48 protein-coding genes (1 of these 48 only partly in view) are annotated in these 57,040 nt (G+C 67.7%); 25 read left to right on the top strand and 23 right to left on the bottom strand.

What is annotated here, in order from left to right; genetic code table 11:
• The first annotated feature begins 255 nt into the window (after positions 1-255).
• From rpmH to ACZK4Z_RS22435, 6 genes are all read left to right on the top strand, one after another.
• Positions 256-396 (top strand): 50S ribosomal protein L34, encoded by a 141-nt coding sequence (gene rpmH / locus ACZK4Z_RS22460; protein ID WP_005411729.1) that lies wholly within the window; start codon positions 256-258, stop codon positions 394-396.
• A gap of 5 nt (positions 397-401) precedes the next feature.
• Complete coding sequence (gene rnpA / locus ACZK4Z_RS22455) at positions 402-896, top strand: ribonuclease P protein component (RefSeq protein ID WP_021203275.1); 495 nt, start codon at positions 402-404, stop codon at positions 894-896.
• Positions 896-2,611, top strand: a complete 1,716-nt coding sequence (gene yidC, locus ACZK4Z_RS22450; protein WP_032128506.1) for a membrane protein insertase YidC — start codon at positions 896-898, stop codon at positions 2,609-2,611. Before rnpA ends, yidC begins: the two co-directional genes overlap by 1 nt.
• A 152-nt stretch (positions 2,612-2,763) precedes the next feature.
• Positions 2,764-5,436 (top strand): polysaccharide deacetylase family protein, encoded by a 2,673-nt coding sequence (locus ACZK4Z_RS22445; RefSeq protein ID WP_125892591.1) that lies wholly within the window; start codon positions 2,764-2,766, stop codon positions 5,434-5,436.
• Between the two features lie 3 nt (positions 5,437-5,439).
• The gene (mnmE, locus tag ACZK4Z_RS22440) at positions 5,440-6,789 is read left to right on the top strand and encodes a tRNA uridine-5-carboxymethylaminomethyl(34) synthesis GTPase MnmE (RefSeq protein ID WP_125892589.1); all 1,350 of its coding nucleotides are present in this window, start codon (positions 5,440-5,442) and stop codon (positions 6,787-6,789) included.
• 270 nt (positions 6,790-7,059) lie between these two features.
• A complete protein-coding gene (locus ACZK4Z_RS22435; RefSeq protein WP_125892587.1) occupies positions 7,060-8,175 on the top strand; it encodes a glycerophosphodiester phosphodiesterase in 1,116 nt (371 codons plus the stop codon).
• A 146-nt stretch (positions 8,176-8,321) separates the two neighbouring features.
• Here ACZK4Z_RS22435 and ACZK4Z_RS22430 read toward each other — a convergent pair whose 3' ends face one another.
• Positions 8,322-9,092, bottom strand: a complete 771-nt coding sequence (locus tag ACZK4Z_RS22430; RefSeq protein WP_071228672.1) for a rhomboid family intramembrane serine protease — start codon at positions 9,090-9,092, stop codon at positions 8,322-8,324.
• Between the two features lie 93 nt (positions 9,093-9,185).
• Positions 9,186-10,148 carry a TerC family protein gene (locus tag ACZK4Z_RS22425; protein ID WP_005411722.1) on the bottom strand — a complete coding sequence of 321 codons (963 nt, stop codon included), beginning with the start codon at positions 10,146-10,148 and terminating at the stop codon, positions 9,186-9,188.
• A gap of 365 nt (positions 10,149-10,513) precedes the next feature.
• Here ACZK4Z_RS22425 and ACZK4Z_RS22420 point away from each other — a divergent pair, with 365 nt between their 5' ends.
• Positions 10,514-11,683, top strand: coding sequence for a class I SAM-dependent rRNA methyltransferase (locus ACZK4Z_RS22420; RefSeq protein WP_478451086.1), 1,170 nt, complete (start codon positions 10,514-10,516; stop codon positions 11,681-11,683).
• Between the two features lie 158 nt (positions 11,684-11,841).
• A complete protein-coding gene (locus tag ACZK4Z_RS22415) occupies positions 11,842-13,080 on the top strand; it encodes a dipeptidase (RefSeq protein WP_125892583.1) in 1,239 nt (412 codons plus the stop codon).
• 92 nt (positions 13,081-13,172) lie between these two features.
• Here the strand turns inward: ACZK4Z_RS22415 and ACZK4Z_RS22410 are convergent, their stop codons facing one another.
• The 5 genes from ACZK4Z_RS22410 to ACZK4Z_RS22390 all read right to left on the bottom strand — a co-directional run bounded on the left by ACZK4Z_RS22410 (position 13,173) and on the right by ACZK4Z_RS22390 (position 17,514).
• Positions 13,173-14,600 carry an amino acid permease gene (locus ACZK4Z_RS22410; protein WP_032128498.1) on the bottom strand — a complete coding sequence of 476 codons (1,428 nt, stop codon included), beginning with the start codon at positions 14,598-14,600 and terminating at the stop codon, positions 13,173-13,175.
• A 177-nt stretch (positions 14,601-14,777) separates the two neighbouring features.
• The gene (locus ACZK4Z_RS22405) at positions 14,778-15,467 is read right to left on the bottom strand and encodes a suppressor of fused domain protein (protein ID WP_219630944.1); all 690 of its coding nucleotides are present in this window, start codon (positions 15,465-15,467) and stop codon (positions 14,778-14,780) included.
• Positions 15,468-15,472: 5 nt separating this feature from the next.
• Positions 15,473-15,901 (bottom strand): hypothetical protein, encoded by a 429-nt coding sequence (locus tag ACZK4Z_RS22400; protein ID WP_125892579.1) that lies wholly within the window; start codon positions 15,899-15,901, stop codon positions 15,473-15,475.
• A complete protein-coding gene (gene leuE, locus ACZK4Z_RS22395) occupies positions 15,898-16,527 on the bottom strand; it encodes a leucine efflux protein LeuE (protein ID WP_005411716.1) in 630 nt (209 codons plus the stop codon). The genes ACZK4Z_RS22400 and leuE overlap by 4 nt, the downstream gene beginning before the upstream one ends.
• Before the next feature lie 15 nt (positions 16,528-16,542).
• The gene (locus tag ACZK4Z_RS22390) at positions 16,543-17,514 is read right to left on the bottom strand and encodes a LysR family transcriptional regulator (RefSeq protein WP_125892577.1); all 972 of its coding nucleotides are present in this window, start codon (positions 17,512-17,514) and stop codon (positions 16,543-16,545) included.
• Between the two features lie 91 nt (positions 17,515-17,605).
• Between ACZK4Z_RS22390 and ACZK4Z_RS22385 the strand changes: the two genes are divergently transcribed.
• On the top strand, positions 17,606-18,613 hold the full coding sequence (locus ACZK4Z_RS22385; RefSeq protein ID WP_125892575.1) for a zinc-binding alcohol dehydrogenase family protein: 1,008 nt from the start codon (positions 17,606-17,608) through the stop codon (positions 18,611-18,613).
• Positions 18,614-18,734: 121 nt separating this feature from the next.
• Here ACZK4Z_RS22385 and ACZK4Z_RS22380 read toward each other — a convergent pair whose 3' ends face one another.
• Positions 18,735-19,340 carry a glutathione S-transferase family protein gene (locus ACZK4Z_RS22380; protein ID WP_125892573.1) on the bottom strand — a complete coding sequence of 202 codons (606 nt, stop codon included), beginning with the start codon at positions 19,338-19,340 and terminating at the stop codon, positions 18,735-18,737.
• A gap of 45 nt (positions 19,341-19,385) precedes the next feature.
• Between ACZK4Z_RS22380 and ACZK4Z_RS22375 the strand changes: the two genes are divergently transcribed.
• The 3 genes from ACZK4Z_RS22375 (at position 19,386) to ACZK4Z_RS22365 (ending at position 22,074) form a co-directional block, all read left to right on the top strand.
• The gene (locus ACZK4Z_RS22375) at positions 19,386-20,921 is read left to right on the top strand and encodes a DNA recombination protein RmuC (RefSeq protein ID WP_049400349.1); all 1,536 of its coding nucleotides are present in this window, start codon (positions 19,386-19,388) and stop codon (positions 20,919-20,921) included.
• Between the two features lie 71 nt (positions 20,922-20,992).
• A complete protein-coding gene (locus ACZK4Z_RS22370; protein ID WP_125892571.1) occupies positions 20,993-21,391 on the top strand; it encodes a hypothetical protein in 399 nt (132 codons plus the stop codon).
• A gap of 137 nt (positions 21,392-21,528) precedes the next feature.
• Complete coding sequence (locus ACZK4Z_RS22365) at positions 21,529-22,074, top strand: glutathione peroxidase (protein WP_125892569.1); 546 nt, start codon at positions 21,529-21,531, stop codon at positions 22,072-22,074.
• An 84-nt stretch (positions 22,075-22,158) separates the two neighbouring features.
• On the opposite strand, the gene ACZK4Z_RS22360 is transcribed toward ACZK4Z_RS22365, so the two are convergent.
• Genes ACZK4Z_RS22360 through ACZK4Z_RS22335 form a run of 6 tightly spaced genes read right to left on the bottom strand, consistent with a single transcriptional unit; the run spans position 22,159 to position 26,255 of the window.
• On the bottom strand, positions 22,159-23,172 hold the full coding sequence (locus ACZK4Z_RS22360; protein ID WP_032128489.1) for an MlaA family lipoprotein: 1,014 nt from the start codon (positions 23,170-23,172) through the stop codon (positions 22,159-22,161).
• A 1-nt stretch (position 23,173) separates the two neighbouring features.
• The gene (locus ACZK4Z_RS22355; RefSeq protein WP_032128488.1) at positions 23,174-23,485 is read right to left on the bottom strand and encodes an STAS domain-containing protein; all 312 of its coding nucleotides are present in this window, start codon (positions 23,483-23,485) and stop codon (positions 23,174-23,176) included.
• A complete protein-coding gene (locus tag ACZK4Z_RS22350) occupies positions 23,475-24,137 on the bottom strand; it encodes an MlaC/ttg2D family ABC transporter substrate-binding protein (protein ID WP_010487479.1) in 663 nt (220 codons plus the stop codon). The genes ACZK4Z_RS22355 and ACZK4Z_RS22350 overlap by 11 nt, the downstream gene beginning before the upstream one ends.
• Positions 24,134-24,658: an outer membrane lipid asymmetry maintenance protein MlaD gene (gene mlaD / locus ACZK4Z_RS22345; RefSeq protein WP_010487482.1), complete on the bottom strand. Its 525-nt coding sequence runs from the start codon at positions 24,656-24,658 to the stop codon at positions 24,134-24,136. The genes ACZK4Z_RS22350 and mlaD overlap by 4 nt, the downstream gene beginning before the upstream one ends.
• A gap of 59 nt (positions 24,659-24,717) precedes the next feature.
• On the bottom strand, positions 24,718-25,467 hold the full coding sequence (locus ACZK4Z_RS22340; protein ID WP_005414955.1) for an MlaE family lipid ABC transporter permease subunit: 750 nt from the start codon (positions 25,465-25,467) through the stop codon (positions 24,718-24,720).
• Entirely contained in the window at positions 25,467-26,255 is a 789-nt protein-coding gene (locus ACZK4Z_RS22335; RefSeq protein WP_049462908.1) for an ABC transporter ATP-binding protein, read from the bottom strand. Before ACZK4Z_RS22335 ends, ACZK4Z_RS22340 begins: the two co-directional genes overlap by 1 nt.
• Positions 26,256-26,444: 189 nt before the next feature.
• Between ACZK4Z_RS22335 and recC the strand changes: the two genes are divergently transcribed.
• From recC to recD, 3 genes are read left to right on the top strand one after another with little or no spacing between them, the layout of a single operon-like run.
• Positions 26,445-29,792 carry an exodeoxyribonuclease V subunit gamma gene (recC, locus tag ACZK4Z_RS22330; protein WP_125892567.1) on the top strand — a complete coding sequence of 1,116 codons (3,348 nt, stop codon included), beginning with the start codon at positions 26,445-26,447 and terminating at the stop codon, positions 29,790-29,792.
• Entirely contained in the window at positions 29,789-33,469 is a 3,681-nt protein-coding gene (recB, locus tag ACZK4Z_RS22325; RefSeq protein WP_125892565.1) for an exodeoxyribonuclease V subunit beta, read from the top strand. Before recC ends, recB begins: the two co-directional genes overlap by 4 nt.
• On the top strand, positions 33,466-35,346 hold the full coding sequence (gene recD / locus ACZK4Z_RS22320; RefSeq protein WP_125892563.1) for an exodeoxyribonuclease V subunit alpha: 1,881 nt from the start codon (positions 33,466-33,468) through the stop codon (positions 35,344-35,346). The genes recB and recD overlap by 4 nt, the downstream gene beginning before the upstream one ends.
• A 46-nt stretch (positions 35,347-35,392) precedes the next feature.
• Here recD and ACZK4Z_RS22315 read toward each other — a convergent pair whose 3' ends face one another.
• The 7 genes from ACZK4Z_RS22315 to ACZK4Z_RS22285 form a co-directional block, all read right to left on the bottom strand.
• Entirely contained in the window at positions 35,393-36,355 is a 963-nt protein-coding gene (locus ACZK4Z_RS22315; RefSeq protein WP_132808894.1) for an IS110 family transposase, read from the bottom strand.
• Between the two features lie 357 nt (positions 36,356-36,712).
• Positions 36,713-37,108, bottom strand: coding sequence for a hypothetical protein (locus tag ACZK4Z_RS22310; RefSeq protein WP_125895899.1), 396 nt, complete (start codon positions 37,106-37,108; stop codon positions 36,713-36,715).
• Between the two features lie 61 nt (positions 37,109-37,169).
• Positions 37,170-39,209, bottom strand: coding sequence for an FUSC family protein (locus tag ACZK4Z_RS22305; protein WP_293799478.1), 2,040 nt, complete (start codon positions 39,207-39,209; stop codon positions 37,170-37,172).
• A gap of 3 nt (positions 39,210-39,212) precedes the next feature.
• Positions 39,213-40,673, bottom strand: a complete 1,461-nt coding sequence (locus ACZK4Z_RS22300) for an efflux transporter outer membrane subunit (protein ID WP_049400357.1) — start codon at positions 40,671-40,673, stop codon at positions 39,213-39,215.
• Entirely contained in the window at positions 40,670-41,587 is a 918-nt protein-coding gene (locus ACZK4Z_RS22295; protein WP_032973896.1) for an efflux RND transporter periplasmic adaptor subunit, read from the bottom strand. The genes ACZK4Z_RS22300 and ACZK4Z_RS22295 overlap by 4 nt, the downstream gene beginning before the upstream one ends.
• On the bottom strand, positions 41,584-41,793 hold the full coding sequence (locus ACZK4Z_RS22290; RefSeq protein WP_010487502.1) for a DUF1656 domain-containing protein: 210 nt from the start codon (positions 41,791-41,793) through the stop codon (positions 41,584-41,586). The genes ACZK4Z_RS22295 and ACZK4Z_RS22290 overlap by 4 nt, the downstream gene beginning before the upstream one ends.
• Positions 41,794-41,901: 108 nt before the next feature.
• Complete coding sequence (locus ACZK4Z_RS22285) at positions 41,902-42,357, bottom strand: MarR family winged helix-turn-helix transcriptional regulator (protein ID WP_012481667.1); 456 nt, start codon at positions 42,355-42,357, stop codon at positions 41,902-41,904.
• 545 nt (positions 42,358-42,902) lie between these two features.
• Between ACZK4Z_RS22285 and folE the strand changes: the two genes are divergently transcribed.
• From folE to ACZK4Z_RS22265, 4 genes are all read left to right on the top strand, one after another.
• Complete coding sequence (gene folE, locus ACZK4Z_RS22280) at positions 42,903-43,514, top strand: GTP cyclohydrolase I FolE (protein WP_004141296.1); 612 nt, start codon at positions 42,903-42,905, stop codon at positions 43,512-43,514.
• A gap of 112 nt (positions 43,515-43,626) precedes the next feature.
• Entirely contained in the window at positions 43,627-45,096 is a 1,470-nt protein-coding gene (locus ACZK4Z_RS22275) for a DUF3375 domain-containing protein (RefSeq protein ID WP_046985163.1), read from the top strand.
• Complete coding sequence (locus tag ACZK4Z_RS22270) at positions 45,083-45,784, top strand: DUF4194 domain-containing protein (RefSeq protein WP_005411692.1); 702 nt, start codon at positions 45,083-45,085, stop codon at positions 45,782-45,784. The genes ACZK4Z_RS22275 and ACZK4Z_RS22270 overlap by 14 nt, the downstream gene beginning before the upstream one ends.
• 16 nt (positions 45,785-45,800) lie before the next feature.
• Positions 45,801-49,181, top strand: coding sequence for an ATP-binding protein (locus ACZK4Z_RS22265; RefSeq protein WP_125895897.1), 3,381 nt, complete (start codon positions 45,801-45,803; stop codon positions 49,179-49,181).
• 96 nt (positions 49,182-49,277) lie between these two features.
• Here the strand turns inward: ACZK4Z_RS22265 and ACZK4Z_RS22260 are convergent, their stop codons facing one another.
• Positions 49,278-50,057, bottom strand: coding sequence for a sulfite exporter TauE/SafE family protein (locus ACZK4Z_RS22260; RefSeq protein ID WP_014039007.1), 780 nt, complete (start codon positions 50,055-50,057; stop codon positions 49,278-49,280).
• Between the two features lie 102 nt (positions 50,058-50,159).
• Here ACZK4Z_RS22260 and ACZK4Z_RS22255 point away from each other — a divergent pair, with 102 nt between their 5' ends.
• A complete protein-coding gene (locus tag ACZK4Z_RS22255) occupies positions 50,160-50,552 on the top strand; it encodes a YchJ family protein (protein WP_125895940.1) in 393 nt (130 codons plus the stop codon).
• Positions 50,553-50,555: 3 nt separating this feature from the next.
• Here ACZK4Z_RS22255 and ACZK4Z_RS22250 read toward each other — a convergent pair whose 3' ends face one another.
• On the bottom strand, positions 50,556-51,836 hold the full coding sequence (locus ACZK4Z_RS22250; protein WP_125895939.1) for a GGDEF domain-containing protein: 1,281 nt from the start codon (positions 51,834-51,836) through the stop codon (positions 50,556-50,558).
• A gap of 150 nt (positions 51,837-51,986) precedes the next feature.
• On the opposite strand from ACZK4Z_RS22250, the gene egtB reads away from it, so the two are divergent.
• The 5 genes from egtB to ACZK4Z_RS22225 all read left to right on the top strand — a co-directional run.
• Complete coding sequence (gene egtB / locus ACZK4Z_RS22245; RefSeq protein WP_125895938.1) at positions 51,987-53,258, top strand: ergothioneine biosynthesis protein EgtB; 1,272 nt, start codon at positions 51,987-51,989, stop codon at positions 53,256-53,258.
• The gene (gene egtD, locus ACZK4Z_RS22240; RefSeq protein ID WP_125895937.1) at positions 53,255-54,229 is read left to right on the top strand and encodes an L-histidine N(alpha)-methyltransferase; all 975 of its coding nucleotides are present in this window, start codon (positions 53,255-53,257) and stop codon (positions 54,227-54,229) included. Before egtB ends, egtD begins: the two co-directional genes overlap by 4 nt.
• Before the next feature lie 84 nt (positions 54,230-54,313).
• Positions 54,314-55,582, top strand: coding sequence for a lytic murein transglycosylase (locus ACZK4Z_RS22235; RefSeq protein ID WP_125895936.1), 1,269 nt, complete (start codon positions 54,314-54,316; stop codon positions 55,580-55,582).
• Between the two features lie 40 nt (positions 55,583-55,622).
• Positions 55,623-56,489, top strand: a complete 867-nt coding sequence (locus tag ACZK4Z_RS22230) for a D-hexose-6-phosphate mutarotase (RefSeq protein ID WP_071229489.1) — start codon at positions 55,623-55,625, stop codon at positions 56,487-56,489.
• Between the two features lie 49 nt (positions 56,490-56,538).
• On the top strand, positions 56,539-57,040 hold the 5' portion of the coding sequence (locus ACZK4Z_RS22225) for a DUF2628 domain-containing protein (RefSeq protein ID WP_125895935.1). 272 nt of this gene lie beyond the right edge of the window; the window shows 502 of its 774 coding nt (coding positions 1-502); the start codon lies at positions 56,539-56,541; the stop codon falls past the right edge of the window.

Raw genomic sequence — 57,040 nt, 5'->3', positions numbered from 1 at the left:
CAGCAATAATCGTCCGGTGGCCGGGGCATGGACGCGACAAGGCGCCCAAACACAGGCCGGAAAGGGGGGAAATGGATGGCTCAGACTACCACCGAGCGCCCGCCTTCGGAATGCTTGTCCCCTACTTATTCACAAAAACATCCACAGCTATTGCACAGCCCAGTGAATTCGCGTAGCTGCCAGGGGTTGACTTGGGGCGGGGTACCTCTCTAGAATTTCCGGTTCTTTCCGTCCCATTCATACGAGAGGCCCCCAATGGCCACGAAGCGCACCTACCAGCCCAGCAACCTCAAGCGTAAGCGCGACCACGGCTTCCGTGCCCGTATGAAGACCGCTGACGGCCGCAAGATCCTGTCGCGTCGCCGCGCCAAGGGCCGCAAAGTCCTGAGCGCCTGATTGCCATGCCGCACATCGCGGCAGACGCAATCCCTTCGACAGTGAATACTGCAGACCCGCGCAAGCGATTCCCTCGCTCTGCGCGGGTTCGCACGCGTGCCGAATACTCAACGGTCTTCAACGGCGCCCGCCGTGTGTCCGATCCGCTGATGACCCTGCACTGGCTGCCGGCTGACCGGCCGGCCAGGCTGGGTCTGGCGGTTTCCCGCAAGGTTGATCCGAACGCCGTCGGGCGTAACCGGATCAAGCGCGTCCTGCGCGACATCCTGCGTCAGACACGTACCGACATCCAGCCAGGCGACTTTGTCGTCGTGGCTCGAAGTGCTGCGCGTTCCGCCAGCAACGACGAGATCCGCCAGGCCTTCCTGCGCCTGCTGCGTCGCCTGCGTGCATTGCCCACGCCGGGCGTGGACGGCACAATGCCGCCGCCTGATGGCATCGCAACTCCTTCTTTGACCGAGCCGGCATCGCGTCCCGGCCCCGCCGAGCCTGTCCGCTGATGAACCAGACCCGCGTATTCCTCATTTTTGCCTGGCTGATGGTGGCCGTGCTGCTGTGGATGGAGTGGAGCCGTGAAAAGGCTGCTCCGACCCCGGCACCGACGACCACGTCGGCCCCGGCCGCCGCACAGAGCGTTCCGGGCGCAACCCCGGGCGCCATCCCCAGCGCCCAGGTGCCGGGTGCCCCCGGCCAGGCCGCCGTGCAGGCCCAGGCCAGCGCCACGCCGGCCAGCCAGCGCGTGACCGTCACCACCGACGTGCTGCGCCTGGTGCTCGACGGCGGCCGCGTGCTCGATGCCGAGCTGCTGCAGTTCCCGCAGACCAAGGACGAAGGCAGCCCGCCGGTCCGCCTGCTGACCGAAGACCCCGCGCACCCCTACAGCGCGATCAGTGGCTGGGCCAGCGAAGACAAGAACACCCCGGTCCCCGGCGCCGACGGCTTCAAGCTGGTCGGTGACATCAAGGACTTCGTGCTGGCCAAGGGCCAGAACGAGCTGCAGATCCCGTTCGTGTGGACCGCCGACAACGGCGTGACCATCAAGCGCACGCTGACCGTCTCGCGCAACGAGTATGCCGTGCGCTTCAAGGATGAAGTCAGCAACGCCGGCGCCGCGCCGTGGAACGGCTACGTCTACCGCACCCTGGACCGCACCCCGACCATCCTGTCGCGGAGCATGACCAACCCGGATTCCTTCAGCTTCAACGGTGCCACCTGGTACGACAACGACAAGAAGTACCAGCGTCGTGCGTTCAAGGACTACCTGGAAGACGGCACGCTGAACCAGAACATCACCGGCGGCTGGCTGGCGATGCTGCAGCACCACTTCTTCACCGCCTGGATCCCGCAGAAGGACCAGACCGCACACTACGTGCTGTCGCAGGTGGCCGGTCGTGACCTGATCGAAGCGCGTGGCCCGGCCTTCACCGTGGCCCCGGGCCAGTCCACCAGCACCGAAGCCCGCCTGTGGGTCGGCCCGAAGCTGGTCAACCTGATTGCCAAGGAAGACGTGCCGGGCCTGGACCGCGTGGTCGACTACAGCCGCTTCTCGATGATGGCGGTGATCGGCCAGGGCCTGTTCTGGGTGCTGAACCAGGTGCACAAGCTGGTCGGCAACTGGGGCTGGGCGATCGTCGGCCTGGTGGTGCTGCTGAAGCTGGTGCTGTACCCGCTGTCGGCGACCCAGTACAAGAGCGGCGCCAAGATGCGTCGTTTCCAGCCGCGCATCGCGCAGCTGAAGGAACGCTATGGCGATGACCGCCAGAAGTTCCAGACCGCGATGATGGAGCTGTACAAGAAGGAAAAGATCAATCCGATGGGCGGCTGCCTGCCGATCCTCATCCAGATGCCGATCTTCTTCGCCCTGTACTGGGTGCTGGTGGAATCGGTCGAACTGCGCCAGGCGCCTTGGTTCGGCTGGATCCAGGACCTGACCGCACGCGACCCGTACTTCATCCTGCCGGTGATCAACGTGGCGGTGATGTGGTTCACGCAGAAGCTGACCCCGGCACCGGGCATGGACCCGATGCAGCAGAAGATGATGCAGTTCATGCCGCTGGTGTTTGGCGTCATGATGGCCTTCATGCCGTCCGGCCTGGTTCTGTACTGGGTGGTCAACGGCGGCCTGGGCCTGCTGCAGCAGTGGTGGATGACCAAGCGCCATGGCGGCGAGCCGGTCCCGGCCACCACCGCCCCGGCCCCGGTCAAAAAGAAGTAATCCGACCGGCAGGTCGCCGGCTTTGTAGAGAGTCGACCTTGGTCGACTGCCATTGAGCCCCGACCGACCCGCAGAAGCCCGCCGCAAGGCGGGCTTTTCGCATGCGGCGTTAGAATCGCCGGCACACCGTTCCTCCATCCATCGAGTCCGCCATGCCGCGTGCGTCGTCGTTCCGCCTGTTCCTGCCCTCGCTGTTGTTGACCCTGGTCGTTGCCGGCTGTGGCGACAAGGACGCGAAGGCACCGGTAACCGGCGTGACCCAGCCCAGCGCGCAGGCCGCGGCCGCCGCCGACCCGGCCGCCGCGCCGTTGCTGGCTGCGCTGCAGAAGCAGCTCGACGGTTACCGTCGGATCATCGTGCTGCTGGCCGACGAAGAACAGCAGTCGGCCGCCGACCGCGGCACCTCCACGCGTGTGGGCCAGCAGCTGTTCCATGATGGCCTGGAGCAACGTACGGCCATCGCCGCGCAGTTCGACACCCTGCTGCGCGGTTCCAGTCCGCAGCGCTTCGCCACCCTGGGTACCGTGCTGGACTACATCGAGTCCGCGCCGGAACTGTTCGATGCCGACCGCCTGGCCTTCCGCGAAGTGCTGGGTGATCTGCATGAGCGGGTCGGTACCGATTCGTCGCTGCCGGCGGTGAAGCTGCACCAGCGCATCGGCGAGGACCTGGAAGCGCTCGACGAGATCGAACGCAACTACAACCAGGAACTGACCCGCATCTTCAGCCGCTTCGAGCGCACCCGCGCCATCGAGCTGAAGCGCGAGAAGTGGGACGATTACATCGCGCACCTGCACAAGGACTACAGCCGCGAAGCGATCCTGCGCGACTACGGGGTGATCGAGCCGTACCCGATGTCCATGAAGGACAGCGACCGCGAAATCTTCGGCCGCGACCTGCCGGCCAAGACCGTGGTGCTGACCTTCGACGATGGCCCGCACAAGGCCTACACCGATGAAGTGGTGGCCATCCTCAAGCGCTACGACGTGCCGGGCGTGTTCTTCGAAGTGGGCCGAAACCTGGGCAAGGTCGAGGCCGATGGCAAGGTCAGCCTGGGCCCGATGGCGAAGATCAGCCGCAATCTGATGGAAGAGGGCTATGCGGTCGGCAACCACAGCCTGACCCACGCCCAGCTGTCGCGCACCACCGGCGACGCGCTGCGCCAGCAGGTGCTGGACACCGACACGCTGCTGAAGGATGTCGACAGCAAGCGCGCACCGCTGTTCCGCTTCCCGTATGGCGCGCGCAATGCCGAAGGCCTGCAGCTGCTCAACGAGGCCGGGCTGAAGTCGATCATGTGGAACATCGACTCGATGGACTGGGCCGACCCGGTACCGGAGTCGATCGTGCAGCGCGTGCTCGACCAGGTGAACAAGGAACAGCGCGGCATCATCCTGTTCCACGACATCCACGATCGTGCGGTGAAGGCGCTGCCGCAGATCCTCGACCGGCTGATCGCCGATGGCTACCAGTTCGCCGGCTGGAATGGCCGCGACTTCACCGTCGCCCGAGCGCGCAAGGGTGATGCCGGTGCCGCCACGGTCACCACCGGCTACGAGAAGTCGTGGGCGATCGTGGTCGGCATCGACAACTACGCCAAGTGGCCGAAGCTGGAGTACGCCAGCCATGATGCACAGGCGGTGGCCGATACCCTGACCGGGCAGTTCGGCTTCCCGTCCTCGCAGGTGATCGTGCTGAAGAACGAGCAGGCCACCCGCAACAACATCTTGGCCGCCTTCCACGACCGCCTGGCCGACGACCGCACCGGAAAGAACGACCGCGTGTTCGTGTTCTTCGCCGGCCATGGCGCGACCCGCCAGCTCGCCTCGGGGCGCGACCTCGGCTACATCATTCCGGTCGATTCGGATCCGAAGGAATTCGCCACCGACGCGATTGCGATGACCGACATCCAGAACATCGCCGAAAGCATGCAGGCCAAGCATGTGATGTTCGTGATGGATGCCTGCTACAGCGGCCTGGGCCTGACCCGTGGCGGCCCCTCGTCGTCGTCGTTCCTGCGCGAGAACGCGCGACGCAGCGCGCGGCAGATGCTGACCGCCGGTGGTGCCGACCAGCAGGTGGCCGATGCCGGCCCCAACGGCCATTCGGTGTTCACCTGGGTGCTGCTGCAGGCGTTGGCCGGCAAGGGCGACCTCAACGGCGATGGCCTGATCACCGGTACCGAACTGGCCGCCTACGTGGCGCCGGCGGTCTCGGCGGTCTCGCACCAGACCCCGGCCTTCGGCAGCCTGCCCGGTTCGCAGGGCGGCGAGTTCGTGTTCCAGGTGCCGGACAGCCAGGAATTCCTCAACGCCGATACGCGCCAGCTGACCGCCGATGCGATCGCGCTGAACAACAAGGTTGATGCTGCCAGCGAAGCAAAGGGCAGCCAGGCGCCGGTGACCGTGGCCGACCTGCAGGGCGGCAAGGCCAAGCTGGTGGTGCCCACCGCCGGCCCGGCGTCCGACCGCCAGCGCGCGCAGCAGGCCAATGACCGTGGCCTGCAGCTGTACCGCGAGAAGCAGTACGACGAAGCGGTAGCCCAGTTCACCGAGGCGCTGAAGCTGCGCCCGGACTTCGCCCAGGCCGCCAACAACCTCGGCTTCGTCTACTACCGCCAGCAGCGCTATGCCGAAGCGGCGCGCTGGCTGGAGAACACACTGAAGATCGACCCCTCGCGCGCCGTGGCCTATCTCAACCTGGGCGACGCCTACTTCAACGCCGGCGACAAGGCCAAGGCCAAACAGGCCTACACCACCTACCTGGCGCTGCAGCCGCAGGGCAGCGGCGCGGCCCAGGCGCGTGCGCAGCTGGAGAAACTCTGAGCCATGAACGACGCGATCCGCACCGACACGATCGTGGCCATCGCCAGTGCGCCCGGCGCCGGCGGTGTCGGCCTGCTGCGCCTGTCCGGCCCGCGCGCTGCAGCGATTGCCAATGCGCTGGGTGCACCTGCACTGCGTCCGCGCCACGCGCACTACGCGCGCCTGCGTGATGCCGACGGCGAGGTCATCGACGATGGCATCGTGCTGTGGTTCCCGGCACCGAACAGCTTCACCGGCGAAGAGGTGGTGGAGCTGCAGGGCCATGGCAGCCCGGTGCTGCTGCAGCAACTGGTCGCGCGCTGCATCGCGCTCGGTGCGCGCCAGGCGCGCCCGGGTGAGTTCAGCGAACGGGCATTCCTCAACGGCAAAGTCGACCTGGCCCAGGCCGAGGCCATCGCCGACCTGATCGCCGCGGGCGACAACCGTGCCGCGCGCGCTGCGCGCCGTTCGCTGGATGGTGTGTTCTCGCGCCGCATCGACGCCGTGGTCGAACAGCTGGTGCTGCTGCGCATCCATGTGGAAGCGGCCATCGACTTCGCCGACGAACCGCTGGATACCCTCGGTGGAGCACAGGTGCGCCGTGGCCTGGAACAGGCGCGCAGCGACCTGGCCCTGCTGCGGCGGGATGCCGAGCGCGGCCGACGCCTGCGCGATGGCCTGCATGCAGTGCTGATCGGGCCGCCGAATGCCGGCAAGAGTTCACTCCTGAACGCACTGGCCGGCAGCGAGCGCGCCATCGTCACCGACATCGCCGGCACCACCCGCGACACCCTGCGCGAAACCATCCGCCTGGACGGCCTGGAGCTGACCCTGGTCGACACCGCCGGCCTGCGCGACGGCGGCGATGCCATCGAACGCGAAGGCATGCGCCGCGCGCACGTGGAAATCGAACGCACCGACCTGGCGCTGATCGTGCTGGATGCGCGCGATCCAGCGGCCGGCGAAGCGGCGCTGGGCGATGCCGTGGCGGCGGTGCCGCACAAGGTCTACATCCACAACAAGTCGGATCTGCTGACGGCGCTGCCGACGCTGGACGATCCGGATCGGGTGTTCGTTTCGGCGGCCACCGGCGCCGGACTCGAAGATCTGCATGCGCGCCTGCGTTCGATTGCCTCGGCCGGGGCAGGCGAGCAGGTGGACGGCGAGTTCTCCGCGCGCACGCGCCACGTCGATGCGATCGAGCGCGCGCAGGAACATGCGCAGCGCGCCGATGGTGAGCTGGCGCATGAGCACCTGGAACTGGCCGCCGAGGAACTGCGGCTGGCGCATGACGCGCTGGGTGAGATCACCGGGCAGATGAGTGCCGATGACCTGCTGGGAAGGATCTTCTCCAGCTTCTGCATCGGCAAGTAAGGTCGGGGCCAGATCCCCGAAGGGATCTCTGACCCCGTCATCGATCAATCGCGCGGCTCATGCTCTGGCAGGCGCCAACCTTCGCCCTGGGAGGTGCCAACCTTCGCTCTGGTAGGTGCCAACCTTGGTTGGCACAGGGCGTCCGGGGTCATGGACGCCGGCTGGCAGAGCGCCGACCAAGGTCGGCGACTACCGGATCCATGGGGTCCCCCGCCTGTCACATTGCCGCCGCATACTGACGCCCATCACATACCGCTTGGGGAAGTCGCAGTGAAGTCGTGGGGTTGTGCGTTGCTGTTGTCGCTGGCCGTGGCACCATCGGTGGCCATGAGTGCTGAATCCTCCACCCCGGCCGCACACAAGGTGTCGGTCTATGGCCACCGCGGGGCAAGCGCACTGCTGCCCGAGCACACCCTGGCGGCCTACGCGCAGGCCATCGCCGATGGCGCCGACTACATCGAACCGGACCTGGTCATGACCAAGGACGGGGTGATGGTGGCCCGCCACGAGAACGAGATCAGTGGCACCACCGATGTCGCCTCGCATCCCGAATTCGCCAGCCGCCGCACCAGCAAGGTCATCGACGGGCAGAAGGTCGATGGCTGGTTCACCGAAGACTTCACCCTGGCCGAGCTGAAGACGCTGTACGCGCGTGAGCGCCTGCCGGAACTGCGCAGCACCGCCTACGATGGCCAGTTCCGCATCGCCAGCCTCGACGAGATCCTTGCGTTCCTGGTGCAGCAGGCTGGCCGCGCCAACCGCGGCATCGGCGTGGTGCCGGAGATCAAGCATCCGACCTACTTCCAGTCGATCGGCCTGCCGATGGAAGACAAGCTCCTGATCGCGCTGCGCGGCAACGCCTATACCAACGTGGGCCCGGTCACCATCCAGTCGTTCGAGACCGCCAACCTGCGCTACCTGCGCGGCAAGATCGGGCGGGGCAGCAACATCCGCCTGCTGCAGCTGCTGTGGAAAGGCGATACCCAGCCGGCCGACATCGCCAAGGCCGGTGGCAAGCTGACCTACGCGCAGATGATGACGCCGGCCGGACTGAAGGACATTGCCAGCTACGCCGACAGCATCGGCCCGGAGCTGCGCTCGATCATTCCGCTGGACGCCAAGGGTGCACTGGGGACACCGACCACGCTGGTACAGGACGCACATGCAGTGGGCCTGATGGTGATTCCGTATACCTTCCGTCCGGAGAATCATTTCCAGGCCAGCAACCTGCGCAAGGGCGCCGACAACGCGCGCAATGCCGAGGGGTCAATTGCCGAGATGCGCGCCTATCTGGCCACCGGCATCGATGCGTTCTTCACCGATGACCCGGCGCTGGGCCGGCAGGCGGTGGATGGGATGGGCGCGGCGGGGAATACGGCGAACTGACCGGCCAATGCCGCCGGGCATGGCCCGGCGCTACCGGATGTGACGGAATGCTCTGGTAGTTGCCAACCTTGGTTGGCATGCAGCAGGAGCGCCGACCAAGGTCAGCCACTGCCGGGTCATGAAGATGCCGGACCCCCGTCACCCGCTCAGCCGCGCGGCTCGTCCGGCCGGCGGAACGGGATCACCACGTAGTCCTGGCCCTCGCGCGGCTGCCATAGCACCGGCACGCGCTGCGGTGACGGCGGCTCCAGCTCGTCGTCGGCCAGCGGTTCGACGTCTTCTTCTTCGTCTTCCCAGCTGTAGCGCGGGCGCGGCGGCAGCGGGTCGGCGTTGCGGAACAGCAGCGCAGCGATGATGCCGGCGAAGGCGCCGCCCATGTGCGACTGCCAGGACACACCATCGGCGTGCGGCAGGATGGTCATCAGCATGCCGCCGTAGAACAGCATGCCGATCAGGCCGGTGGCGATGGCCGCGCGATCGCGGCGCAGCAGGCCCAGGCTGGCCAGCAGGAACATCAGGCCGTGGGTCACGCCGCTGGCGCCCAGGTGCACGCTGCCCGGATTGCCCAGCATCCACGCACCGATGCCCGAGCCCAGCCACAGCAGCGGCAGGGCGCGCACGGTGGCTTTCGGGTAGACGCTGCCGGCCAGCGTGCCCAGGATCAGGATCGCGATGCTGTTGGCGGCGATGTGCTCGACCGAGGCATGCAGCATCGGGCCGCCGATCAGGCCAAGCAGGCCCTTGGCTTCCAGCGGCGCGACCGCCCAGGGCCGCCAGTCGAAGGTGCCCTGCAGGGCGAACACGGCCACCAGCACCAGCACGGCGGCCAGGCTGACATTGAACGCCCGCAGGATGCGCGAGCGGTCATTGCGGGGGGCCGGTACGTCGCCGGCGGGCAGGGGCGCGTTGTTGTCCATACCTCAGCAATGGCGGTGACTGGCGCGAAACCAAGGCCACCGCAACGGGAGAGTGGGTGCGGCCGGCGGGACAATCCCGCCGGCCGGCCATGATCAGGCGTGGCCGGAGCCTTCCTTCGGCGGGTACTTCAGGCTCAGTACCACGGTGGCGGCGATGATCACCGCGACCACGCCCAGCGACACCGGGGTCGGGATCTTGAACAGGTCGATGATCATCATCTTGATGCCGATGAAGCCCAGCACCAGCGCCAGGCCATACGGCAGCAGGTGGAAGCGGTCGGCCATGCCGGCCAGCAGGAAGAACATCGCGCGCAGGCCCAGCACCGCGAACACGTTGGAGGTGAGCACGATGAACGGGTCGGTGGTGATCGCGAAGATCGCCGGGATGCTGTCCACGGCGAAGATCACGTCGGTGACCGCGATCAGGATCAGCACCGCGAACAGCGGGGTGAACCAGCGCACGCCGTCGCGCTTCACGCTCAGTGCGTTGCCGGCATAGTCCGGCAGCAGGCGCAGGTGCTTGCGCATCCAGCGCAGGGCGGGATTGGTCTCCAGGTCCGGCTCCTGGCCGGCGGCGAACCACATCTTCCAGCCGGTGAACAGCAGGAAGGCACCGAACACGTAAAGCAGCCAATGGAACTGGCTGATCAGCACGCTGCCGGCGAAGATCATGATCGTACGCAGCACGATCGCACCCAGGATGCCGATGATCAACACCTTCTGGCGCTGCTCCTCCGGCACCGCGAAGTAGCTCATGATCATCAGGAAGACAAAGATGTTGTCGACCGCCAGCGCCTTCTCGACCAGGTAGCCGGTCAGGAATTCGAGGCCGACCTTGTTGGCCACCACCTGGCCGGCGGTCTCATTCAGGTAGTACCAGAGGCCCGCATTGAACAGGAGGGCCAGCGCGACCCAGCCGATGGACCACCACAGGGCCTCCTTGAAGGTGACCTTGTGCGGTCCACCATGGCGCATCAACACGAGGTCGACCAGCAGGGCGATGACCACCACCGCCGCGAAGCCGCCCCACAACCACACGTTACCGATCGTCTGCATTGGGAATGTCCGTTGGAAAGATGAATGCCAGGCCGGACGGCGAGGATCTGCAACGGAGGATCGGGAGGGGGATCCAGGGACAGAGCTTCGCCAGTACGGCGAAGGTCTCGCTCGCAGTTCCAGTCGGCTGGAACTGCCGTTGCACCGGAGCCTGCGGGCTCGAAATGACGGCGACAACGTCTGGGAGCTACTCCCCTTCTGGCGCCGATTCTGCGGCCTGGCCGGGCTGCCGTCAAATGCCGGGCGGCCGGGGCCCCCGCTCTGGTAGGTGCCAACCTTGGTTGGCACGCCTTGCCCGGGCCGTTCAGCAACGCCCGTCGCGCCAGCTCGACTCTACGAAAGCGCCCCCCGGCTACAATAGGTGGATGAATACCCCCCTTCCGATTGTCCGCCTCAAGAATGCGTGGCGTTCCAGCCACCCGTGGATCTTCCAGAAACTGGTCGAGAAGCCGACCGTCCGGCCCAAGCCCGGTTCCATCGTCGACGTGGTCGGCGTGGACGGGGAGTTCATCGGCCGCGGGTTCTACAACGGGCACTCGCGCATTGCCGTGCGCATCCTCGAAACCGACCAGAACGTGCCGGTCGATGCTGGCTGGTTCTCGCGCAAGATCGCCCAGGCGGTGTCGCTGCGCCGTGAGGTGCTGAAGCTCGACGCGGTGTCCGACGCCTGGCGCGTGGTGCACAGCGAGGGCGATGGCCTGTCCGGCCTGGTGGTGGACCGCTACGGCGACCTGGTGGTGGTCGAATTCTTCGCCGCCGGCATGTTCCGCCACCGCGAGTGGATCTACGACGCCCTGCGCGAGCAGTTCCCGGGCTGCCGCTTCCACAGCTTCGCCGACGAGCACGTGCAGAAGCAGGAAAGCTTCGACTTCCACGGCAACACCACCACCGAAGCGGCAGTGATCACCGAGTACGGCATCAAGTTCCGCGCTGACCCGGCCGGTGCGCACAAGACCGGCTTCTTTGCCGACCAGCGCGAGAACCGCGAGTGGCTGAGCCAGCAGGTGGAAGGCAAGAGCGTGCTCGACCTGTGCTGCAACACCGGCGGTTTCGCCGTGTACGCGGCGGCGCGCGGCGCCTCGGACGTGGTCGGCATCGACATCGATGAAGACGTCATCCAGATCGCCAAGGGCAATTCGCGCCTGAACAACGTGTGCCCGAAGTTCATCCAGTCCGACATCTTCCCGTGGCTGCGCGATGCCGCCAACCGCGGCGAGCAGTACGACGTGGTGATCCTGGACCCGGCGAAGATGACCCGCGACCGCGACCAGGTGATCACCGCGCTGAAGAAGTACCTGGACATGAACAAGCTGGCGCTGGGCGTGGTCAAGCCCGGTGGCCTGTTCGCCACGTTCTCCTGCACCGGCCTGGTGGCCGAGGACCAGTTCCTCGACATGCTGCGCCGCGCGGCCTACTTCTCCGGCCGTACGATCCAGATCCTGAAGGTGGCCGGCGCCGGTCCGGACCATCCGTTCATGGCCCACGTGCAGGAATCGCGTTACCTCAAGGCCGTGTTCTGCCGCGTGGTTGATTGATTCGCGGGATCCCGGCTGCGCTCGGCATCGGGTAGTGCCGGCCGCTGGCCGGCTCCTCCTGGTCTCCGACTCTCGCTGAGAGCCGGCCAGCGGCCGGCACTACCGTTTGTTGTCATCTCGGCGCTATGGTCTGACGCTTCCCATCGAGGTGAAGCGTCATGACGTTGCGCAGTCTGTCTTTGCTGGTCTCCCTGGCGCTGTGCGCGCCACTGTCCGCCCACGCCATCGAGTTCAGCGCACAGGAGCTGGCGCGCGCCAAGGCCCTGCAGCAGCGCCTGGTCACCCTCGACAGCCACCTGGATACGCCGGCCAATTTCGGCCGAACCGGCTTCGACATCGAGCAGCGTCACGACCGCAACGCGCTTTCGCAGGTCGACTACCCGCGCATGGTCGAAGGTGCGCTGGACGGCGGTTTCTGGGCGATCTACACCGATCAGGGCGACCGCAGCCCCGCCGCGCACCTCGCCGAGCGTGACCATGGCCTGCAGCGGCTGCTGGAGATCCGCGAAATGCTGGCGGCCAACCCCGAGCGCTTCGCGCTGGCATTGACCGCAGATGACGCGGCGCGGATCAAGGCCGCCGGCAAGCGCGTGGTCTACATCAGCATGGAAAACGCCAGCCCGCTGGTGGAAGACCCGAGCCTGCTGTCGTTCTACCACCGCGCCGGCCTGCGCCTGCTCAGCACCGTGCACTTTGCCAACAACGAGTTTGCCGATTCGGCCACCGACCCCAAGGGTGCGGAGTGGAAAGGCCTGAGCCCGGCCGGCAAGGACCTGGTGCGGCAGGCGGTGAAGCTGGGCATTGTGATCGACCAGTCACATGCTTCGGATGCGGTGTTCGACGACCTGCTGGCGATGATGCCGGTGCCGTTCGTGCTCTCGCACAGCTCGGCCAAGGCGGTCTACGACCACCCGCGCAATCTGGATGACGCGCGCCTGCGCAAGCTGGCCAAGGCCGGCGGTGTGATCCAGGTGAACGCCTATGGTGGCTACCTGATCGACACCGCAAAGACGCCCGAGCGCAAGCAGGCCGAGGAAGCGCTGAGCAAGCAGCTGGGTGGCTGGGAAGGCATGGGCATCGAACAGGGCGTTGCCCTGCTGAAGGCCGAGCAGGCGCTGGACCACGAGCACCCGGTGCGCCATGCCAGCCTCGACGACTTCTTCGCCCACTTCGAGCACATCCTCAAGGTGGTGGGCCCCGAGCACGTGGGCATCGGCCTGGACTGGGATGGCGGCGGTGGCCTGAGCGACCTGCCCGATGTCAGCCAGCTGCCGAAGATCACCGCGTGGCTGCTGCGCAAGGGCTATACCGAGAAGCAGATTGCCGGCATCTGGGGCGGCAACCTGCTGCGGGTGATGCGCCAGGCGCAGGACTACGCTGCAAAGCAGGGCGGTTGACCGCCCTGCGGTAGTGCCGGCCGCTGGCCGGCATGGCCCGTATCAACAGGATGCGAGGTGCCGGCCAGCGGCCGGCACTACCGGTGATCCGGCTATTTCGCGATCAGCGCGTGGCGGCGGCTGTACAGGAAGTACAGCACCAGGCCGGCCAGGTTCCACAGCAGGAAGTACAGCTGGGTGCTGTGCGGCAGGCTGAGGAACAGATAGATGCAGCCCAGCGCGGCCAGCGGACCAACCACGAAGGCCAGCGGGGTACGGAAGGTACGTTCGCGGTTCGGCTCGCGCAGGCGCAGCACCACCAGGCAGATGCCCACGGCGGTGAACGCGGCCAGGGTGCCGGCATTGGCCAGCGCCGCGATCTCGTCCAGGCGGGCCACGCCGGCCAGCGCCGACACCACCACCGCGGTGAACAGCGTGGTCGCCACCGGCGTGCCGGTACGTGCGTTGACCTTGGACAGGCCACGCGGCAGCAGGCCATCGCGGCTCATCACGAAGAAGATGCGGCTCTGGCCGTACAGGAAGGCCAGCAGTACGGTCGGCAGCGCGATGATCGCGATCACGCCGATCACCATCGCCGCGGTCGGATGGCCCAGCTGACGCATGATCAGGGCCAGCGGCTCGGCGCTGTGGCCGAACACCGCGTAGCTCATCGCACCGACCGCGGCCAGCGCCACCAGCACGTAGACGATGGTGCAGCCGATCATCGAACCGATGATGCCGATCGACAGGTCGCGGCCGGGGTTCTTGGTTTCCTCGGCGGCGGTGGAGATCGCATCGAAGCCGTAGAAGGCGAAGAAGATGATCGCTGCCGCCGCCATTACGCCGTGTTCGACGCCATCAGGGCCCATCGACTTGGCAAAGCCATACGGCATGAACGGCTGCAGGTTGGCGCTGTCGAAGGCGGGCAGGGCCACGGCCACGAAGATGGCCAGCGCGATCAGCTTGAACACCACCAGGATGGCGTTGAGGGTGGCGCTTTCCTTGGTGCCGGCCATCAGCATGCCGGCCACCAGCCAGGTGATGACGATCGCCGGCAGGTTGATCATGCCGCCTTCCACGTGTGGGCCGGCCGCCAGCCAGGCGGGCAGGTGCACGTTCCAGCCGAACTGGGTGTGGACCCATTCGAGGAAGCCGACGAAGTAGCCGGACCAGCCCACCGCCACGGTACTCACCACCAGTGAGTACTCCAGGATCAGGCTCCAGCCCACCACCCAGGCGAACACCTCGCCCAGCGCGCTGTAGCTGTAGGTGTAGGCACTGCCGGCGGCCGGCATCATCGTCGACAGCTCGGCGTAGGACAGTGCCGCGCAGGCGCAGACCGCACCGGCGATGGCGAAGGAGATAAGCACGGCCGGGCCGGCCAGGTTGGCACCGACGCCGATCAGCGTGTAGATGCCGGTACCGACGATGGCGCCAATACCCAGCGCGATCAGGTGCGGCCAGCTGAGCGTCGGGATCAGGCGCCTGCCGGCTTCGTGGACGGTGACGGAATCTAGGGACTTGCGCCGGAACAGGGACATGCAGGCCTCGGAAGGGGTGACTAAGAACGACAAGTTCCCGAGTGTGACCGAACGCAGCGCAGCATTACCACTGACGGGGGTCATGCGAGGGTCAGATGCGTCACCGGCGCGGCTGTACTCCGAGCATTCTGCCGGAATCGGCACAAATGTTGGCAGGATTCGAAATGATTCGATCCCTCAAGGCGAGCCGGGAGGCGCTTGAAGCGTGAGAGCAGGGGCCAGATCGATGCTGACCCGCTGCGGATCAACCACTGGCGCCGCACCTTGGGTTCTCAACTGGGCCACCAGTACTTCGAAGCCCTGCGTGCGGCCGAACGCGTGCTCGTCCAGGGTCAACGGCAGCAGCTGCAGGAAGTCGAATCGTCCCGATGGCAGTTGCTGGGGTCCCGGGAAATGCAACGACGGAACGAAGACGGCCGCCTGCAGCATGCTCCCTGCGTGATCCACCGGCCCCCCCAGCTTCAGCCGGTCCCATGGCGCCAACGGATTGCCGGGCATGCGTGAGTGGCACAGCAGCAGGTGGTACGCGGTGAACCAGCGCAAGGTGGTCAGTGCCCAGGTCGCTTCTTCCTGCGTCTCAAGCATCAGTTCGATGCCCAACCCCGAATCGCCATCTTCGTGCCGCCCTTCCCAGGGGTTGGACAGGCCGGAGCTGACATAGATCCAGTGCCTTCGATCACCGTGCGGAGGGCAGGCATTGACGCCGACATGCAGCCAGCGCGGGTCGATCTGGTCCTGCTTGAAGACGTTGCGCAGCAGATCCATGTCGATCGGATAGATCCCCGGCCCGGTATCGCCGAACAACCGCCGGTACAGCGTCTCCTCCCGATATTCCCAGCTGCGCTCCAGCAGGGTGTCGTCGTCCATGGTGCTCACTCGGCCACCTTGCCGGGCCAGCGGCAGCCGTCTTCCTGCCAGGCCTCGACGTCATCGTGGAAGGTGGTGCGACGTCCGTCGCGGGCACGCTCGTAGCTCAGGTCCAGCACCAGCGCGCCCTGCGTGCTCAGCAGGTAGCGGCCGTTGAGGCGCCCGTTGATGCGCTCTTCCCAGACGCTGTCGAACTGGTAGGGGCGGTCTTCGGCCAGCACCGTGGTCTCCATTGAAACCCGGCGCAGCAGCAGGCGTTCGCGCTGCCCGGCATAGCGAACGTCGGCCTGGCCGTCATCCAGCCAACGCCATTCCAGATGGATGCCGTCATTGCGGCCGCCGCTCAGGCAGCGATGATCCTGTGCGGTGGCCGCCGGGGCGGTCGTGTTGGCCAGAAGCAGCAGGGCGCCCATCGCCGTCGGCCAGGGTTTCATCCGTTCAGCCCCAACCGGATGCCGAACCCCACCAGGAACAGGCCGGCCACGCGGCGCAGCGCATCGCTGATCCGCGGGTGCTGGATCAGCCGGCGACGGGCCAGGTTGCCCACGCCGATCAGCATCGAGCAGTAGGCGATGCTGACCACCAGGATGATGCCGGCCAACGCCGCGAAGGTGGCGATGCCTTGGTGCGCCTTCGGATCGATGAACAACGGCAGGAAGGCCATGTAGAACAGGATCGCCTTCGGGTTGAGCAGACTGACCAGGATCGCCTGCTGGAAGTAGCGCCCCGGCTGCATGCGGATCGGACCGGCGTCGCCGCCCTCGTGCTTCGGCGTGCGCAGCAGGCTGATGCCGACCCACACCAGGTAGGCCGCACCCAGGTACTGCACGGCGTGGAACACCAGCGGGTTGGCCTTGAGCAGCGCCGCCACGCCCGCCAACGCCAGCCACATCAGGATCTGATCGCCGACCAGCAGGCCGGCCAGCGCGGTATAGCCACCACGCACGCCGCCACGGCCGGTGGCGGTCAGCAGGGTGAAGGTGCCGGGGCCGGGCAGGGCGAGAAACACCAGCACGGCGACCAGAAACGTCCACAGGTCCTGGATGCCCATCCACGGCATGGCGGCGTTCTCTTGTTACGTGGGGCCGCCATTGTCGGCCAGTGCCGCCGTTGGCGACAGGGGGCGGGTGAGGCCAGTGGGCATGCCAGACAGCAGCGGTTGCAGGTGCTGGCGCAGCTGCGCATGCAGTTGCCGTACCGCTGGCGAGAACTGCTTGCGGTGCGGGCATACCAGCTGCAGCGGGATGCTGCTGCCAACACCATCGAGCAGCAGCTGCAGGCGCCCGGCCAGCACGTCCTCGCGCAGGTCCAGCCAGGACTTGTAAGTGATGCCTTCGCCGGCCACGGCCCAGCGTCGCACTACATCGGCGTCGTCGCAGACCAGCGGACCGCGCACCGGAATCACGCTGCGACGCCCGTCGACCTCGAATGACCAGCGATCGTAGGCGCGGCCGTTGAGTTGATAGACCAGGCAGTCGTGCTCGCGCAGATCCTCCAGGCGGGTAGGCGTGCCGCGCCGCTGCAGGTAGCCGGGCGAGGCGGCCAGCACGCGTCGATTGCCTTCCAGCAGCGGCAGCGCGACGTAGCTGGCGTCGTCGAAGTGGCCGATGCGGATGGCCACGTCGACCGGGTCGCGGAATACATCGGCCACCTCGTCGGACAGGCGCAGGTGCAGGCGCAGCCGCGGGTGCGCGGCGCGGAAGGCGCTCAGCCAGGGCAGCAGCAGGTTGCGGCCGAGGTCCGAGGGCGCCGACAGCTGCAGGGTGCCGTGCAGCTCGGTGTCCTCGCCCTGCACACGCGCCTGGCCCTCGCGCAGGGTGGCCAGTACCTCCTGCGCATACGGCAGGTACAGCGCACCCTCGCCGGTGAGGCGCAGGCTGCGGGTGGTGCGCACGAACAGGCGCAGGTCCAGCTCGCGTTCCAGCCGCGCCACCGCCGCGGCGACCTGCCCGGGCAGCAGGTCGGCCTCGCGCGCCGCCTGCGAGAAGCTGCCCAGTGCGGCAGTGCGGACGAACAGCTGCAGATCGTCGAAGCGGATCATCTTCATTGCCAGAGTGAAAGTGCTGCCCGATTCTGCGCCTTTCTGTGGGAGCGCGTGCGGCGCAACCTGTCGCCTCCTTCCCCACTGGACCGCTGCCATGCGCGCCATTGCCTACACCCAAGCCGGCCTGCCGATCGATGATGCCCAGGCCCTGATCGACATCGAACTGGAGCTGCCGCTGCCCGGCCCGCGTGACCTGCGCGTGGCGGTACGTGCGGTGGCGGTGAACCCGGTCGACACCAAGGTCCGTCGCGCCGTGGCCACCGATGGCCCACGCGTGCTGGGCTGGGATGCGGTCGGCATCGTCGACGCGGTGGGCAGCGAGGTGACCCTGTTCCAGCCTGGCGATGCGGTCTACTACGCCGGCGTCATCGACCGCCCGGGCAGCAATGCCGAGTACCAGCTGGTGGACGAACGCAGCGTCGGCCGCAAGCCGGCCAGTCTGGATGACGCCGCCGCCGCGGCGCTGCCACTGACCGCGATCACCGCCTGGGAGCTGTTGTTCGACCGCCTGAGAATTCCCGAGGGTGGCGGCGAAGGCCAGACCCTGCTGGTGATCGGCGCTGCCGGCGGTGTCGGTTCGATCCTGGTGCAGCTGGCGCGGAAGCTGACGAAACTGACGGTGATCGGCACCGCCTCGCGTCCGGATACCCAGGACTGGGCGTACGCAATGGGTGCACACCATGTGATCGACCACAGCCTGCCGCTGGCCGAGGGCCTGGCGCGGCTCGGCATCAGCGAGGTACAGCACGTGGCCAGCCTGACCCACTCCGACCAGCACTACGCGCAGATCGTGGAACTGCTGGCGCCGCAGGGCCAGCTTGGGCTGATCGATGATCCCGGCCAGGTGGACGTGATGGCGCTCAAGCGCAAGGCGTTGTCACTGCACTGGGAGTCGATGTTCACCCGGCCGCTGTACAAGACCGCCGACATGCAGCGCCAGCATGACCTGTTGAACCGGGTGGCCGAGCTGATCGACACAGGCGTGCTGCAGACCACCCTGGGCGAGCATTTCGGGCGCATCGACGCGGCCAACCTGCGGCGTGCCCACGCGCTGCTGGAGAGCCACCGCGCCAAGGGCAAGATCGTGCTGGAAGGCTGGTAAGGCCCGGTTTTTCCTGTGGAGCCGAGCCTGCGCCCGGCTCTACAGCGTTTCATCCACGCATGGCGTGGATCAGCCGTGTCGACCAAGGTCGACACCTGCCAACAGCTGCGGAAGCCACTGCTCAGGCCACACCGTTGTCGACGTACTCGGCGAAACCGGGCTGCTGGCGTAGGCGTTCGAACCAGGCATCTACGTGTGTCAGTACCGGCTTGCTGCCCGGCGTGCTGCGCCAGCGTTGGGTCGACAGCCCGAGCACGATGTCGGCGAGGGTGAAGGTGTTGCCCGCCACGTAGCCGTCGGTAGTGGCGAGCTGTGCATCAAGGACGCCCATCAGCCGGTTCCACTGCGCCAGGCTGGCCTCGGCACGGGCGTCATCCGGATAGTCCGGATGCTGGCGCACGCGCGCCATGAACACATGGCGCCATGCGCTGTTGAGGTCGCTGGCCTGCCAGTCCATCCACTGCTCCACCCGGGCCCGGTCCTTTGCTGCATGTGGCAGCAGATCCTCGCGACCGGCGCGTGCGGCCAGGTAGCGGCAGATGCTGTTGGATTCCCACAGCACGAAGTCGCCATCACGCAGCACCGGCACCTGCCGGTTGGGGTTCAGCGTGGCCAGCAGGTCCGGCGAGGGGGCCGGTTCGTGGTGCAGGGGCAGATCCAGCCCCGCGCACAGCCACAGCACTTTACGCACATTGATGGAGGTGGGCTTTCCGTAGAGGACGACCATGGTCCTGACGCAGCAGTTGAGACTCGGCCAGCCTACACTTGCCCCATGCAAACCGAATATCTGCTCATTGGCGGCCTTCTATTGGCCGTGCTCATCCTGCAGCTGGTCGCCCTGCTGCGCCGCCCGCCGCATGACCGCCTGGAACAGGCGGTGCGCGAGGAGGCGCGGGCCGGGCGCAGCGAGCTGCGCGAACAGCTCGATGGCTTCGCCCGCGCGCTGACCGATCTGTCCACCCGCACCGACCAGCGCCTGGACCTGCTGCGCGAAGCGCTGGGCGAAGATGCCCGCAAGGCGCGCGCCGAAGCGGCCGAGAGCCAGCAGCGCGGCGCGGCGTTGATGGGACAGCGGCTGCAGGAGCTGCGCGGCCAGCTGGAGACCTTCGGCCAGCAGCAGGAAGCCCGCATCCATGCGTTTGGCCAGCAGCTGCAGGAGCTCACCGGGCGTACCGATACCCAGCTCGGCGCGCTGCGGCAGACCCTGGTGGACGATGCACGCAAGGGCCGCGAGGAGGGCGCGCAGTCGCAGCAGCGCCTGACTGAAAGCCTTGGCCTGCGCCTGCAGGAACTGACCCAGCGCAACGAGCAGCGCATCGCCGAGATGCGCACGACGCTGGAAGAGCAGCTGCGCGCGCTGCAGAGCGACAATGCGCAGAAGCTGGAACAGATGCGCGTGACGGTGGATGAGAAGTTGCAGTCCACCCTGGAAACACGCCTTGGCCAGTCCTTCAAACTGGTCTCGGAGCGCCTGGAACAGGTGCAGCGCGGCCTCGGCGAGATGCAGCAGCTGGCCACCGGCGTCGGTGACCTCAAGCGCGTGCTGACCAACGTCAAGACGCGCGGCAGCTGGGGTGAAGTACAGCTGGAGAACATCCTCGAGCAGACCCTGATCCAGGAGCAGTACGCGCGCGGGGTGAAGGTACGCCCGGATAGTGGCGAAATGGTCGACATCGCCGTGCGCCTGCCGGGCCGCAGCAGCGATGACACGCCGGTGTGGCTGCCGATCGACTCCAAGTTCCCACGCGAAGACTACGAGCGCCTGCTGGACGCACAGGAGCAGGGTGACGCCGAACTGGTACGCGTGCAGGGTGCGCAGCTGGAGCGTGCGGTGAAGGTGCAGGCCAAGTCGATCTGCGAGAAGTACATCGTGCCGCCGCACACCACCGACTTCGCGGTGATGTTCCTGCCTACCGAAGGCCTGTATGCCGAGGTGATCCGGCGCCCCGGCCTGGTCGATCTGCTGCAGCGCGACCACCGCGTGGTGGTCGCCGGGCCGACCACGATCACCGCACTGCTCAACAGCCTGCAGATGGGCTTCCGCACGCTGGCCATCGAGAAGCGGTCCAGCGAGGTGTGGAGCCTGCTGGGGGCGGTGAAGACCGAGTTCGGCAAGTTCGGCGATGTGCTGGACAACGTGAAGGCCAAGCTGGACCAGGCCAGCAAGCAGATCGACCAGACCGGGGTGCGCACCCGCGCGATCGCCCGCAAGCTGAGGGATGTCGAGTCGCTGCCGGTTGAGCAGAGCCGCCAGTTGCTGCCGGACGCGCTGCCAGCAGAGGAAGGCAGTGACGGCGACGAGGCCTGAGCCACGCTGACACGCCGCCTGCATCGCCGATGCGTATGCTGGCGGCCTGTCCGCCTCGATCAGGTATCGTCATGCGCCTGCGCCGCTTCACCAGCCTTGTCCTGACCGCGCTGCTTGCCGCCTGCAGCAGCGCACCACCGGCTGCCGATACGACCGCGGCACCTGCCGCAGCCACCAGCCCTGAAGCGGCCGAGGCGTATCGCGAAGCGCGCGACGTCGACTGCCAGGCCGCCGGTGGCAGCCTGCAGCGGCTCGGCCGGCTGCAGCGCGAGCAGTGCGTGATTCCCTATGCCGATGCCGGCAAGGCCTGCAGCCGCAAAAACGAGTGCACGGGCCAGTGCCTGGCCGGTCCCGAGGTGGCCGCTGGCAGCGCCGCTACCGGTACCTGCCAGCGCGATGTGCGCCAGAACTTCGGCTGCCGCCAGCGCATTGATGACGGCAAGGCGCAGGGCACGATCTGCGTGGACTGATCGTAGTGCCGGCCGCTGGCCGGCAACCGCATGAACCCTTGCGAACGGTCGCACGTTTGCCGGCCAGCGGCCGGCACTACCGCCATCGCGCGGCGCTATGCTGGTGGGCCATTCCCCGCTGTTGCCGGAGCCCCCGCGTGAGCACCCCGATCCAGGACATTTCCCTCACCACCATCGACGGCCAGCCGTCCTCGCTTGCCGACTACCAGGGCAAGGTACTGCTGCTGGTCAACGTCGCCTCCAAGTGCGGCCTGACCCCGCAGTACGAAGGCCTGCAGGCGCTGTATGCGGAAAAGCACGCGCAGGGTCTGGAATTACTGGGCTTCCCCGCCAACAACTTCCTCGGCCAGGAGCCGGGCAGCGAGGCAGAGATCCAGCAGTTCTGCCAGCTCACCTACGACGTCAGCTTCCCGATGTTCTCCAAGATCAGCGTGGCCGGTGACGATACCCATCCGCTGTACCAGCAGCTGACCGCCGCCCAGCCGCAGTCGATCGGCGAAGGCCCGCTGCGTGAGCGCCTGGCCAGCAAGGAGATCCCGATCCACGCAGCACCGGCGGTGCTGTGGAACTTCGAGAAGTTCCTGGTTGGCCGCGACGGCAAGGTCATCGCGCGTTTCGCCCCGGACGTGGCTGCCGATGACGCGCGCCTGCGCGAGGCCATCGAGGCAGCGCTGGCAGCCTGAGGAAAGCGTGCCAACCAAGGTTGGCACCTACCGGAAAAGAAAAACCCCGCCGAGGCGGGGTTTTTCATGCGCTGCAGACCGGACTCAGTGCGTCCACTGCGGCATCGGCATCGCATCGACCGGGATCGGCGAATTGGCATCGTCGTGGCCACGGTCGCGCTTGCTGCGCAGATCGTTCTCGATCTGGTAGTTGCGGCGCTGCATCCACGCATCGCGTACCAGCGAGTACTCGTCCACGGCGGTGTCACGCAGGTCGTCGATCGCCAGCAGCTGCGCGCGGGTATCGACCAGCTGCATGCCCTGCAGGCCGATGCGGATCTTGTCCTCTTCGATGCGGCGGATCGGCGACAGCGGAATGTCACCGGCCAGGCCGAACACATCGCGCACGGTGCGAGGGCCGAAGAACGGCAGTTCCACGTAACGCGAACGACGCCAGCCCCAGGCACCCAGGGTCTGCCCGAAGTCCTCATTGCGACGCGGCACCATCGCCTTGCTGGCCGGATCGAACAGGCCGCCGATACCCAGCGTGCTGTTCATCAGGAAGCGGCCGAGGCTGTCCCACGCATCTGCACCGCGGCCCTGCAGCAGCTGGTTGGTGATGGTCACCGGTGCGCGCAGGTTGCTGAAGAAGTTGCTGACGCCGGTGCGGGCGAAGCGCGGCACCACGTGGGTGTAGGCCGTGGCCAGCGGGCGGGCGATGCCACGGTCAACCGCGTTGTTGAACGTGTGCACCTTGCGGTTGAACGGTTCCCACGGATCGTAGGCTGCCGCGCTGCCAGTGTTACCGGCACCGCCGTAGAGGGCATCGAAGTCGTCGTCACCACCGGGGGCGGTCGCCGCCGCGGCCCTGGCCGCATCGGTGTCGGCGCTGCGGGCCGGTGCGGATGGCGGCGTGGCCGGCGCAGGTGCGGCAACCACGGCTGTTGCCGGTGCGGCATCGACCGTAGCGGTATCGGCGGTGGGGGCAGAGGCCTCGGCGATGGTGCTGGCCGGGACCACGGTGCTGGCTGCGGGCGCATCGCTGCGTGCGGGCTTGCCGGCGCAGGCGGTCAGGGCGGTGGCCAGGACGATCAGGGGGAAAGTGCGTACGACGTTCATGTCAGCTCGCAGCAGAAGTAGCGTTGAAATCCAGGTCGGGCGACAGCCGGTAGGCTGCGCTCAGCTCGTTGTAGCCGGCCGGCGCGCCGGAGACTGCCAGCGGGTGACCGCTCTTGCGCGCACGTGCGGCCAGCTCGGCCAGCAGCGCCAGGCCGGCGCTGTCCACGCGTTCGACCTCACCCAGCTCCAGCCGTGACAGCTTTGCCGGCAGGGCCTGCAGCTGCGGCCACAGCGCGATCACCGCGGCACGGTCGAGCACCCCGCGCAGGCGCAGGGTGTCGCCTTCCAGCAGCGCCAGTGCGTTACTTGCCATTGCCCGCGGGCCCGGCCTGCATGCTGCCGCTGTGCAGTTCGTTGGCCACCTGCTTGATGCCCTTCTGGCGCAGCGGGGTGTCGAACTGGTTGCGGAAGGTCTGCACGTAGGAAATGCCTTCGATGTTGACGTCAAAGATCTTCCACTGGCCGTTCACGTTGCGCATCCAGTACTCGACCGGGGTCGGTTCGTTGCCGGCGCGCACCAGTTCGGTGCTCACGCGCACGCCACGATTGCCCGGCAGCGGGCTTTCACCCTTCAGGCGGAAGCTCGGCTTGCCCTGGATGTTGAGCAGGGTGGAGCCGTAGCGCTGCATCAGGCTGTCGGCCATGGCATCGGCGAACAGCTTGATGTCGGCGTCGGAGGCGCCGCGGGCGTGCGGGCCCAGCACCAGGCGCGCGGCGTAGTCGCGGTCGAAGGTGCGGGTCAGCTCGCTGTCGATGTAGCTGCGCAGGCTGGCCGGGTTGCTGGTGAACTCGCTCTTGCGCTGCTGCAGCGTGGACAGGATGCGGCTGCTGGCATCGATCACCACCTTGCCGGCCTGGCTTTGCGTTGCGGCAGCGGCAGGCGCAGCGGCCTGGGCCTGGGCCAGGAACGGGGTGGCCGCCAGCAGCGCCGAGGCGAGCAGGGCCGGGATCAGTTTCATCTTCATGGTTGCGGTTCCGTTGCAGGCGCCTGCGCGCCATCGTTGGGCTTCTGAGCAGCGCCGCCACCGGCACCGCCACTGAACATGTACTTGCCGACCAGCTGGATCAGGTCCACCGCTGGCTGGGTGAAGACGATCTCGTCACCGGCCTTCAGCACGTCCGGATCACCGCCCGGCTGCAGACCGATATAGCTCTCGCCGAGCAAACCGCTGGTGAAGATGCCGGCCGAGGTGTCCGCCGGCAGGTCCTTGACCTTGCTGTCCATGCGCAGGGTGACGATCGATTCGAACTTCACCGGGTCCAGGTCGATCGAAGCGACCTGGCCGACAGTGACGCCGCCGATCTTCACCGGTGCCTGCTTGCGCAGCTGGCCGACCTGGGAGAAGCGTGCCTTCAGGTCGTAGCCTTCGCTGCCCCAGCTCCAGCGCTGGTTGGTCGAGGCCACGGCCAGCACCATCAGCGAGGCCAGGGCCAGCAGCAGGAAGGCGCCGACGGAAAATTCGAGTCTGGGACCGCGGATGGCCATGTGGATTACCTGATCGAGTCGTTGTGGCCGCGCGCGCCTGCGCACCGCCGGTGGAGGGGTTAGGTGAACAACATTGCCGACAGCACGAAGTTGAACATCAGCACCAGCAGTGAAGCGTTGACCACCGCACGGGTGGTCGCCACCGAAGTGCCTTCAATAGTCGGCTCGGCGTGGAAACCCACATAGGCGGCAACCAGCGCGGCAGTGCCGCCGAAGATCGCCGACTTCAGCATTGCCACGCCGAAGTCGTCCCAGAAGTCCACGCTGTTGCGCAGCGCCGACCAGAACACGCCATTGTCCAGGCCCAGCACGTGCACCGCTTCGAAGTAGCTGGCACTGATTGCAAGCGAACAGAAGATGCCGGTCAGCAGCGGCACGGTCAGCACCGCCGCCCAGAAGCGCGGCGCCACCGCCTTGGCCACCGGGTCGATCGCCATCAGCTCCAGCGCCTTGATCTGGTCGGTGGCACGCATCAGGCCTAGCTCGGCGGCGATCGAGCTGCCAGCGCGGCCAATGAACAGCAGCGCGGTCAGCACCGGTGCCAGCTCGCGGTACAGCGAAAGCCCGAGCAGGGTCGACAGTGCGTCGGCCGCACCGAAGGTGGTCAGCGTGCGGTAGCCCTGCAGGGTCAGCACCAGGCCGACGAAGGCACCGCCGACGGCGATGATCGGCAGCGAGCGCGCACCGATCTTGTAGATCTCGCGGGTCAACTCGGCCAGGAAATCACGGGTCGGCAGCGAACCGCGCAGCACGGTCAGCGAGAACAGGCCGGCACGACCCAGCGAGCGGGTGGCTTGAACGAACGGCATCAGGCGACCCTCGCGCGCGGCGCGGCATCGAACGGGATGGGGCCATCGGGCTGGCCGTGCAGGAACTGCCGCAGCAGCGGGTCCTGGCTGGACTGCAGTGCCTCGGGCGTGCCCTGGAACACGATGCCGCCATTGGCGATCGCGATCACCTGGTCGCAGATCGGCAGGGTCTCGTGCACGTGGTGGCTGACGATGATGCTGGTCAGGCCCAGGCTGTGGTTGAGGCGCTGGATCAGGCTCATGATCACCCCCGAGGCGATCGGGTCCAGCCCGGTCAGCGGCTCGTCGTAGATCATCAGCGGCGGGTCCAGCGCCAGTGCACGGGCCAGCGCCACGCGGCGCGCCATGCCACCTGACAGCTCGCGCGGCCAGGCATCGGCGGCGGCCAGCAAGCCCACCGAATGCAGCTTCATCTGCACCAGCCGCCGCAGCACGGCGGTCGGCAGGCGGGTGTGCGTACGCAGCGGCAGCGCCACGTTTTCCGCCACGGTCAGGTCGGTCAGCAGGCCGTTGCCCTGCAGCAGCACGCCCACGCTCTTGCGCATTTCCAGCAGCGCGCCGCTGTCATGCGGAATCGGCTTGCCGAACAGGGTGACCTCGCCGGCGACCGGGCGCAGTTCGCCGGTCAGCGCCGCCAGCAGGGTCGACTTGCCGCTGCCGGACGGACCCAGAACGGCGGTGATGCTGCCCTTGGGCACCTGCAGCGACACGTCGCGCAGGATCGTGCGTCCGCTCCGGTCGATGCGGACGTTGGATAACTGCACCAGACTGGAGGTGGAAGCCGACATGGGCACCATTAACGTTTTTTAGACATCGAAGGATCGGGCCCGTCGGCTGAACATAAGCAGACTGGACGGTGCAGTATTGTTGCACGACAAGCCTCGGCGGAGGCCGGGACAATCGGCTGGTGTCCCGGAACAATCCGTACCGCTCGCGGCCCAACCATTGAATACTGCCTGCTGTCCTGCACACTGTGCATGATGAGTGACCCAGGCAGCGATTTCCGCCTCTACCATTCCAACTCCCTGGACGTGCTGGCCGCGCTGCTGGCGCGCAATGTGCGTACGCCCGTTCCTGGCCAGCCGCTGCTGGCACCGGAAGTGGTGCTGATCCCGCAGGTAGCGATGCGGCGTTGGCTGCAAGCGACACTGGCCACCGAGTTCGGTGTGGCTGCGAACCTCGAATTCCTCACCCCGGGTGAGTTCGTGGCGCGCGCGCTGAAGGCCAACGTCAGCGGCGAGCAGGACGACCTGGACGCGGCCGGCCTGCATTGGAAGCTGTACCAGGCCCTGCGCGACCCGGCGTTGCTGGCGCAGCCACCGATGCGCGCGCTGCAGTCCTATCTTGCCGGCGATGACGCATTGAAGCCGTGGGCGCTGGCTGGCGAGCTGGCCTCGGTGTTCGAGAAGTACCAGGCGTGGCGCCGCGACTGGCTGCTGCGCTGGGCGGCCGGTGCCGATCCGTCCGATCCGCAGGCAATCCTGTGGCGCACCATCACCCACGGCCACGACTACCGCGCGCGCCGCATCCAGGAATACCTGGACCGTTTCGAAGGGGCCGGCCAACCCTTGCCGAAGGGCTTGCCACCGCGCATGTCTGCGTTCGCGACGCTCAACATCTCGCCCGATGTGCTGCGGGTGATGGCCACCCAGGCACGTGTTGGCGAGCTGCATTTCTATATGCCCACCCCGGTGCAGTCGTACTGGGGCGATCTGCAGACCCTGGCCGAGCGCCTGCGCAGCGGCGCGCCCGATCCCTTCGGCGAAGCAGCCGGCGAGAACCGTCTGCTGGAAGCCTGGGGCGCGGCCGGGCGCGACTTCATGGCGGTGCTGGGCAGTTACGAGGTGGTGCATCCGGCCGGCGAAATCGCCGCCTATTCCGATCCGGAGGACGACACCCGGCCGACCCTGGACGAAGGCGGCCTGTCCGACAGCCTGCTGCATCGCCTGCAGCGTGACCTGTTCCACCGCCGCGCACTGCCCTCGGGCGAGCTGCGTGACGGGCTTCGCAGCGACGACCCCAGCCTGCAGGTACACGCCTGCCATACCCGCCTGCGCGAGTTGCAGGTGCTGCACGACCAGCTGCGCAGCCTGCTGCAGGACCCGCGCTTCGACCCGCCGCTGCAGGCGCGCGAGATCGCGGTGCTGGCGCCGGACATCGATCCCTACGTGCCGTACCTGGAAGCGGTGTTCGGCGGCCGTGGTGGCGAGGAGGAGCACATCCCCTATGCGCTGGCCGACAGCAGCCCGCTGGCCGGTGAACCGCTGGCTGATGTGTTCGTGCACCTGCTGGGCCTGCCGGTCTCGCGCTTTGGCCTGAATGAGGTGCTGGACCTGCTGGCCAGCGCGCCGCTGGCCGAAGCGGCCGGGCTGGAAGCGGTGGACTTCGACCGCCTGCATGGCTGGCTGCAGCAGGCCGGTGCACGCTGGGGCCTGGATGCGAAGCACCGCCACCAGCACCAGGCGCCGGCCGACGACGCCTACACCTGGCAGTTCGCGCTGGATCGCCTGGTGCTCGGCCATGCCACCGGCAGCGAGGCCGACCTGGCGGGTGTCGCACCGTGGATCGAACTGGAAGGCGGCGCGCTGGACGCGCTGGACCGGCTGCTGCGCCTGCTGCGCGTGCTGGCGATCTACCAGCGTCGCCTCGGCGAGCTGCTGACCCCGGCGCAATGGCGACAGCGCCTGCTGTCGTTGCTGGATGCACTGCTGCCCACCGCGCCGAGTTCACCCAACAGCCAGCGTGCCCTGGAGCGCCTGCGCAAGCTGCTCAACCAGTTCGCCGAGGATGCTGCCAAGGCCGGCTTCGCGGAAGGCGTGCCGCCGGAGGTGGTACGTGCGCACTTCGCCGGCGCGCTGGGCGAGGCCGATACGCGCGCACCGCTGCTGACCGGTGGCATCAGTTTCGGCCGCATGGTGCCGATGCGACTGCTGCCATTCCGGGTGATCTGCGTGCTGGGCCTCAATGATGGCGATTTCCCGCGCCGTGACCCGGCGGCCGGTCTCAACCAGCTCACCGCCGAACTGGACACGCCGCGCCGCCGACCGGGCGACCGCTCCACCCGCGAAGACGACCGTTTCCTGTTCCTGCAGCTGTTCGCCGCCGCGCAGGAGGTGTTCTACCTCAGCTACCTCGGTGCCGATCCGCGCGATGGCAGCGTGCGCGAGCCGTCGGTGCTGGTCAGTGAACTGATCGATGCCGCCGCTGCGTATCACCTCGATCCGCCTGCGGCGGTCCGCGACTTCACCGTGCGCCACGCAATGCAGCCGTTCTCACCGGCGGCGTTTGGTGATGGCGATCCGCGTCGCTTCAGCTATCGCCGCCAGTGGCATCCGGCGGCCGGTCGCCTCACTGGCCAGCGCGGTGGACTGCAGCCGTGGTTCGACGCACCGCTGCCACCGCCGCTCGACGATGCGGTGGAGGACGACGTCGCACTCGATACCCTGCGCCGTTTCCTGTGCGATCCGGCCGGGCAGTTCCTCGCGCAGTCGCTGGGCCTGCGCCTGGCCGACGATATCGAGGAGGTCGATGACCTGGAACCGCTGGTGCTGTCATCGCGCGGCCCGGAAAAGCGCAGCGTGCAGGCGGCGGTGGTGCGCGCCACGCTCAGCGGCGATACCGAGCCGTTGTACCCGCGGCTGCGCGCGCGCGGCCTGCTGCCGTCCGGCCCATTGGGCGAGCGCCAGTTCGAGGGGGAGCAGTTGAAGACGCGCCCGTATGCCAGTGCGTTGCTGGGCTGGATGCAGGGCGAACCGCTGGAAAGCCGTCGCTACGAAGTGGACATCGAGGGCGTGCGCCTGCATGGCCGCGTGGCCGATCGGCATCCCGAGGGCTTGGTGCGCCTGCGCGCCGGTACCCTCAATGGCAATGCAGTGATCCGCCAGGGCCTGGACTGGCTGCTGGCCAACGCCGCCGGCGATGCGTTGCCGCTGGTGCAGTTCCACGATGGCGGTGACGCCGGGCCCGGCCCGCATGTGCTGCCAGCACTGAGCGCCCCCGCTGCACGCGCCGCGCTGCGTGCGCTGCTGCAATTGCGCCAGCGCGGCCTGCGTGAGCCGCTGCGCTTTGCCCCGTACACCGGCTGGGTGCTGTACAACGCGCCGGCAGAAAAACAGCGCAGCGAAGGCTGGAAGCAGTGGCATGGCAGCGACCGCAGCTGGGGTGAATCCAGCAGCGACGCCTGGCAGCTGCTGCTGCGCGGTGCCGACCCGTTTGCCACCGATGCCAGCTATGCCGAGCTGCTGCGCAACAGCCAGGTGGTCTTCAGCGCGGTGCGCGAAGGCCGCACTCTCGGTACCGAAGCACGCCAGGAGGGCAACGCATGAACACCGCCATCGCAGACAAGGAAACCCAGCGTATGGCGGGCGATCCCTACCTGGCCCTGCCGCTGGACGGCATTCGCCTGATTGAAGCCAGCGCAGGCACCGGCAAGACCTTCACCCTGGCCACGTTGTTCACCCGACTGGTGGTGGAGCAGGGCCTGCGTATCGGCCAGATCCTGGCGGTGACCTTCACCGATGCGGCCACCCAGGAACTGCGCAAACGCATCCGCGAGCGCCTGGCGCTGGCCGCGCGCCTGGTCGATCTGGAACCGGCCGAGGGCGAAGCGCCAGACCTGCGGTTGACCCGCGAGGTACTGCAGCGCCATCTACAGGGCGGAACCGAGAGCGCGGTCGCACTGAAACGCCGCCTGCAGGTGGCTGCCGACGAGATCGACCTGGCTTCGATCTTCACCATCCACGGCTTCTGCACCCGCGTGCTGCGCGAGCATGCACTGGAAAGCGGCCATACCTTTGATCCGCCGGAACTGCTGGCCAGCGATCGTGAACTGTTGGAGGAGCTGGCCGCTGATCTGTGGCGCGTGCATGCCAACGACCCGGCCACATTGGAGCCGCTGACCTGGCTGTGGTCCAACCCGGACGCGCTGGCCGCCGATCTGCGCGCGCTGCTGGGCACGCCGCCCCTGCACCCGTTGCCACAGCCGGTGACGCTGGCTGATCCACACCCGGCCTTGCAGGCCACCGCCGCCGAACTGCAGCAGGCGCTTCGCGAGCATGGCGAGCAGTTCTTCATCGACCTCTGCGATGCCGTCGACAACAAGTGGATCAACGGCGTGTCCTACAAGCTGGGCTGGCTGCACCCGCTAGGCCGACAGCTGCTGGCCTGGGCTGAGCGCGGCGACCCGCGCGAGATGCTGGCCAGCGAGCGCCTGCCGGCACTGCTGCCGGAGGTGCTGGCCGACAAGACCAACAAGAAATTCCCCGATCGCACGCCATCGTCGCCATTGCAGGCGCCGTTGGCGCGCTATGTCGCGCTGCTGGCCGAACGCGATGCCTGGTTGCGTGGTACCGCGTTGAACTTCCTGCACGCGCTTCGCGCCGAAGCCACGCAGCGCCTGCAGGCGCTGAAGCGCACGCGCCGGGTACAGACCTACGACGACCTGATCGATGGCGTGGCGTTGGCACTGGAAGGCCCGCAACGGTTGACGCTGGTGAAACAACTGCGTGCGCAGTACCGCATCGCGCTGGTCGATGAGTTCCAGGACACCGACGATCGCCAGTGGGGCATCTTCCACACCGTGTTCGGCGATTCGCCGGAGGTGCGTGAACTCGGCCTGCCACCGGCGCTGTTCCTGATCGGCGACCCCAAGCAGGCGATCTACGGCTTCCGCGGCGGTGATATCCACACCTACCTGAAGGCCAAGCAGGTGGCACAGCAGGCGCCGGTGCTGGACCAGAACTTCCGCTCGCGACCGGCTGTGCTGCGTGCGTTGCAGGCGCTGTACGACAACGGTGGCGAAGACGCCTTCCTCGAACGCGACATCCAGTTCGAGCCGGTGCGGCCCGGTGGCGTGCGCATCGACGAGGACTACCAGCGTGATGGCCATGCCGCCACGGCACTCACCCTGCGCGTGCTGCGCAGTGGCGGTGACAAGGCGATGAGTGCGGACGCCTCGCGTGATGCCGCGACCCAGGCCTGCGTGGCTGCGATTCACCAGATCCTGGTCGAGGCGCGTGCGGGCAATGCCGTGCTGCGTGGGCGCCCGGTTCAACCCGGTGATATCGCGGTGCTGGTGCGCTCGCATCGCGAGGCCACGCTGGTGCAGCGCGCGCTGGCGGCGGTCGGCATTCCCGCGGTGGCAGCCGGCAAGCAGAGCCTGTTCGCCACCGCTGAAGCGCGCGATCTTCGTGCGCTGCTGCTGGCGCTGCTGCAACCGGCTGACGAAGGCCGCCTGCGTGCAGCGTTGGCCACTGTCCTGCTCGGTCAACGCGCCAGCGCGATCGCGGCGATGGAGCGCGAGGGCGACCTGCAACGCGAGTTCCAGGCACAGCTGCTGAACTGGCGCGAGCGCTGGCAGCGCGGCGGACCGTTCGCGGTGATCGCCGATGTCTGTGCCGCACAGGGCGAACGCCTGCTGGCGCTGATCGACGGCGAGCGCCGCCTGACCAATTACCTGCAGCTGGGCGAACTGCTGCAGGAAGCCTCGGCGCAGGCGCTGGGCATGCACGGTCTGCTGGACTGGCTGCAGGGGCAGATGGCCAGCGCCGATCAGGATGACGAGCAACAGCTGCTGCGCCTGGAATCGGATGCGCGCCGGGTACAGATCATCACCCTGCACAAGAGCAAGGGCCTGGAGTATCCGCTGGTGTTCCTGCCCTTCGTCGGCATCGACGGCGGCGCACCGAACACCGCCTCGCACTGCACGGTGCACGTCGGTGGCCAGCGCCAGCTGCACTGGAAGCTGGACAAGGACGAGGCCTGGGAAGCGGCCAGCAACCAACGTGAGCGCGAGCAGCGGGCCGAGGATGCGCGCCTGCTGTATGTGGGACTGACCCGTGCCGAGCATGCGCTGTGGATCGCCGTGGGTGATCTGGCCGGGCTCGGCAAGACGCGGCTGGCGCCGCTGCTGGGTGACCTGCAGGCGCTGCGCGCGCACGCCGATGTGCACATCGATGACAGTGAGGCAGCGGCCGCGCTGCCGCAGCTGGCGGCCGAAGTGGAAGGTGACCTTCCGGCGGTGCGTGCCCTGACCCGGCGCGTCCCGCACGACTGGTGGGTGTACAGCTTCACCCAGCTGGCCCACGCCGATGCCGGCGCGGGCAGTGATATCGAAGCCGCCGCCACCGAGCTGCCGGCGCCCGCTGCCGACGAACCCGCTGGCCCGGAACTGCCACTGGAACCGGCGTTGCCGGAACCCGCCGCGGCGGCCGAAGACAGCACACCGGTCGACCCGCGCTTCATGGGCAGTCGCTTCGGCAACGTGCTGCACGAAGCGATGGAGAACGTCGACTTCGCCGCATGGGGTGATTGGCAGCCAGGTCTGCAAGCCCCTGAGGGACAGGCCGAGGTATTGCGCAAGGCACTGCACGACGAAGGATATGCTGACGTCGATCTGGATGATGGCGTGTCCGTACTGGTGCCGCTGGTCGGCCACACGCTCACCGTGCCGCTGCCCGAAGGCGGTGCGCTGCACAGCCTGGGTGAAGGCGAGCGTCGCGCGGAAATCGACTTCCATTTCGCCATCGAGCCGACCACGGTGCCGGCGCTGCTGCAGGTGCTGCATGCGCACGGTGTTTCCAGCACGCGACGCGGCTTCGGCCAGCGCCGCCGGTTGGAAGGGCTGATGACCGGCATGATCGACCTGACCTATGTGCGCGATGGGCGCTGGTACGTGCTCGACTACAAGTCCAACCGCCTGCCTGGTTACAGCCCGGACCTGCTGGCCATTGCCATGCGGCACAGCGAGTACGACCTGCAGGCGCTGATCTACACCGTGGCCCTGCATCGCTGGCTGCGTTTCCGCCTGGGTGCGGCCTACGACTACGAGCGCGACATGGGCGGCATCCGCTATCTGTTCTGCCGCGGCCTGGATGCCGCCGGCAACGGTGTGCATGTGGACCGCTTCCCGTTGGCGCTGGTGGATGCCCTGGATGCGTTGTTCGCCGGTGGCGAACAGGCCCAGGCCGAACTGGCTGCGCGTGCCCGCGGAGCCAGTGCATGAGCCTGCTGAAGGAACTGCACCAGAAGGGCCTGCTGCGCACCCTCGACCATGCACTGGCGACCAGCCTGCAGCGGCTGCGCGACGACACGCCCGAGAGCGTGGCGCTGGCGGCTGCGCTTGCGTCGCTGGCGGTATCGCAAGGCCATGCTGCGTTCGATCCGGCGCAACCGCAGCGGTTGCTGGAAGGCGTACCCGAGTGGCCTGCCGCGCAGGACTGGCTGGAGCAGCTGTGCGCATCGCCGTGGGTCGCGACGCCGGAGCAGGCCGACGCCATCGCCGAGGATGCGCCGCTGGTGTTGGAGAACGGCCTGCTCTACCTGCGCCGCTATCGCGAGTACGAGCGTCAGCTGGCGGCTGGGCTGCAGCGCATCGGCCGGCATCCGCTGCCGGCGCCGGACATGGCAGCGTTGGCGCCTTTGTTCGCGCAGCTGTTCCCGCAGGCACTGGGCGGCGAAGATCATCAGGCACGCGCCGCCGGCGTGACCCTGCGCCATCCGCTGGCGCTGGTCACCGGCGGCCCCGGCACCGGCAAGACCACCACCATCGCGCGCCTGTTGCTGCTGCTGGCCGCGCAGGCCCGGCACGCCGGCCAGCCACTGCCCGAGGTGGCGCTGGCCGCGCCCACCGGGCGTGCCGCCGAGCGCATGGCCGAGAGCCTTCGCGTCGCCGTGCAACGGCTGCAGGAACAAGGACTGGACCCGGCGTTGTGCGCGGCGCTGCCCAGTACCGGCACCACCCTGCATCGCCTGCTCGGCGTGATTCCCGATTCACCGCGCTTCCGCCACCATGCCGACAATCCGCTGCCGGTGGATGTGGTGGTGGTCGACGAAGCCTCGATGATCGATCTGCCGATGATGGCCAAGCTGGTCGACGCGATCGCCAGCGGCACCCGGTTGATCCTGCTCGGCGATCCCGATCAGTTGCCCTCGGTCGAGGCCGGCGACGTGCTCAGCGCGATCCTGCGTGCCAGCGGTGATGGCATCGGTACCCGCGTTGATGACGCGCAGGCACTGCATGGTCTTCTGGCGCCGGCCATCTTGCAGCCGCAGGCCGCACCACGCGCCTTCGCCGGGCGCCGCGTGCAGCTGCAGCGCGGCTACCGGCAGAGCGATGCGCTGGATCTGGCACCGCTGGCCCACGCCGTGCGCGAGGGCGACAGCAGCACAGCATTGCAGCTGCTGCGCAGCGGTGAACTGGCCGGCGTGCATTTCCACGAAGGCGAGGCCGATCCGCTGCGTGGCCAGCGCGAGCACCTGCTGGGCCACTGGCGCGCACTGGCCGACGCGGCTGATCCAGTGCTTGCCCTGCAGCAGGCCGGGCGCCTGCGTGTGCTGACCGCCTTGCGCGAAGGCCCGCAGGGCGCACGCGGGCTCAACAGCCGCATCGAACAGCTGCTGGCCGGCAACACCCCCGGCTACTTCCAGGGTCGCCTGCTGCTGGTCACCGAGAACAGCTACCGGCATCGCCTGTTCAACGGCGATATCGGCATCTGCCTGCGTGATGGCAGCGGCGCGATGGTGGCCTGGTTCCCCGGCGACAGCGTCGACCAGCCGCGCGCCTTCCACCCGGCCGCACTGCCCGCGCATGAAAGCGCCTTCGCGATGACCGTGCACAAGGCGCAGGGTTCGGAGTTCGACGAAGTGTGGTTGCAGCTGCCGCGCCAGGACAGCCGCGTGCTGTCGCGCGAACTGGTCTACACCGGCCTGACCCGCGCCCGCCAGGTGCTGCATGTGGCCGGCAGCGCCGATGTGCTGCAGGCCGCATTGAAACGCCACGCCAGCCGATTGGGTGGTCTGGCCTGGCGACTGGGTGCGGAAGCGGTGGCCGAAGAGCCGGCGCGCATTGAACAGCCCATGGTGCAGGGCACGTTGTTCTGAAACGGGCGCGATGCGCCCCTGTAGAGTCGAGATCCTATGTTCGTGGTCAAGCCTGCTGGAAGCAGGCTTGACCCACCTTCAGCATGGCCGGATCGAAGTCCCGGCCGCTTTTGAAGACACCCCAGGCGATCCTGGCCAGCTTTCTGGCCAGGATGTTGAAGACGGCGGTGCTGGGGTGACCGCGTTTTGACAGCTCGTCGTAGAGCGGTTGCCCCCGACGACACCGCTTGAGCCCCATTGCGGCCATGTAGAGCATCTGGCGCAGCACTGGCGCGCCCTGTTTGGACAGCCGACGCCGTCCCGTTCTGCCGCCAGACTCGTTGGGCCGGGGATCCAGGCCCGTGCAGGCGATCCACGCGTTGGCGTTGGCCAACGGCCAGCGCGTCATGTAGTAAATCAGGTGAGCGGCGACGGCGGGGCCGATACCAGGGATGGTCAACAGGCGCTTGTAGAGCGTGCCATGCTCTCCATCGCGACCCAAGCGCTGCAGTTCGCTTTCCAGCTCGGACAGCGTCCCAGCCAGAGCGCAGAACAGATCTGACAGCTCCCCGGGGGCACTTTTGCTTACCCCGAAGGATTGCTCCAGGCGCGCGCGTGTCTTTACCAGCGTCTGCCGCTTGCGCAGCAAATCGTGCATCTGCTGCTGCTCATCGGTACGCGGTACGTATTCACGCAGGCGATCGTTCTCCTTCTTCACGTACCGGGCGATCGCTTCGGCGTCCATGGCGTCCGTCTTGCCACGCGAGCCCGTCGCCCGGCCGTAGTGCTTGATCAGACGTGGATTGATCACATAGACAACGTGGCCTGCTTGGCCAGCCATCCGAGCCAACAACTCGTAGTACCGCCCCGTCGCCTCCATGCCAATCCGGCATCGCTGGGGCAAGGTGTTGAGCCACTGGGCTATGCCGGCCCGGGTGTTGGCGATCCTGTCGCCGGCCTTGCGGTCGGCCACTGCCGGTACGAACTCCTTGGAGTCCACGTCCACGCCAATATCGAGAGAATCAGACATTTGTACGGCTCCCAGCTATCTTTAAGGGGCTGGGGTGGTACCGCACCGACGTTAGCTTGCCTACATCGACGATCCCCTTTGGGGGCCGTACGATCCTTTATCGACGTTCGTGTGCGGGATGGGGATCGCTCGACTCGTCTGTCGGCTAGTATCCGCAGATGCATGCTTGACGGTCCCTCCACCCTGGCTCCTACATACCTCGTAGGAGCCGGGAGGAACATACAAGCCATGCTCGACTGCGCCGCAATAATGTAGAGCCGAGCCATGCTCGGCTGATGGGCCACGGAGTCGAGCATGGCTCGACTCTACAAAAGAGCGTCCTGATCGCTTCGGGGTTCATCCACGCATTGCGTGGATCTACGCGATCAGTACCAGGCCATCCGGGAACACGATCGCCGCTTCATCGGCACTCACGTCGAAGAAGCCCACGCCGTGCTTCTCGGCCAGATCCTGCACGCGGCCATGCGCGCGCTCGGCCACCGAATAGGCGAACGCGCCGTAGATCACCTGACTACCGATGCTGTACTCGGTCACCTCAGCACGATCATCGTCGTCATTGCTCAACGGCCCGTTCATTGGCGGAAATTCCTGTGCCATCTCCGCGAACCACGCCTGCAACGTGGGACTGCTGACCGCCGGGTCGTCGTACTCGTGGCGTTCGTTCCACTGCGTCTGCTTCTCGAACCAGGCGATGAAGGCCGCCGCCTCACGTGGAGCGGTGCTGGCCTCGAACACCATCATGTCGTAACTCATTGAACCGTCCTGTGGGCGTGGTGAAAGGCTGCCGGGCGTCGCCCGTCGCTAGTGCTCATTATCAGGCCGATGCAGTGTTGGCATCCGCCAACCCCGGCGCCAATGCCTTGGCTTCCGGGAACAGCGCGAAGCGCAGGCCGATCAGGCCCATCAGGGCTTCATCGCGGGCCTTGCAGGCGGCCACACTGCCGACCCGGCCCAGCGAGGTATCCAGCCGCTCCCGCAGCGCCTCGGCCGCCACAATCGGTTTGTGCGCGGCGATCTGACGGCGGTAATGCACGGCGATTTCTTCCAGGATGTGCTCGACCGCTTCGCGGCTGCGCTCGGGCAGTTCCAGCCGTGCGCGACGCAACTGCAGGATGTTCAGGCCGATGCGCGCCTCGTTGAGCATGTCCACCGAGGCGATGTCGCTGCCCTCGGGCGTCGCTGCCAGGCGCGGTGCGAGCAGGCCCAGCAGGTCGAGCATGCGTGCGGCGAAGCGCTGCCGGTCCTGCTGGCCACGGCCTTCGGCGGCCTCGGCCAGCGTGGTCCAGCCCTGCCGCACCAGGCGGCGTGCGGTCCACTCGGCACCCACCGAACGGAACAGGCGGGTCATCACCACCGCAAAGCCAATGCCGATGAACATCGCAATCGACGAGTTGAGGAAGGTCTGGATGTTGGCGCTGTAGGTGTTCTGCAGGCTCAGCAGCGCGGCCAGGTTCACCGTCAACGGCAACGCGAACAATGCGCTCTTGGGGTGGTGCAGCATCAAGCCCAGCGGCAGGAACGCCACCGCCAGCACCAATGCCAGCAGGCCGAAGTCGTGCACCGCCGGGAACACGCCGAACAGGTACACGCCAGCCACCACCGAGGCGACCATCGCCCACACCAGGAACGACACCATGCTCGGTGCAGGGTCGTCCTGTGCAGCGAAGAATGCAGCGGTCACCGCGGCCATCATCGCGCCGTTGCCACCACCTTCCCAACCCAGCGCGATCCACAGCACGCAGTAGCTCATCAGCGCCACGCCGGCACTGAGCGCGGAGAACAGCGCCATGCCGTAGTCGACGTGCTTGTCGGCGGCCACGCGTTCGGTGCGGATGCGGTAGTGCGCGCGGTCCAGTGGCGCGGTGCCGTGGTCGATCGCGTGCTGCAGGGTGCGGCAGTCCTGCCACAGGTCCACCAGTTCCTCCAGGCGCAGCAGCAGGCTGGCCAGCTGCAGGTGCTGCAGGTCGCGGTCCACCTGCGGCTTCAGTGCGCTGATGCGCGCGCGCAGGCGGGCGTACTCGCTGGCGTTGGTCGGCCCGTCCAGCCAGTCATGGATATCGTCGACCAGTGCCGGCAGTCCTTCCGGCAGGGCCTGGCCATCGCTGCGCAGCGCGCTCAGGCGGTCGGCAATCGAGGACAGCACTGGCAACAGCAGCAGCATGCGCTCGCGCAGGCGCTCCATCGACACCGCCGAACCGGCATGGCGTGGATCATCACGGCGCAGGAACTCGATCAGCGCCTCGAACTGCACCAGGTCGGCGGCCAGCCGGTTGCGCGGCGCATGCGCGCGGCCACGTTCAAGGATCTGCCGGCACCACTGCGCGGCGTCCTCCATCCAGTTGCCGATGCGCGCGCGCAGCATCGGACGTACCGAGGCCGGGAACAGCAGCGACGCGAACAGCACCGCCACCACCGTGCCAAGGATGATCTCCTCGCTGCGTGCCACCACCGTGTCGAAGATGGTTTCCGGCGAGGTCACCGCCGGGAAGCCGATGAAGGCCGTCGTGTAACCGGCCAGCAGGAACGCGTAGCCGCGCGGGCCGCGGTTGAGCAGGGCCATGAACAGGCAGCCGGCCAGCCAGATCGACATTGCCGCGCTCAGCACCAGCGGCGATTCCACCAGCGCCGGCAGCACCAGCAGGGTGGCCAGGCCCGCCACCAGCGTACCGACGATGCGGTACACGCCCTTGGCGCGGGTCGGGCCCAGCAGCGGCTGGCTGACGATGTACACCGTGCCCATCGCCCAGTACGGGCGCGACAGGTTGCCGGCCATGGCGATGTACAGCGCGGCCACCGCGGCCAGGTAGGTCTTGATCGAGAACAGCCAGGCCTGGCGGTCGGTCAGCGCGTTCATGGCTTACTTCGCTGCGGTCGAGGCGTTGGGCGCGGCGGCGCTGGCCTGCCAACCGCCACCCAGCACCAGGAACAGGTGGATCTGGTCGCGCGAGACCTGCGCTTCGGCGGCGGCCAGGGTGGCATCGCTGGTGGCCAGGCTGCGGTCGGCATCCAGGCTGGACAGGTACGGCGTGCGGCCGCCCTGGTACAGCCGGCGGTTCTGCTCGGCGGCCAGTGCGGCCTGCTCCTGCGCGATGCGCAGCGACTGCAGCCGGCGCAGGTCCTGTGCATAGCGGTCCAGTGCGGTCTGGGTCTCGCGCAGCGCCTGCAGCACGGTGTGGTCGAACTCGGCCAGGGCCGCATCGGCACCGGCTTCGGCGGCGTGGATGCGTGCGTGCGTGCCGGACGACGGCAGCGTCCACGAGATCAGCGGGCCGATCGACCACTGCTGGGTCATCGGCGTGCCGAAGTCTTCCAGCAGGCCGGCGGCACCGAGCGAGGCACCCAGGCGGATGTCCGGGTACAGCTCGGCGGTGGCGACACCAATCCGCGCCGTGGCCGAGGCCAGCTTGCGCTCGGCCTGGCGCACGTCCGGGCGACGCTGCAGCAGTGCACGGCCATCACCGACCGGCAGCGGCTGCGCCAGGGCGGGGGCGTGCGCGCAGTCGATCACACCGGCCGGCAGCTGGCCCGGGGTCTGCCCCAGCAGCGCGGCCAGCGAATAGGCGGCCGCCGAGCGCTGCGCCTGCAGCGGCGGGAGTGCAGCTTCCAGCAGCGCCACCTGGGCATTGGCGCGGGCCAGTTCCGGCGGCGTGCCACGGCCGGCCGCGATCAGGCGCTCGGTGACCGTACGGCTGCGCTGCTGCAGCTGCAGCGAATGCTCGGCCACGTGCAGTTCGTGGTTGGCGTGGCAGATTTCCAGATAGCTGTCGGCCACCTGCGCGACCACGCTGACCTGGGCCAGATCGCGTGCCGCGGCGACCGACTGCTCGTCGGCACGGGCCGCTTCGGCGCCGCGCTTGAGCTTGCCGAACAGGTCGAACTGGTAGCTGACCGCGAACTTGCCATCGGCCAGGTTGATCACCGGCAGCTCGTGTTCCTGCAGGAACGATTCGGCCGACAGCTGCGCGCGGCTGACCCCGGCCTCGGCCTCGTACTCGAAGCCACCGGCGTCCAGCGCCTGTTCGTACACCGCCGCCGCACGACGCAGGTGCGCATCGGCGGCCTTCAGCTCCACGTTGTCACGCAGCGCCTGGGTGATCAGGCCATCCAGCACCGGGTCGTTGTACAGCGACCACCAGCGGTCGGGCAGCGCCTGGTTGGCGGCGATCTGCGGGTTCTGGGTATCGATGAAGGCGGCATTGGCCTGCGGGCGCTTGAACGCCGAACCTTCCGGCAATGCATAGTCCGGGCCGACGGTCCTGCACGCGGCCAGGCTGGCCAGCGCGACGATCAGGCCGAGACGGGGCAGGGCGGCGTTCACAGGCCCGCCTGTGTCGGCGCCGTGCCGGCCTTGTCGTTGTGCGGATGGCGGCCGGTGTCCACGGTCACCGTGGCGGTGCGGCCGGCGATCAGTTCCACACCCTTGGGTACTTCGTCGATGGCGATGCGCACCGGGATGCGCTGCGCCAGGCGCACCCAGTCGAAGGCCGGGGTCACGTTCGGCAGCAGGGTGCTGCCATTGCTGCGGTAACGGTCCTCGATGCCGGCGGCGATGCTTTCGACATGGCCACGCAGCGGGGTCGATTCGCCCATCAGGCGGATGTCCACGGCTTGTCCCGGGGCCACGCCACGCAGGCGGGTTTCCTCGAAGTAACCATCGATGCGGAACGAGCCGGTATCCAGCAGCGCCAGCACCGGCTTGCCGGCCACCACGTAGTCGCCCACGCGCATGGTGCGGTCGTTGACCCGGCCATCAGCCGGTGCGCGCACCTCGGTGCGCCCCAGGTTGAGCTCGGCCAGGTCGACCGCCGCCTGTGCGGTGGCCAGCGCGGCCTGTGCGGCCTGCAGCTTGGCGCGGCGCACTTCGGCGTCCTCGGCGGCGACCAGGTCCTGCAGGCTGCGGTCACGGCCGATCTCGCGGCGCAGCTGTGCCACCGAGGCCTGGCGCTCGCCCAGGCTGGCCTTGGCCTGCTCCAGCGCGATGCGGTAACGGGCACGGTCGACCACGAACAGCAGGTCGCCCTTCTTCACCGCCTGGTTGTCGGCCACCTGCACCGTTTCCACCAGTCCGGATACGTCCGGCGCCACCTGCACCACGTCGGCGCCGACATGGGCATCGCGGGTCCATGGCTCATCCATGTAATAGACCCACAGCTGGCGCAGCACCAGCAGGGCGACGATCACGGCTGCGCTGGTGAGCAGCACCGGCAGGGTCTTCTTCACGATCTTGTTCACGATTGCATCCAACGCAGGAGGTGGAACAGCAGGCCCAGCACGATTCCGTACAGCGCCAGGTTGAACAGCGCCGGGTGCCATACATGGCGATAGGCGCCGGCACGCTGCAGCAGCGCGTGCAGGCCGCTGTTGACCAGATAGGCCAACAACATCAACCCGAGCAGGGTCGGGACGAACACTCCGTGGAGACTGAATTCACCGGGCATCGGTAGGGGCGGGGGCGAGGTGGGGGAGGGGAGGAACAACGAAACAACAGCAACGGGCAAAAGCCGCTGGCGTGTGCACGGCAGCGGCGGTATTCGGGGGCAGCGCTCTTACGTGATGCGGTCGGCAGCCTCGGCCAGCAGGCGCCATGCCTTCAGCACGGCGTGCAGTTCATCCATGGAAAGCTCGCCGAACACGTCCTGGCGCAGGCCGATCAACTGGTCTTCCAGCTCGCTGACCAGCGCGTGTCCCGCGTCGGTCAGCCACAGCAGGTTGGCGCGGCGGTCGCTGGCGTCGCTCTCGCGGCGGACCAGGTCGCTGGCGCACAGCTTGTCCAGCAGGCGCACCAGGGAAGGACCCTCCATGCCCAGCTGCTGGGCCAGCGCCACCTGGCGGATGCCACCGCCGGAGCGGCCGATCATCAGCAGCGGCATGGTGCAGGCGGTGGAGATGCCGTAGCTGCCGAGCCGGCTGTCGGCCAGGCGCTGCCACTGCCGCCCTGCGTAAAGCAGGCCGGAGCTGAGCTGCATCTGCAGCACGGTGCGCTCGTCGAGGGGTCGGTCCATAAGAGATAGATAGGATACTACTAATTTCATTCCTATCAATGGTTTTTGCTGAATGGGCGGGGTGTAGTGAGGAAAGCGTTGCGCCTGCCTGGTGTCGGGTGGGGCAGCAGCAGATGCAGTGCGGACCAAGGTCCGCACCCACCAAAGCAGGAAAAACCACAGCAGCGGCGCGGTGCTTCCGGAGCCATGAACCCCGCTTTTGACTCCCGCTTTCGGGCGGTCCGGTCGCGCCCGCAGGAAACCGTCAAGGAGGGGGAGAGGGGGCTGCGCAGGACCGTTGGCGCCATGGATGGCGCCATCGAGCCCCCATGGGTGAGGGCGCTTTGCCTGCGAGGCATGCCTCGCAAGCGCTCGAACGCACAGCCGCCAGCGGCTGGGCCGGACCCCGGAGGGGGGTTTACGGCGTGTCCTGCGCAGCCCCCTCTCCCCCTCCAGGCCGACAGCAACGACGCGCCAACAACGACCCCCCGATGAACCGTCCCAACAGGACGACCCACCCCCCGGTCGGGTACGATGCTCGCCCCCCGATCGGGACGCTGTACGCAATGAGCAAGAACAACGAAAAGGCCGCCCCGCAGGGCGACGTGACCCAGGACCAGGCCGAGGATGCCGTGCGCACCCTGCTGCGCTGGGCCGGTGAGGACCCGTCCCGTGAAGGCCTGCTGGATACCCCCCGCCGTGTCGCCGAAGCCTATGGCGACTGGTTCAGCGGTTACCGCGACGATCCGCGCGCCTACATGGAGCGGACCTTCGAGGAAGTGGCCGGCTATGACGAACTGATCGTCCTGCGCGACATCGAGTACGAAAGCCACTGCGAGCACCACATGGCGCCGATCATCGGCCGCGTGCACGTCGGCTACCTGCCGGCCGGCAAGGTGGTGGGCATCAGCAAGCTGGCCCGTGTCGTCGAAGCCTACGCCCGCCGTTTCCAGGTGCAGGAGAAGATGACCGCGCAGATCGCCCAGTGCATCCAGGATGTGCTGCAGCCGATCGGTGTCGGCGTGGTCGTCGAAGGCGCCCACGAATGCATGACCACCCGCGGCATCCACAAGCGCGGCGTCAGCATGGTCACCTCGAAGATGCTGGGCAGCTTCCGCGACGACGCGCGTACCCGCGCCGAGTTCCTGCGCTTCATCGAAGTGGGCGGCAAGCGCTGAGCCGCTTGCCCGCACCCCGCTGGCCCCGCGTGGCCGGCATGCCCACGGCTGCCTGCACGGCAGCCGTGCGTGGCTGCTCGTCCCCGCCAGCCCTCATGACTCCTTTCGCTGCATGAAGCACCGCGAACGCATCTCCCGTTACCGCCATCTGCGCGAACAGCCCCAGTGGAAGCTGCTCGCCGCCGACCATGCCCCGGAAATCATTGGCCTGCTGCAAGGGCTGCTGATGGACGGCGAGCGCACGCTGTCGTCGTCGGTGCTCAACGAGCGCCTGCAACGTGCGCTGGACCAGCTCAACGGCGACGAACTGTCGCGCGACCTGCCGCGCACCGCGCAGGCCTACATCGCGCACTGGCTGGCCCAGGGTTGGCTGGAACGCCGTTTGCCCGAAGGCGCCGACCAGGAGCAGTACGAACTGTCGACCGCGGCGCTGCAGGCCATCCGCTTCGCCGACGGCCTTGAGCAGGCCCGCGTGGCCGCCACCGAAAGCCGCCTGGCGCTGGTCATCGAACAGCTCTCGCAGCTGGCCGCACAGACCGAATCCGATCCGGACGCGCGCCTGTCCGCGCTGCGCGACGAGCGTGACCGCATCGACGCTGAGATCGCCCGTGTCGGTGCCGGCCGTGTGATCGCGCTGGACGGCAAGCGCGCGCTGGAACGTGCGCGCCAGATCATCGGCCTCGCCGACGAGCTGACCGAGGACTTCCGCCGCGTGCGCGACGACTTCGAACAGCTCAACCGCGATTTCCGCGAACGCATCATCGACGACGAGGGCGAGCGCGGCGACGTGCTGTCGCAGCTGTTCGAAGGCGTGGACGTGATCGGCGAGAGTGATGCCGGGCGCAGCTTCCAGGCCTTCTGGCGCCTGCTCAACGACGCCGAGCAGAGCGCCCAGCTCGATGCCGCGCTGGAAGCGGTGCTGGCGCGTGGCTTTGCGCGCCGCCTTGACCGCAACGAACGCAACTTCCTGCGTGGCTTCACCAGCACCATGCTCGAGCGTGGTGGCCAGGTGCACGACGTGCTGCAGAACTTTGCGCGCAGCCTGCGCGGCTTCGTGCAGAGCCGTGGCTACCTGGAACAGCGCCGTCTCAACCAGTTGCTGAAACAGGCGCAGTCCGAAGCGCTGGCGCTGCGCGACGAGTTCCCCGCACAGCGTGGCATCGGCCGCGACCTGCAGCTGACCACCAGCCGCCTGCGTTCGTGGTCGCAGTGGAAGCTGCATGATCCGCGCAGTGCCCAGGTCGATGGCAACGTCGAATACAACGACGCGGCCGCGATCAGCCTGGAAAGCGTTGGCGACCTGGTCGCCTCGTCCGAAATCGACTTCCGCACCCTGCGCCGCGACCTGCACGACCTGCTCGATGCACAGCCGCGGCTCAGCATTGCCCAGGCGCTGTCGCAGCGTGAAGCGCCGCAGGGCCTGGGCAGCGTCATCGGCTACCTGTCGCTGGGCACGCGCTTCGGCAACGTGATCGCCGGCGAGCAGGAGCTTGCCGAATGGCGTGGTGGCGACGGCCAGATCCGTCGCGCCCGCATCCCGCTGGTTTGGTTCACCCAGGAGAGACGCCATGAGCTGGCATGAAGATCCCATCGATGCAGCGCAGGCCGACGTGGCGGAAGACGCCTACGAAGCCGAGCCGGTGGCGGCCGTGGCACAGCCCCGCCGTGGCAACGACGTGTACTACCTGGGCGATACCGGACGCCTGCCGCTGGATGCGCGCCGCGCGCTGTGCCAGCTGCTGATCGGCCCCAGCATCGACCAGCTGCGCCACGCCAAGCTGTGGCCGGCATTGATCCGCAGCGAAGCCGCCATCCGCTCGTCGTTGGCCGACCTGTTCCTGGAACTGGTACTGGATCGCGACAGCGGCGTGGCGTTCACCCGCCAGGCCGATACCGAAGACGTCGACGCGCCGGTGCTGCTGCGCACCTCGCCGCTGACCTTCATCGACTCGGTGCTGCTGCTGTATCTGCGCCAGCAGCTGGCCGAGGCCGATGCGCGCGGCAACCGCGCGGTGGTGGCCGATGCCGAGATGGCCGAAGCACTGGCCATCTACGAGAAGAACCTGTCCACCGACCGCGCCGGCTTCAACCGCCGTGTCGCCTCGGCGGTGCAGAAAATGAAGGACAACCACATCCTGACCCGCCTCAGCGGCCAGGAAGACCGCCACGAAGTCTCGCCGGCGCTGAAGCTGCTGTTCTCCGCCGAAGACGTGTCCCAGCTTTCGGCGGTGTACCGCCAGCTGCGCGAAACCCCGGCCGCCGAGGCCTGAGAGACCCTAACATCGCATGGCTATCTCCAAGCACACTCCCGCCCTGTTCAACGAAGGCCTGCCGGACCCGCGCCTGCAGCAGTTCCGCATGCGCCGCCTGCAGGTGCACAACTGGGGCACCTTCAATGGCCTGACCGAAGTGCCGATCGCCGAGCGCGGCTTCCTGTTCGTCGGCCGTTCCGGCTCGGGAAAGTCGACCCTGCTCGATGCCATGTCCGCGCTGCTGACGCCACCGGCCATCGTCGACTTCAACGCCGCCGCGCGTGAAGCCGAGCGCAGTGGGCGCGACCGCAACCTGGTGTCCTATGTGCGTGGCGCGTGGGCCGACCAGCAGGACAGCGGCACCGGTGAAATCGCTACGCAGTACCTGCGCAAGGGTGCGACCTGGACTGCACTGGTGCTGGAATACCGCGCTGGCGACGGCCGCGTGGTCAGCCTGGTGCGCCTGCTGTGGATCTCCGGAAACGGCACCTCGGCCGGTGACGTGCGCAAGCACTACATGATCGCCGAGCGTCCGTTCGACATCGCCAAGGATCTCGGCGGCTTCGACCTGGACCTGCGCAAGCTCAAGCAGAAGCTGTCCGACCTGCACCACTTCGACACGTTCTCCGGCTACGCCGAGCGCTTCCGCGACCTGCTCGGCATCGACAACGAGATGGCACTGCGCCTGCTGCACAAGACGCAGTCGGCGAAGAACCTGGGCGACCTCAACGTCTTCCTGCGCGACTTCATGCTCGACACGCCGAAGACCTTCGACGCCGCCGAGCGCCTGGTCAGCGACTTCGCCGAGCTCGATGGCGCGCACCAGGCCGTGGTCACCGCGCGCCGCCAGGTGGAAACCCTGTTGCCGGCACGCGCCTACTACAACGATCTGAAAGAGATGCACCGCCAGCGTGGCGACGACGAAGCACTGAAGCTCGGCGTCGACAGCTTCCGCGAAAGCCGCCGCCAGGCGCTGATCGAAGCGCGCCTGCGCGAGATGGACGTGCGTGACCGTGGCCTGCTCGGCGAAGAGGCCCAGCGCCGCGCCGCGCTCGACAACCACACCGAGCGCCTGGCCGAACTGGAACTGCAGCGCCGCCAGCAGGGCGGTGAGCGCATCGAGGAACTGGAGCGCGAGCAGGGCCGCGCCGAAGCCGAGCGCGACCGCCGCAAGGCCAAGCGTGACCAGGCCCAGGAGGCGGCACAGCAGCTGCAGGCCGAACTGCCCGACGATGCCCATGGTTTCGCCGAGCTGGTCGAGCGCGCACAGAACGAACTGCAGGACCGCCAGCGTGCCTCGGCGGCACTGGACGATGCGATCAGCGATCGCCTCGGCGGCAAGCGCGATGACGAGCGCCGCTTCGGTGAAGTACGCGTCGAACTCGAAGCGATGCAGCGCACGCCGTCCAACATTCCGGCGCCGATGCAGAAGCTGCGCGCGCGCCTGGCCGAGGAAACCGGCATCGCCGAAGCGGCGCTGCCGTTCGTCGGCGAGCTGATCCAGGTCCGCTCGGAAGAGCAGGGCTGGCAGGGCGCCATCGAACGTGTGCTGGGCGGCTTCGCGCTGTCGCTGCTGGTCGATGACAAGCACTACAACGACGTCGCCGAGTGGGTGAACCGCACTCACCTGGGCATGCGCTTCACCTACTACCGCGTGCGCCGCAACGATGATGCGTTCGCGCGCGAGCCGTCGGCGAAGTCGCTGCTGCACAAGCTGGAGCTGCGCGAGCATGTGTTCGAAAGCTGGCTGCGGCGCGAGCTCGGCAAGCGCTTTGACTACGAATGCGTGGATGCCAAGCAGCTGCGCAACGTCGACCGCGGCATCACCCGCGAAGGCCAGGTCAAGCATCCGGGCGACCGTTTCGAGAAGGACGACCGCAGCGCGGTAGGCGACCGCCGCCGCTGGATCCTCGGCTTCAACAACCACGACAAGGTGGGCGCCTTCGAGCGCGAAGCACAGGAACTGGCCAAGCGCATCGCCAGCTGCGAGACTGACATCGCGCGCCTGCGCGGCCAGCGTGACCGCGACAACGAACGCCGCCTGGCCTGCCACGAGCTGGTCAGCATCAGCTGGAACGAGATCGACATCGCCGCTCCGCAGCAGCGCCTGAGCGACATCGAGGCCACCCTGCGTGACCTGCGCGAAGGCAATGCCGATCTGGCCAAGCTGGCCAAGCAGATCGACGCCGTGCGCGCCGACATCGAGCAGTCCCGCCGCACCTATGAGGACGTCCGCGTCGAGCGCGGCCAGCTGGTCAAGGAGCGCGATCGCCTCGACCGCGCCCGCCAGCAGAGCCGTGCGCTGGTGCTGCCGAGCCTGGCCCAGGAGCAGGAAGCCGGGCTCGCCGAGCGCCTGCAGGAGCAGGGCCCGCTCAGCCTGGAAACGCTGGAGGCGCACATGCGCCAGGTCAGCAACGCGCTGAACGAGCAGCTGTCGTCCTCGCAGCAGGACCTCAACCGCATCGAGAACCAGCTGATCGGTTGCTTCCGTCGCTTCATCCAGCAGTGGCCGGAGGAATCGGGCGACTTCACCGTCTCGGTGGCCTCGGCCGAGGACTTCCTCGCCCGCCTCGAACGCCTGGAGCGCGACGGCCTGCCGCAGCACGAAGAGCGCTTCTTCGATCTGCTGCAGAACCAGAGCAAGAACAACCTGCTGGCCCTGCAGCGCCACAGCGCCGAGGCCCGCAAGTCGATCGGCCAGCGCCTGGACGAGGTGAACGCCAGCCTGGAACAGGTGCCGTTCAACCGTGGCACGCTGCTGACCATTGAACTGAGCGACCGCCGCCTGCCGGAAGTCGGTGAGTTCCACCTGCAGCTGCGCGAGGTGCTGTCGCAGCAGCAGACCGAGCAGCGCGAGCTGGCCGAATCGCAGTTCACCGTGCTGCGCCAGCTGGTCAACCGCCTGGGTTCACAGGAAGGCGAAGACAAGCGCTGGCGCGAACTGGTGCTGGACGTGCGCATGCACGTGGAGTTCATCGGCGTCGAGCTGGATGCGGAAACGCGCCAGCAGGTCGAGATCTACCGCAGCGGCGCCGGCAAGTCCGGCGGCCAGCGCCAGAAACTGGCCACCACCTGCCTGGCTGCGGCACTGCGCTACCAGCTCGGCGGCGCTGACAGCCAGCTGCCCAGCTACGCCGCGGTCGTGCTTGACGAAGCCTTCGACAAGGCCGACAACGAGTTCACCGCACTGGCGATGAACATCTTCGACAACTTCGGCTTCCAGATGGTGGTGGCCACCCCGCTGAAGTCGGTGATGACGCTGGAACCGTTCATCGGCGGTGCCTGCTTCGTCGAAATCAGCGGCCGCCACGACTCCGGCGTGCTGCTGATCGAGTACGACGAAGAAGGCAAGCGCCTGAAGCTGCCCGAGCGCAGCCGCCAGCAGGCCAACGAACCGGAAGAAGCGGAGGCCTGACCCGGCCGATTGAATGGGAATGCCGGCCAGCGGCCGGCACTACCCATGGGCGGGGTTCATGACCCGGTAGTGCCGGCCGCTGGCCGGCAACCGCACTCACGCTCCGCGGAACGTATCCCACGCCATCCGCGCGATCAGCACCACCACCAGCCCCACGAACAGCTTGCGGATGAACGGCGTGCCGCCCTTCAGCGCCAACCGCGTGCCCACCACCGAACCGATGATGTTGGCCGCCGCCATCGGCAGCGCGAACAGCCAAAGGATGTTGCCGGTCGGCACGAAGAACGAGATCGCCGCCACATTGGTCGCCAGGTTCACCACCTTCGACGCGGCCGACGCGCGCAGGAAATCCAGGCCGAAGAAGCGCACGAACAGGAAGATCAGGAAGCTGCCGGTGCCCGGCCCGAAGAAGCCATCGTAGAAGCCGATCGCTGCACCGATCGCCAGCGCGATCACCAGCTCGCGGCGGCCGATCTCCTGCGGCCGGTGCAGCGCACCGAAGTCCTTTTTCCACAACGTGTAGGCCAGCATCGCGATCAGCAGCACCAGCACCAGTGGGCGCACCGCGTCCTTGGGCAGCAGGCTCACCGCGGTGGCCCCGGCGAAGGAGAAGATGAAGGCGGTGCCGGCCGCGAACAGCACCGGCTTCCACGGGAAGCGCACGTTGCGCGCATAGCGCCAGGCAGCCGCACCGGTGCCGAACATCGAACTGAACTTGTTGGTACCGAACAGCATCGCCGGCGTCTGCTGCGGCAGCACCGTGAACAGGCCGGGCAGCTGCACCAGGCCACCGCCACCCACGGCAGCATCCACAAGACCGGCGATGAAGGCGATCACCACCAGCCACCACAACTCAGGGGGAACCAGTTCCAGCACGGCGATCAATCAAGGTGGGGGCGCGACAGCATACGCCTGTCCTGCTTCAGCTGGCCCGTGCCGCGCGTGGATCAATCCGCGCAACCCGGCGACAATGCCGGCATGAGCCGAAAACCCGCCGATCCCTGTCCCTGTGGCCTGCCCGCCGACTATGCCGCCTGCTGCGGCCGTTTCCACACCGGTGAAGCCGCGCCCGACGCCGAGCGCCTGATGCGTTCGCGTTACAGCGCCTACGTGCGCGGTCTGGCTGACTACCTGCGCCAGAGCTGGCACCCGGACACGCGTCCGGCCGAGCTGTCACTGGATGAAGCACCCGGCCAGCGTACCCATTGGCTGGGCCTGACCGTGCACGAGCACACCGTCACCGGTGCCGATAGCGCCGATGTCCGCTTCACCGCGCGCTATCGCGTCGGCGGCGGCAGTGCGGTCAAGATGACCGAACACAGCCGCTTCCAGCGCATCGACGGCCGCTGGTACTACCTCGACGCGGTCTGAGCCTCAGCCGCCACGCACGGCCAGCACGCGCTGGCCGGCATGTGCGTGCACCTGGTTGCGCCCCCCGTCCTTGGCCACGTACAGCGCCTGGTCGGCGGCCTTGACCACCGCCATCGGGCGCGGATCCACATGGCTGTCGGCCAGGCCGATGCTCACTGTCACCTGTACCACCTGGCCGCTGCCACCGCGTCCGCGCTGCTGGCGGCCGGCTTCGTCATCGCGGCTGCGGGTGCTGCGGTCGCGCAGCTGCATGCGGGTCTCCTCGATGCTCTGCCGCAGCGCCTCCACGGCATCCATGCAGGCCGCCGCAGGGCGGTCCAGGAACACCACCGCGAACTCCTCACCGCCATAGCGGAATGCACGGCCACCGTCGCCCACCCGCGCCAGCCGCGAGGCCACCAGGCGCAGTACATCGTCTCCGGTGTCGTGGCCATGGGTGTCGTTGAATGATTTGAAGTGGTCCACGTCCACCATCGCGATGCTGTAGGTGCCGCGTGCCCGCTGCAGGGTCTCGTTGAATGCCCGTCGCCCCGGCAGGCCGGTCAACTCATCGCGGAAGGCCATGTGGAAGGACTCCTGCAGCATCGCGCCCAGCATCAGCAGCAGGGCGGCGCTGCTCAGCGCCGGCAGCAGTACAGGGTGCAGGAAGATCCGCGGCAGCATCCACCACAGGCACAGCAGGGCCAGCAGCATCGCCGTGTGCAGTGGCCGAGGATGCCGCCACGCCTGCCAGCCCAACGCTGCGGTCGCCAGCAGGAACAGCAGCGCCGGCAGCTGCGCCAGCGCGTTCCAGTCGGCGGGAATCCAGGCCCAGTGACGGTTCGACAGCAGATCGTGCATGCCGCGCGGCTGCTGTGTGGCTAGCAGCAGGAAGATCATCACCGCGGTGCCGCTGGCAATACCGCGCAGCAGCAGGTCCTGGCGCCGCCGTCCGCGCTCCGGCCACAACGCAAGGCCGGCAGACAACAGCGGCAACCAGGCCGAGATGGCGTGGAAGCGCAGCGGTGTCAGCGTGGTGACATGGCCATTGCGCAGGTAGCCAGCGACGTCCTGGTGCAGCAGCGCGAACATCACCGCCACAACCATCAGCAGGCACAACGTGCGCACCTGGTGGTAGAGCAGGGCCAGGCCGGCACCGAGGCAGGCCAGCAGCCAGGGCAGGATGCGCTGCGCCGGGCTGGCCACGTCTGCGGTATCCAATGCGGTCCACACCACCACGGCAACCAGCACGGCAGGCAGCACGAACAGGTAATGCGCAGGCTGGCGGAGCGGATGCAGGGGCAAGCAGGAATTCCAGCGCGGTGACGACGCGGCCGCAGCATTGCCGTTAGCGGCGTTCGTGGTGGCTTCTTGAATGCGGCAGGCTCATCCATGTGAACGAAGTGATGCCGAACCATGACGTCGCACTCACCATCCAGCGCCGATGCTGCCCACATGGACAGCGTACCCGCCGCCGTCGCTGCCCCGCAGCACGATCTCGCCCGCCAGTTCGCCCATGTACGGACGCGCAGCCTGCAGTTGGCCGCGCCGCTCAGTGCCGAGGACGCCATGCTGCAGAGCATGGCTGACGCCAGCCCGAGCAAATGGCACCTGGCCCACACCACCTGGTTCTTCGAACGCTTCGTGCTGGCGGGTTTCGGCACCGCGCCAGCGCATGACCCGGGCTGGGACTACCTGTTCAACAGCTACTACAAGAGCATCGGCCCGGCGCATGCGCGGCCACAGCGCGGGTTGCTGTCGCGCCCGTCGCTGCAGCAGGTGCGAGACTACCGCCAGCAGGTCGATGCGCAGGTGCAATCGCGGTTGGCGGCGGGCGATCTCGATGAACAGGCACTGCAACATCTGCAGCTGGGCCTGCAGCACGAGCAGCAGCACCAGGAACTGCTGCTCACCGACATCAAGCATGCGTTCTGGTGCAACCCATTGCAGCCCGCCTACCGCGAGGACCTGCAGCCTGCCACCAGCGCTGCCAGTGCGCAGGGCTGGATCGAATCACCCGAGCGCATCGTCACGGTCGGCGCCGCGGCATGGCCGCAGCAGGCCGCGTTCGCCTACGACAACGAATCGCCAGCGCACCGCGTGCTGCTCCCCGCGCACGCATTGGCCGAGCGTCCCGTCAGCAATGCCGAGTATCGGGCCTTCATCGACGCCGGTGGCTATCGCGAACCGCGCTGGTGGCTCAGCGAAGGCTGGGCGCTGCGCGAAGCCGAGGGCTGGCAGCACCCGCTGTACTGGGATGACGCCCTGCAGCGCGAGTACACCCTGGGCGGTTGGCGCGAACTGGATCCGCACGCGCCGGTCTGCCACCTCAGCTACTACGAGGCCGATGCCTGCGCCCGCTGGTCCGGCGCGCGCCTGCCCAGCGAGTACGAATGGGAAGCCGCCGCTGCGTCGCAGCCGCTGCGCGGCCATTTCGCTGACGACGACCGGCTGCACCCGCAGGCATCGCAGGGCAGTGGAATACGGCAGCTGTTCGGCGATGTCTGGGAGTGGACCCACAGCGCGTATGGCGCCTATCCGGGCTTCCGTCCCTTCGCCGGCAACCTCGGTGAGTACAACGGCAAGTTCATGTGCGGGCAGTGGGTGCTGCGTGGCGGCAGCTGCGCGACACCCCGCGGCCATGTGCGCGCCAGCTACCGCAACTTCTTCATGCCGCCGGCGCGCTGGCAGTTCTCCGGGCTGCGCCTGGCCAGGGACCTCACATGAGCACCGTGCATGACGCGCTGCAGGCATTGACCGATCTCACCCCCGGGCGGCAGCAGATCCTCTCCGACGTAGTGGCCGGACTCTCACGTACGCCGCGCCAGCTGCCGTCCAAGTACTTCTACGATGCGCGTGGCTCGCGACTGTTCGAGCAGATCACGCAGACCCCCGAGTACTACCCCACGCGCACCGAGCTGGCCCTGCTTAAGCGTGTGCTGCCGGACATCGCCCGCAGCGTTGGCCCGCGTCTGCACGTGGTGGAGCTGGGCAGCGGCAGCGGACGCAAGACCGCGCTGCTGCTGGCCGCACTTCACGACCCGGTGGCCTATACGCCGATTGAAATCTCGCGGGCCGCGCTGCTGTCCAGCATCGATCATCTGGCGCCGGCGTTGCCGGAGGTGGAGATGCTGCCGGTCTGTGCCGACTTCACCCGCCCCGTCGCCGTTCCCATGCCCGAGCGCGAACCCGCGCGACGGCTGCTGTTCTTCCCCGGTTCCACGCTGGGCAACTTTGAAGGCGAAGACGCGGTCGCACTGCTGCGGGCGATGCGCCAGACGATGGGCCGCGACGGCCTGGCCCTGGTCGGCATCGATCTGCACAAGGACCCGGCTCTGATCGAAGCGGCCTACAACGACGCGCAGGGCGTCACCGCCGCGTTCACTCTCAACCTGCTGGCCCGGCTCAATCGCGAGATCGGCAGCGACTTCGACCTCGACGGCTTCCACCACCGTGCCTGCTACAGCACCGCGCGGCTGCGCATCGAAACCGATCTGGTCAGCCGCTGGGCGCAGGATATGCATCTGGACGGCCGCACCTTCCACTTCGCCGCCGACGAACCGATCCGTGTGGAGTACAGCCACAAGTACACCGACGACAGCTTCGAGGCGCTGCTGCAGCACGCGGGCCTGCAGGTCACGCAGCGCTGGAATGCCGACAGTCCCGCCTACGGCCTGCGCCTGCTGCGTGCCATCTAGGGCGGCCGGCCAGCCGGTACCCCTTCAGGTTCTGCAGCACCGCTACCCCTAAGATGGCCGTGCAACGGCAACACGGAGGACGCCATGCCCATTCTGACCACCCTCGGCCTGGCGGCCGCTCTCGCCTCGCCCCCCGCGCTGCCTGCAGCACCGGATGCCAGCGTCGATCTGGCCTTCAGCCGCTGCCTTTCGGGCCTGCAGGCCACGGCCGCCAGCCAGGGCATCAGCGCCGAGCGCTTCAACGAAATCACCGCCGGCCTCACCCCGGACCCCAGCGTGCTCGGCCTGCTCGACGCGCAGCCGGAATTCACCACGCCGATCTGGGACTACCTGGCCGCGCTGGTCGATCGCCAGCGCGTGGCTGATGGTCGCGCCATGCTGCAGCAGCATCGCGACCTGCTCGATCGAGTGTCGGCGCAGTACGGCGTCGATCCGGCCACCATCGTCGCGGTCTGGGGCGTGGAGAGCGACTACGGCCGCGTGTTCGGCAAGCGCCCCCTGCTGCAGTCACTGGCCACGCTGTCCTGCGCCGGCCGTCGCCAACCCTTCTTCCGCGGTGAATTGCTGGCACTGCTCAAGCTGATCGACCGCGGCGACCTGCAGGCACAGGGCCTCACCGGTTCCTGGGCCGGTGCCTTCGGGCATACGCAGTTCATGCCCAGCACCTACGCACGCATCGCCGTGGACGGTGATGGCGATGGCCGCCGCGATCTGGTCGGCAGCATTCCCGATGCGCTGGCCTCCACTGCCAACTACCTCAAGCGTGCCGGCTGGCGCAGTGGCGAGCCGTGGGGCATGGAAGTTCTTGTTCCCGCTGGCTTCAACGCCAGCCAGGCCGGACGTACCCAGCGTCGCGCCCTGGCCGACTGGCGTGCGCAGGGCCTGACCGCGCTGGATGGCAGTGTGCTGGCTCCGGCCAACCTGCCGGCGGATGCGCGCGCCGCCCTGCTGCTGCCGGCCGGCAACAAGGGCCCGGCGTTGCTGGTGTTCCGCAACTACGACGCGATCTACAGCTACAACGCCGCCGAAAGCTATGCGCTGGCGATCGCCACGCTGGCCGACCAGCTGCGTGGCGGCAATGAGCTGGCCACCGCCTGGCCGACCGATGATCCCGGCATCGGCCGCGATGAACGCCGTCAGCTGCAGACCCTGCTGCTGGCGCGTGGCCACGACATCGGTACCGCCGACGGCATGATCGGTACCGCCACCCGTCGCGCGATCCAGTCCGAGCAGCAGCGCCTGGGCTGGGCCAATGCCGATGGGCGTGCCGGCCAGCGCATCCTGCGCGCGCTGCAGGAAGAGGCGGCCGCCATCGCACCCGCTGCGCAGAAGGCCTTGCCCCAGGCACGCTGACCGCGACATCATCGCCGCGGTCTTCAAGGAGCGTCATCGCATGCAGTCGGATCCGGACATCAGCAGCGGCCTGTATCACGGGCTGGAGGCCTGGCACGTGCGCACCCCCAGCGCGACGGCGGTCATCAGCGTGTTCGGCGGACAGCTGCTGTCGTTCATTCCCGATGGGCAGCCCGATGTACTGTGGCTTTCGCCCACGCGCGCCGAGCTGCCCACGCCCATCCGCGGTGGCGTCCCGGTGTGCTGGCCGTGGTTCGGCCGCCAGGGCCAGAACAATGATGTGCCCGCGCATGGCCTGGTGCGCACCGCGCGTTGGGAGCTTCTGCAGGCCAGCCAGAGCGATGACGGTGAGGTCGAGCTGCAGTTGGCACCTGCACCCTGCGCCGATCCCGGCCTGCGCCTGCAGATGCAGTTGCGCATCGGCCGCCAGCTGCGTCAGCAGCTCGTCACCGAAAACACCGGAACCTCGCCGGTGACCTTCACCCAGGCCCTGCACAGCTATTTCCGGGTGGGCGATGCCAACCAGGTCGAGGTCGAGGGCCTCGACGGCCTGCAGTACCTGGACAAGTACGAGGACTATGCGCAGCTTCGCCTGCAACAGGGACCGTGGTCATTGCGCGATCCGCGTGACCCCGGTCGCAGCGATCGCATCTATACCGGTGCCGGCGGCCATTACGTGCTGCGTGATCCCGTACTGCAGCGGCGGATCGAGATCCGCAGCGAAGGCAGCCAGACGCTGGTGGCCTGGAATCCCGGTGCGGAGGCGGCAGCGAAAATGGCCGATGTCGGCGATGGCTGGCACGATTACGTTTGCCTGGAAGTGGCCAACGCAGGCCCGGAGCAGATTACGCTTGCGCCGGGTGAGCGCCATCAACTGGTGCAGACCCTGGCCAGTACCGCGCTGTAGGCGCTGGCAGCGGTTTCAGTTTGTCGATGCAGTAGCAAGGACGGAAAACATGCAGGAAGCACAATGGTGGTACGCCAATGGCAGGCAGAGCAGTGGGCCGGTGGATCTGGCCGGTCTTCGCCAGCTGCAGCGGGAAGGGACGGTCACGGCGCGAACGCTGCTCTGGTGCGAGGGCATGCCCTCGTGGCGGCCGTTGGCGGAGCTGGATCAGGCCTCAACGCAGGTCGAGGTGGCTCCGGTCCTGGATATCGACGCAGCGCCCGCGGCTGAGGGCATCGCGTCGAGTGTCGGCGATCCGTCCGACCCCTATCGTGCGCCGGTCGCTGCACCGGATGTGGCTGCGGCTGCCGGGCTGGAGGGCGAGATGGCCTTGTACGCCAGCGTGGTCGGTGGCAACTTCCCGATCTATCGCCAGCGCTGGCGGCTGGATCAGGGCATCGCCACGGGCAGTGGCACCTGGCACTGGCCGGCCTTCCTGCTCGGCCTGATCTGGATGATGTACCGCAAGATGTACCGCCTGGCGGCGATGTGGGCTGGCCTGCTGCTGCTGA

It is taken from the genome of Stenotrophomonas sp. 71799_Sma (assembly GCF_056482505.1).
This window is presented reverse-complemented; position numbering and strand designations above follow the sequence as displayed.

Bases quoted from the DNA above. Each gene is read 5' to 3' on its own strand.
- ACZK4Z_RS22390 (WP_125892577.1), bottom strand. From the start codon at position 17,514: ATGAAGATGATCCGCTTCGACGATCTGCAGCTGTTCGTCCGCACTGCC.
- yidC (WP_032128506.1), top strand. From the start codon at position 896: ATGAACCAGACCCGCGTATTCCTCATTTTTGCCTGGCTGATGGTGGCC.
- egtB (WP_125895938.1), top strand. From the start codon at position 51,987: ATGGACAGCGTACCCGCCGCCGTCGCTGCCCCGCAGCACGATCTCGCC.
- folE (WP_004141296.1), top strand. From the start codon at position 42,903: ATGAGCAAGAACAACGAAAAGGCCGCCCCGCAGGGCGACGTGACCCAG.
- ACZK4Z_RS22360 (WP_032128489.1), bottom strand. From the start codon at position 23,172: ATGAACGTCGTACGCACTTTCCCCCTGATCGTCCTGGCCACCGCCCTG.
- mlaD (WP_010487482.1), bottom strand. From the start codon at position 24,658: ATGGCCATCCGCGGTCCCAGACTCGAATTTTCCGTCGGCGCCTTCCTG.
- ACZK4Z_RS22405 (WP_219630944.1), bottom strand. From the start codon at position 15,467: ATGGACGACGACACCCTGCTGGAGCGCAGCTGGGAATATCGGGAGGAG.
- ACZK4Z_RS22265 (WP_125895897.1), top strand. From the start codon at position 45,801: ATGGCTATCTCCAAGCACACTCCCGCCCTGTTCAACGAAGGCCTGCCG.
- rnpA (WP_021203275.1), top strand. From the start codon at position 402: ATGCCGCACATCGCGGCAGACGCAATCCCTTCGACAGTGAATACTGCA.
- ACZK4Z_RS22425 (WP_005411722.1), bottom strand. From the start codon at position 10,148: ATGCAGACGATCGGTAACGTGTGGTTGTGGGGCGGCTTCGCGGCGGTG.
- ACZK4Z_RS22370 (WP_125892571.1), top strand. From the start codon at position 20,993: ATGCGCCTGCGCCGCTTCACCAGCCTTGTCCTGACCGCGCTGCTTGCC.
- ACZK4Z_RS22355 (WP_032128488.1), bottom strand. From the start codon at position 23,485: ATGGCAAGTAACGCACTGGCGCTGCTGGAAGGCGACACCCTGCGCCTG.
- ACZK4Z_RS22420 (WP_478451086.1), top strand. From the start codon at position 10,514: ATGAATACCCCCCTTCCGATTGTCCGCCTCAAGAATGCGTGGCGTTCC.
- recD (WP_125892563.1), top strand. From the start codon at position 33,466: ATGAGCCTGCTGAAGGAACTGCACCAGAAGGGCCTGCTGCGCACCCTC.
- ACZK4Z_RS22415 (WP_125892583.1), top strand. From the start codon at position 11,842: ATGACGTTGCGCAGTCTGTCTTTGCTGGTCTCCCTGGCGCTGTGCGCG.
- ACZK4Z_RS22410 (WP_032128498.1), bottom strand. From the start codon at position 14,600: ATGTCCCTGTTCCGGCGCAAGTCCCTAGATTCCGTCACCGTCCACGAA.
- ACZK4Z_RS22375 (WP_049400349.1), top strand. From the start codon at position 19,386: ATGCAAACCGAATATCTGCTCATTGGCGGCCTTCTATTGGCCGTGCTC.
- ACZK4Z_RS22255 (WP_125895940.1), top strand. From the start codon at position 50,160: ATGAGCCGAAAACCCGCCGATCCCTGTCCCTGTGGCCTGCCCGCCGAC.
- ACZK4Z_RS22230 (WP_071229489.1), top strand. From the start codon at position 55,623: ATGCAGTCGGATCCGGACATCAGCAGCGGCCTGTATCACGGGCTGGAG.
- ACZK4Z_RS22290 (WP_010487502.1), bottom strand. From the start codon at position 41,793: ATGCCCGGTGAATTCAGTCTCCACGGAGTGTTCGTCCCGACCCTGCTC.
- ACZK4Z_RS22385 (WP_125892575.1), top strand. From the start codon at position 17,606: ATGCGCGCCATTGCCTACACCCAAGCCGGCCTGCCGATCGATGATGCC.
- ACZK4Z_RS22430 (WP_071228672.1), bottom strand. From the start codon at position 9,092: ATGGACAACAACGCGCCCCTGCCCGCCGGCGACGTACCGGCCCCCCGC.
- recB (WP_125892565.1), top strand. From the start codon at position 29,789: ATGAACACCGCCATCGCAGACAAGGAAACCCAGCGTATGGCGGGCGAT.
- ACZK4Z_RS22275 (WP_046985163.1), top strand. From the start codon at position 43,627: ATGAAGCACCGCGAACGCATCTCCCGTTACCGCCATCTGCGCGAACAG.
- ACZK4Z_RS22335 (WP_049462908.1), bottom strand. From the start codon at position 26,255: ATGTCGGCTTCCACCTCCAGTCTGGTGCAGTTATCCAACGTCCGCATC.
- ACZK4Z_RS22285 (WP_012481667.1), bottom strand. From the start codon at position 42,357: ATGGACCGACCCCTCGACGAGCGCACCGTGCTGCAGATGCAGCTCAGC.
- ACZK4Z_RS22310 (WP_125895899.1), bottom strand. From the start codon at position 37,108: ATGAGTTACGACATGATGGTGTTCGAGGCCAGCACCGCTCCACGTGAG.
- mnmE (WP_125892589.1), top strand. From the start codon at position 5,440: ATGAACGACGCGATCCGCACCGACACGATCGTGGCCATCGCCAGTGCG.
- recC (WP_125892567.1), top strand. From the start codon at position 26,445: ATGATGAGTGACCCAGGCAGCGATTTCCGCCTCTACCATTCCAACTCC.
- ACZK4Z_RS22270 (WP_005411692.1), top strand. From the start codon at position 45,083: ATGAGCTGGCATGAAGATCCCATCGATGCAGCGCAGGCCGACGTGGCG.
- leuE (WP_005411716.1), bottom strand. From the start codon at position 16,527: ATGCCGTGGATGGGCATCCAGGACCTGTGGACGTTTCTGGTCGCCGTG.
- ACZK4Z_RS22305 (WP_293799478.1), bottom strand. From the start codon at position 39,209: ATGAACGCGCTGACCGACCGCCAGGCCTGGCTGTTCTCGATCAAGACC.
- egtD (WP_125895937.1), top strand. From the start codon at position 53,255: ATGAGCACCGTGCATGACGCGCTGCAGGCATTGACCGATCTCACCCCC.
- ACZK4Z_RS22350 (WP_010487479.1), bottom strand. From the start codon at position 24,137: ATGAAGATGAAACTGATCCCGGCCCTGCTCGCCTCGGCGCTGCTGGCG.
- rpmH (WP_005411729.1), top strand. From the start codon at position 256: ATGGCCACGAAGCGCACCTACCAGCCCAGCAACCTCAAGCGTAAGCGC.
- ACZK4Z_RS22445 (WP_125892591.1), top strand. From the start codon at position 2,764: ATGCCGCGTGCGTCGTCGTTCCGCCTGTTCCTGCCCTCGCTGTTGTTG.
- ACZK4Z_RS22380 (WP_125892573.1), bottom strand. From the start codon at position 19,340: ATGGTCGTCCTCTACGGAAAGCCCACCTCCATCAATGTGCGTAAAGTG.
- ACZK4Z_RS22315 (WP_132808894.1), bottom strand. From the start codon at position 36,355: ATGTCTGATTCTCTCGATATTGGCGTGGACGTGGACTCCAAGGAGTTC.
- ACZK4Z_RS22235 (WP_125895936.1), top strand. From the start codon at position 54,314: ATGCCCATTCTGACCACCCTCGGCCTGGCGGCCGCTCTCGCCTCGCCC.
- ACZK4Z_RS22400 (WP_125892579.1), bottom strand. From the start codon at position 15,901: ATGAAACCCTGGCCGACGGCGATGGGCGCCCTGCTGCTTCTGGCCAAC.
- ACZK4Z_RS22340 (WP_005414955.1), bottom strand. From the start codon at position 25,467: ATGCCGTTCGTTCAAGCCACCCGCTCGCTGGGTCGTGCCGGCCTGTTC.